We start from the raw sequence: 57,671 nt of genomic DNA on the forward strand, positions 1-57,671 counted from the left end.
GGCTTTTGATATTAATGGTTTGAATTTGATTTACGATTCTGTCAAACAGATACTCACTGTTAAGAAAGAGAATGGGGAAACCTTGAAGCAGATGGTGCTAAAGCCCAATGAAGGAAGAATTGAATTGGATATATTGTCGGATATTGCTTCTGTAGAAATCTTCGTCAATCAAGGAGCACTGTCTGCTGCTTTCTATCATCTGATTGAAAAAAACACTCCTTCTGTCACCATATCAGTTGAAGGCGGACAAACAAAGTTGAAACAGTTGACAATTCATGAATTGAATTCTATGTATGTTCCCCAGTGACATACAGATACCTTTTTAAGGATGGAATGTAACATTTGTAGTATGCTTTGAAACAAAAAAGATAGTCTCCTGCTGCTTGGTGGCGTATCTTTGCATGCTAGAAAAACATAATTAATTTAATACCAACAGAAACATGATTCATTTAAAAGACTTTTGGCGGACAATCAGAAGGACGCTTACCGTATTTATATTAGGAACTACCGTGGCTGTCTTTACATGCCAGGCCATAAATCCTCCTTTCGTGATTAAACATCTGGGTGACGGACAGAGTATCGTCCAAATTGACGAGCAGAAGAAGTTTTTGCTGCTGCCGGTGGAAGAGGCTTCTCCGGAGGCAAAATTGTATATGATAGCGGACAATGATGTTGTACGCAGTATGAACGTGCGATTGGCAGTCAATAAGGTTGACTATTTTGTTCCGGTCGATTTGACCGGCTTCGATAATAAACATCTCTCTTTCAACTTCCAGCTTATTCCGGATTCGGCCTTATGCTGGGAAGAAATGAAACTGTCGGATGAATTCGATGTTTCGAACCGGGAGAAGTACCGTCCGGTGTATCATTTCAGCCCGGCTTACGGTTGGATGAATGATCCTAACGGAATGTTCTACAAAGACGGGGTCTACCATTTGTTCTACCAGCATAATCCCTACGGCTCCATGTGGGGGAACATGCATTGGGGACATGCCACCAGTACGGACCTCGTCACTTGGGAACATCACGGAGATGCTATTTCGCCCGATGCGCTGGGAACAATTTTCAGTGGCTCTTGTGTTGTCGACAAGGATAATACGGCCGGGTTCGGTGCCGGTGCCGTCATTGCTTTCTATACATCGGCAAGCGACCGCCAAGTGCAGAGCATGGCCTATAGCCTTGACAACGGAAAGACCTTCAAGAAGTATGCGCGAAATCCCATCCTGACTTCCACGCAGCGCGACTTCCGTGACCCTAAAGTCATCTGGCACGAAGATACCAAGAAATGGATCATGGTTCTTGCCGTAGGGCAGGAAATGGAGATATACTCTTCTGCCGACCTGAAGAGCTGGACGCTGGAGAGCAAATTCGGTGAAGGACAAGGTGCTCACGGCGGAGTCTGGGAGTGTCCCGACCTGCTTGAACTGCCGGTTGAAGGTACGGAACTGAAGAAGTGGGTACTCGTCTGTAACCTCAATCCGGGTGGACCGTTCGGTGGCTCTGCCACACAATATTTCGTGGGGACATTTGACGGAAAGAGATTCGTGAACGAGTCTCCCGCAGTGACGAAATGGATGGACTGGGGAAAAGACCATTATGCAACTGTCACTTGGAGCAATGCTCCTGCAGGACGTGCCATTGCATTGGCATGGATGAGCAACTGGCAATATGCCAACGATGTGCCCACCCGCCAATACCGTAGTGCCAACTCCGTGCCGCGCGACCTTTCGCTCTATACCTCGGAGGGTGAAACCTATGTAAAGGTAACCCCGTCTCCCGAATTGCTGAAACTGAGGGATAAAGGCAGCAAGAAGCGTGCTTTCAAGGTAGACCGCACGTATAATCTGGACAAACTGCTGAATGACAATTCCGGAACGTATGAAATCGAAATGACCATCAAGAACAAGGATGCGGATGTGATAGGATTCCAGCTCTTTAACTCGAAAGGCGAGGAGGTGGAGATGTACTATAACCTGGCGGAAAAGACGTTCACCATGGACCGTATCAAGAGTGGTGAGGTGTCGTTCAGCAAGGACTTCCCTGCAGTGACCGTGGCTCCTGTCGAGGGTGGCAATGAAATGAAACTCCGCTTGTTCGTAGACAAGTCGAGCATTGAAGCGTTTGGCAACGACGGACGTTTTGCCATGACAAATCTTGTATTCCCGTCGGAACCTTACAACCGCATCAGTTTCTATGCTAAAGGTGGAAGCTGCAATGTCACCTCGTTTACTGTGTACAAACTCGGATTAAAATAACAGATAATAATCTTCAGCATGGAAAATACTAAGAATTCTTCCTTGGCAAAGCTCTTTCCGGTCATGCTTTGCTTCTTCGCCATGGGCTTTGTGGATTTGGTGGGCATCGCCTCCAACTACGTGAAGGCCGACTTGAACCTGACCGACTCGCAAGCCAACATATTCCCGTCTCTGGTGTTCTTCTGGTTCCTCATCTTCTCCGTACCTACGGGTATGCTGATGAACCGCATCGGACGCAAGAAGACGGTGCTTCTCAGCCTTGTCATCACGTTTGCCTCTTTGCTTCTCCCGGTTTTCGGAGACGGCTATGTGCTGATGCTGCTCTCGTTCTCATTGCTGGGCATCGGCAATGCGCTGATGCAAACGTCGCTCAACCCGCTGCTTTCCAATATCGTAAGCGGCGAGCGGCTGGCAAGTTCGCTCACCTTCGGACAGTTTGTAAAAGCCATTGCTTCGTTTCTGGCTCCATACATCGCCATGTGGGGAGCTACGCAGGCCATTCCGTCTCTGGGCATGGGCTGGAGGGTGCTGTTCCCGGTCTATATGGTCATTGCGGTGATTGCCATTCTCTGGCTGAGCGGTACTTCCATCCGCGAGGAAAAGGAAGAGGGACGCCCTTCCACCTTCGGGGAGTGCCTCGCTCTGCTGGGCAAGCCGTTTATCTTTCTCTGCTTCCTGGGCATCATGTGCCATGTGGGCATTGATGTAGGTACGAATACCACAGCGCCCAAAATCCTGATGGAGCGTCTGGGCATGACGCTGGCCGATGCCGGCTTTGCCACCAGCCTTTACTTCATCTTCCGCACGGCGGGTTGCTTTCTCGGAGCCTTCATCCTTCAGAAGATGGCTCCCCGAACCTTCTTCGGCATCAGCGTGTTATGTATGTTGGCTGCGATGGTAGGGTTGTTCGTTTTCCATGAAAAGGCAATGATATACATCTGCATTGCCCTTATCGGTTTCGGCAATTCGAACATCTTTCCGGTTATCTTCTCCCAAGCGTTGCTTGCTATGCCACAAAAGAAGAACGAGGTTTCCGGCTTGATGATTATGGGGCTCTTCGGCGGTACGGTATTTCCGATAGCAATGGGCTTGGCAAGTGATGCTGTAGGACAAAGCGGTGCCGTGGCTGTGATGACGGTAGGGGTAGTGTACTTGTTCTTCTATATGCTGCGTATGAAGCGGTAATCTTTGTTCGCAGGCTGCGGACACATATCCCAAGGCTGCGGATATCTGTCCCAAGGTTGCGGATGTCTATCCCAAGCCTTGGGATAGAGATAATCCTTAGTTCTTAGAGACTTTTTAATAGATAATTGGCAACTTTTCATTCTATAGTTAGGAACTTTTTTATTAGGTTTGCAGTGGGTAGGACATTGAGTTTGCCGTGAATAAAATATATCATTCATTAAACAATATAATATTATGAATAAGATAATAGTAGGTATGGGCGAGGCTCTGTGGGACTGCCTCCCCGAAGGAAAGAAGATAGGCGGTGCTCCGGCAAACTTTGCTTACCATGCATCGCAGTTTGGTTTCGACAGCCGTGTGGTCAGTGCCGTAGGTGCCGATGCGGATGGGGACGAGATTCTGGATGTGTTCGCCCGGAAGGGGCTGCGCACGCAGATTGAGCGCGTGCCTTACCCCACGGGAACGGTGCAGGTGACGCTCGATGCCGTGGGCGTGCCGTGCTATGAGATAAAAGAAGGCGTGGCCTGGGACAACATTCCCTTTACCGACGAACTGAAGCGTCTGGCACTGAACACGCGTGCCGTATGTTTCGGCTCTTTGGCGCAACGCAGTGAAACAAGCCGCATCACCATCAACCGTTTTCTCGACACGATGCCCGATGCGGAGGGGCAACTGAAGATATTCGACATCAATCTCCGCCAAGGGTTCTATACCAAAGAGATACTCTGCGAATCCATGCGCCGCTGCAACATCCTCAAGATAAACGATGAGGAGCTGGTGACCATCAGCCGTATTTTCGGCTACCCGGGCATCGACTTGCAGGACAAATGCTGGATTCTGCTGGCTAAATATAACCTGAAGATGCTTATCTTGACTTGCGGAACGAACGGCAGCTATGTGTTCACTCCGGGAGTGGTTTCCTTCCAGGAGACGCCCAAGGTACCGGTGGCGGACACCGTTGGAGCCGGTGACTCGTTCACGGCAGCCTTCACCGCTGCCATTCTCAGCGGGAAGCAGGTGCCCGATGCCCATAAACTGGCGGTGGAAGTCTCTGCCTATGTATGTACCCAGAGCGGTGCCATGCCGGAATTGCCGGTGGCCTTGAAAGAAAGGCTGGCATAGATTTTTCTTATTCTTTTCACATTTTTCGTTATCTTTGCTCATCTGCAATCTTAAATCAGAGGAAAGTGAAGATGAGACAGCATAACCTTCGGATTTTATTCTTTCTGCTCGTGCTTTGGGGAGTGGCGGTTGCCTGCTCCCGGCGCGAGGCACGTTTCCGTATCGGCGTTTCCCAATGTAGCGAGGATGAATGGCGGCGCCAGATGAACAGTGAGATACTCCGTGAAGCCCATTTCTACGAGGATGTGGAGGTGGACATCCGTACTGCCGTCGACGATAATGACCGTCAGGCAAAAGATATTCGTGAACTGATAGCCGAAGGGGTGGACCTGCTGATTGTGGCCCCTAATGAAGCCACTCCGATAACTCCGGTTGTGGAGGAGGCATACAACCGGGGCATTCCGGTGATTGTAGTGGACCGTAAAATCCTTTCGGACAAATACACGGCCTACGTCGGTGCAGACAACTACGAGATAGGGAAAGCTGTGGGAGAGTATGTGGCCAATGTGCTGCATGGGCAGGGAGATGTGGTGGAAATCTCCGGTTTGGTGGGTTCCACACCTGCCGTAGACCGTCATCAAGGATTTGTGAAGGCTATATCCGATTATCCTGGTATCCGGTTGCTGGCCGCTGAAGACGGTGCCTGGTTGCAACTCAAGGCCGGAGAGAAAATGGATACCCTGCTGAGCCGCTTTCCGCATATCGACCTGGTGTATGCGCAGAATGACCGTATGGCGGCCGGAGCCTATGCTGCCGCTGCCCGCAAGGGGCGGGAGAAGGAAATGCGGTTTATCGGCATAGACGCCCTGCCCGGCAAAGACTACGGAGTGGAGAAAGTGCTTGCCGGCGAACTGGATGCCACGTTTATATATCCTACCGGTGGCGACCGCGTGATGCAGATTGCCATGGATATCCTGAACAAGCGTGATTTCCCCCGTGAAACTATCCTGGGCACTTCCGTCGTCGACCACGACAATGCTCTCATCATGAAGATGCAGACCGCCCACATCGGCACCCTGGATGGAAAGATAGAAACCCTGAACGGAAAGATAAACCAGTATTTGGCCAGTTATGCCACGCAGCAGGTTGTCTTGTACGGCAGTCTGTCTGCCCTATTGTTGCTGGTCGGTTTGTTGGTGGCTGTCTACCTCTCCTTGCGTGCCAAGAACCGGTTGAACCGTGAGCTGTCCATGCAGAAAAAGAAACTGGAAGAACAGAAAACTCAGTTGATACAGCAGAAGGAACTGTTGGAAGTGCAGAAGTCGCAGTTGGAACAGCTTTCCCATGAACTGGAGGAGGCTACGCATGCCAAGCTGGTGTTCTTCACGAATATTTCGCACGATTTCCGTACTCCGCTGACGCTGATAGCCGATCCCATAGAGCAGCTTCTTGCCAACCGCACCCTCGACGGACAGCCGCGCCAGCTCCTCGAGCTGATGAAAAAGAATGTGCATATCCTGCTTCGCCTGGTCAACCAGATACTTGATTTCCGAAAGGTGGAGAACGGGCGCATGGAGCTCCATCTCGAACCTTTTGATTTGCTCGACAGTTTCCGGGGCTGGAACGACTCTTTCCGCATGGCGTTGCTGAAGAAACATATTGCTTTCAGCTTTGAGGCATCTCCCGATACGGACTTCCGGATGATGGCGGATGCGGAGAAGATGGAGCGCATTTACTTCAATCTCTTCTCCAATGCCGTGAAGTATACGCCGGAGAACGGGAAAATCACCGTACGGTTGTTAAAGTCGGAACAGAACTACAGTCTGTCCGTCTTCAATTCCGGCAGCTACATTTCTTCGACCGATGTGGAAGCCATCTTCGAGCGCTTCTATCAAGTGGACGGGCATCAAGCCGGTACCGGTATCGGACTGGCGCTGGTACGTGCCTTTGTAGAGATGCATGGCGGTAACATTACGGCACGCAGTGACGAGAAAGGCACTACTTTCATCGTTACTTTCCCGCAGCAGGATGTTTCGCAGTACCATCCCACCATAGTGACGTTGCCTGCCGAAGAGCAGGACGTGTCGTCCACCTTGATAGATACGGAAGTGAAAGCAGGCGAAGAGGTGGTTGAGGCCGATTGTCCTACTGTGCTGGTAATTGACGATAATGCGGATATCCGCAGCTATGTGAAGTCGCTGTTATCGAACGAATTTCGTGTATTGGATGCGGCGGACGGGGCAGAGGGTATCAGGCTGGCCATGAGGTATGTGCCGGATGTGATTATCTCGGATGTAATGATGCCCGGTATGGATGGTGTGGAATGCTGCCGCCGCTTGAAGGGAGAGTTGCAGACATGCCATATCCCGGTGATTCTGCTGACGGCCTGCTCGCTGGACGAACAGCGTATCCAGGGCTATGATGGCGGTGCCGATTCTTATATTTCCAAACCATTCAATTCGCAGTTGCTCTTGTCTCGTGTCCGCAATCTTATTGCAAACCGCCGTCAGTTGAGGCAGTTCTTCGGAGATAACCAGACTATCGAGAAGGAAGCCATCAGTGATTTGGATAAGGGTTTCGTCTCCCGCTTCAAATCGCTTGTCGAGGAGAGGATGAAAGATGCGGAACTCAATGTGGAGGATTTGGGACGGAATATGGGTATGAGCCGTGTGCAGCTTTACCGTAAGCTGAAATCGCTGACCAACTATTCGCCGAATGAGCTGCTGCGCCAGATGAGGTTGAAAAAGGCTGCCTCACTGCTTGCCTCCTCTGACATGACGGTAGCGGAGATTGCCTATGAAGTGGGCTTTTCGTCACCTTCCTATTTCACGAAATGCTATAAGGAACAGTTTGGGGAGAGTCCTACCGAGTTTCTGAAAAGAAGGGGATAGCTGTTGTCTATCCCCCTTGTTCTTAATACACGTCTGTTTACTTCTGTAAATGATACTGGAACTTATTTCAGTATTTGAGGCAGGTTTTCCCTTCCCCAGAAGTAGTAAACACAGATTCCAATCCAGCTTGTGAGCAGGATGATAATTGCAACTAATAGTTTCTTCACGCCGTCTACCGGCCACTTCATGATTTCAAGTACGGCTTTGACACACAGAACCACACCGATAATCCAAATGATAAATCCAATCATAACCTGTGATATTTAGTATTGTTAATTAAAAACAAATAGAGACTACGCCTTATTCAGGAGCAGCCTCTATTCTTTATTTAGTAATCGGAATTACTCTGTAACTTCAGCGCCCCAATTTTCTTTGGAAAGACGCTTGTAGCTGTTGTAACGCCATTTAGCGTTTTCTTCAGCAGCCTTGAACAGCTCGTCGGCCTCCTGCGGATATTGCTTCATTACGGATGCGTAACGAACTTCACCCTTCAGGAAGTCTTGGAATCCGCTCCAATCCGGTTCCTTGCTATCCAGCGTGAACGGATTCTTGCCTTCAGCCTCCAGAGCCGGGTTGTAACGCCACAAGTGCCAGTAACCGCACTTAACGGCCTTTTCTTCCTCTGCCTGGCTCTTGCCCATACCTGCCTTCAGACCGTGGTTGATACACGGAGCGTAAGCGATGATGAGTGACGGACCGGGATATGCTTCTGCTTCACGGATAGCCTTTAAAGTCTGAGCCTGGTCGGCACCCATAGCGATTTGGGCAACGTATACGTAACCGTAAGTAGTAGCCATCAGACCGAGGTCTTTCTTGCGTACACGCTTACCGGCAGCGGCAAACTTGGCGATAGCGCCTACCGGGGTAGCCTTGGAAGACTGACCGCCTGTGTTGGAGTAAACCTCAGTATCCAGTACGAGGATGTTGACATCCTTACCGCTTGCGATTACATGGTCGAGACCACCGTAACCGATGTCGTAAGAGGCACCGTCGCCACCGATAATCCACTGGCTGCGTTTTACCAGGTATTGAGACAGACTGGCGATAGTCTTGCAGCTGTCGCACTTGTCTTTGGCAGCTTCTACCATCGGAATAATCTTTTCAGCCAGTTCCTTGCTCTTGTCTGCATCGTACATGTTTTCAATCCAAGCCTGGAATACTTCTTTGTATTCAGCCGGAGTTCCTTCTGCTGCGATGGCATCTTCCATAGCCTTCACGATACGTGCGCGCATCTTTTCGTTGGCAAGCTCCATACCCAGACCGAATTCGCAGAAGTCCTCGAACAATGAGTTAGCCCAAGCAGGACCGTGACCCTTTTCGTTCTTGGTATAAGGAGTAGAAGGTACTGAACCGGAGTAGATGGAAGAACATCCTGTTGCGTTGGCTACCATTTCGCGGTCACCGAACAACTGGGAAATCAGCTTCACATACGGAGTTTCACCACAACCGGAGCAAGCACCTGAGAACTCGAACAACGGAGTGGCGAACTGAGAGTTCTTCACGTTGGCCTTGATGTCAACCAAATGTTGTTTGCTCTTCACGTTTTCAGCACAGTAGGTCCAGTTGGCAGCTTCCGGCAATTGGCTTTCGAGGTGTTTCATAGTCAGAGCCTTGCCACCCTTCTTCGGGTTGCCCGGACAAACATCGGCACAGTTGCCGCAACCCAGACAGTCGAGAACGTCTACCTGAATACGGAATGTCATGCCGTCGAATGCTTTACCTACAGCCTTCAGTTGAGTGAAGTTGGCACCCTTCTGCTCTTCAGCATCGAGTACGAACGGACGGATGGAAGCGTGAGGACAAACGTATGCACACTTGTTACACTGGATACAGTTTTCAGCGTTCCACTCGGGTACGAATGCAGCTACACCACGTTTTTCATATTTGGCAGTACCTTGTTCCCAAGTACCGTCTTCAATACCCTTGAAAGCGGATACCGGCAATAAGTCACCGTCTTGTGCGTTGATAGGACGAACCACTTCGTTGATGAATGCAGGATCGTTGTTTTCAGCCTTGGCGTCGTCTGCCAGATTGGCCCAAGCCGGGTCAACGGTCAGTTGCTTGTATTCGCCGCCACGGTCAACTGCTGCGTAGTTCTTGTTGACAACGTCTTCACCCTTCTTGCCGTAAGACTTAACGATGAATTTCTTCATCTGTTCTACAGCCAGGTCAACCGGAATAACGCCGGTGATACGGAAGAATGCGGATTGCAGGATGGTGTTGGTACGGTTGCCCAAACCGATTTCCTGTGCAATCTGGGTTGCATTGATATAGTAAACAGTGATATTGTTCTGTGCAAAGTACTTCTTCACCTTGTTGGGCAGGTTCTTGGCAAGCTCTTCGCCTTCCCAGATGGTGTTCAGCAAGAAAGAGCCGTTCTTACGCAAGCCGCGGGTTACGTCGTACATGTGCAGGTAAGCTTGAACGTGGCAAGCCACGAAGTTAGGCGTGTTTACCAGGTATGTAGAGCGGATAGGAGTATCACCGAAACGCAGGTGCGAGCAGGTGAAACCGCCTGATTTCTTGGAGTCGTAAGAGAAATAAGCCTGGCAGTGCTTGTCGGTATTGTCACCGATAATCTTCACAGAGTTCTTGTTGGCACCTACTGTACCGTCAGCGCCCAAACCGTAGAATTTGGCTTCGAACATGCCTTCGCCGCCCAATGCGATTTCTTCTTCCTGGGGCAGAGAAGTGAAGGTAACGTCGTCCACGATACCGATAGTGAAGTGGTTCTTCGGCATCGGCATAGCCAGGTTCTTGTAAACGGCGAGGATTTGCGCGGGAGTAGTGTCCTTGGATCCCAAACCGTAACGGCCGCCTACGATAACCGGAGCATTCTCTGCACCGTAGAAGCAGTCTTTTACGTCGAGGTACAACGGTTCGCCGTTAGCACCCGGTTCTTTCGTACGGTCCAGTACGGCAATCTTCTTGGCAGTCTTGGGAACGGCGGCAAGGAAGTGCTTGGCAGAGAACGGACGATACAAGTGAACGGCAACCAAACCTACCTTTTCGCCATTGGCAACGAGGTGGTCGATAGCTTCGCGGGCAGCTTCCGTTACAGAACCCATGGCGATGATAACGCGTTCTGCATCTTCTGCACCGTAGTAATCGAACAAACCGTACTTGCGGCCTGTGATTTTGGAAATCTCGTTCATGTATTCCTCAACGATAGCCGGAACTGCTTCATAGTAGTTGTTGCAAGATTCACGGTGTTGGAAGAAGTGGTCGGGGTTTTCGGCCATACCACGGGCAACCGGGTTCATCGGGTTCAATGCACGTGCGCGGAATTCAGCCAAAGCTTCCTGGTCGATAAGCGGAGCGAGGTCTTCGTTCTCCAACATTTCAATCTTCTGGATTTCGTGAGAAGTACGGAAGCCGTCGAAGAAGTTCATAAACGGAACACGGGCCTTGATGGTGGCTAGGTGGGCAACACCTGCCAAGTCCATAACTTCTTGTACAGAACCTTCGGCCAACATGGCAAAACCAGTCTGGCGTGCAGACATAACGTCCTGGTGGTCACCGAAGATACACAGTGCATGGCTTGCCAATGTACGTGCTGATACGTGGAATACACAAGGCAGGAATTCACCGGCAATCTTGTACATGTTCGGGATCATCAGCAACAGACCTTGTGAAGCTGTGTAAGTAGTAGTCAGCGCACCGGCTTGCAGAGAGCCGTGGACGGCACCTGCAGCACCACCTTCTGACTGCATTTCCTGTACCAATACTGTTTCGCCGAAGATGTTCTTGCGACCTGCGGCAGCCCATTCGTCTACGTATTCAGCCATCGTAGAAGAGGGGGTGATGGGGTAGATGGCAGCTACTTCGGAGAACATATACGAGATATGTGCAGCAGCCTGGTTACCATCACAAGTAATGAATTTCTTCTGTTTAGTCATAACTAAATTGAATTATTTATTTAAGTAAAAAAATCTCTCTCTTAATACAAGAAACCGAATAACCAGAGAGGTATTTGGTTGCCTCGGCCTATTTCTGCCTTATGCAGTACATAAGTAACTCCCGGATTATTCTTTATCTTTGTTCCTTCCGGACAAATCTTGAAAGGCATCACCTCATCTACCATGAACGAGATGTTCTTGTCGCCCTTGTTCACCTTGTGGTCCTTCCACATTGTGTTGGCAAAGAAAGTGTCCAGTACGTCTTGCTCTTCCACCTTGACGGGATAGATGGAATACATCAGATTTGAATTGTGCATCATTATCTTCGACGGCTTCTTGGGGAATTCTTCTCCCTTCGGATAGACCATATTGATGAGTCGTGCGTCTGCCAGATACTTGATGTAATTCATTACTGTGGCGCGGGAGGTCTGTATGTCGTTTGCCAGTTGGCTGACATTCGGCGCTTTCGGCCCGTCCACGGCCAACAAATATAGTAATTTCTTTATCTTCGAAAGGTATTTCAGCTCAATTTGTTTGATGAGCAGGATGTCTACTTCCACCATCATGTTCATTGTCTTGAGCAGATTCTCCGAGAAGTTACGCTTTTCGAGGAAGAAAGGGTAGAAGCCGTGGTGCATATAGTCCTGCATGTAGTCCAATGGACGTACTTTGGAGAGGATGCCTTTGGCTATCTGTTCGTGGTTGCTCAGGATTTCTTCCAACGGATAGGCATGGAACTTCATGCCCGTCTGCAGGTTCAGGTATTCGCGGAAGGAGAAGCCGCGCAGGTTGTAGCTCTTCACGATGTCGCGCAACTCCATATTCTCCTCTTTCAGACGCATCACGGACGAGCCGGTGAACACGATTTTCAGGTTGGGGAAGCGGTCGTAGCACATACGCAGTTCCTTGCTCCATTCCGGGTACTTGAATACTTGGTCTATCAACAGCACTTTTCCTCCGCGGCGCTGGAATTCGGCGGCGAACTCCACGATGCCATGTCCGGAGAAGTAGAAGTTGTTCATGTTGATGAAGAGGCAGGAGCGGTCTGTGCCGAATTTCTCTTTGGCATATTGCAGCAAGAAAGTAGTCTTACCTACGCCTCTTGTGCCTTTGATACCGATAAGACGGTCATTCCAGTCTATTTCGTCCATTAGGTCGCGGCGTACGGGGGCATTGGTATGCTCTACGAGATAAGCGTGTGTACGGTAAAATGCTTCCATGCTTTAAATTCGGTTTATCGGGCGACAAATATACGGCTTTTTTATAGATTTGCAAAGTAGAGATGGCAAAATATTATATAACTTTGCACTCTCATACAAAACGTGAGTAATTGGTTAACATTTGAAAGATGAAACTTTATGTGTTCAATCCTGATGCAGATATGGCATTGGGAAATAATGAAGAAAATTATATGGCGCCCGCTACCATCCGCCGTATGGCTGAAGACTTGGCTTTGTTGCCGATTTGGTATGCCCAGCCGGGTAGTGGGGTACTGGCCTCTTCCGCCTATAATGCAGATTATCTGAAACAGATGCAACAGTTGTTCCGGCTGGATGTGCATTTGGTGACAGAGCCGGAGCTACCCGATTATGCTGATGTGCGGGTAATGCCTTGGGGATGGAACCCCGCTATCCGTAAACGGATGTTGAAAGGCGGTGTTCTGGAAAAAAATCTTCCTACGCCGGATGCTTTGGATAAATATCGTATGAAGGCTGCCCGTAGTAACGCTTTGGCTTTTCGCGCACTTTTCTATTTCAATAAAATAGATTATACTTGTGGTGACGGTTGTTGCTTGGTGGAGGCTGATGGTAGAATGACGGATATCTCTCCGGATATTGTTGATCGTTACAAGGAGGGATGTGTGTTCAAATCACTTTGGTCGGGAAGTGGAAAGGGATTGTGTTGGTGCCGTCATGGCTTTACGAAAAATGTTTCCGATTGGTGTAGTAGGGCGCTGAAAGAAAATAGAGGTTTTGTGATGGAGCCTATATTTGATAAGGTGGAAGACTTTGCCATGGAATTTTATTCGGATGGTCGGGGAAAGCTTCTTTTTGTCGGCTATTCCCGTTTTGTTACGGATGACAAAGGGGCATATCGTGGTAATATCCTTACTTCGGATGAGCAAGTGGAGGAATGGATTCAGCAATATGTACCCTTTGAAGCATTTGTACGCATACGCAATATGATGCAGAAAGCATTGGAAACGAGTTATGCTACATCTTATATGGGTTTCTTGGGTGTGGACATGATGGTCTGCCGTCAGAAGGAAGGGCATCCGTATGCCATCAACCCCCATGTCGAAATAAATCTACGGATGAATATGGGAATCGTTTCCCATGTGCTTAGTGAGCATTTCATTGTCCCCGGTGGGGAGGGACGTTTTTCCATTGATTGCTTTCCGACCCATGAAGCTTTGATGGAGCGGCATGAGCAGGATGTGCAAAGCTATCCGCTGGTGGTGAAGGACGGCAGGGTTGTTTCCGGCTATCTGCCTCTGGTACCGGTCACTCCGAAGAGCCGTTACCGGGCTTTTGTCTGTGTCACTGCTGCTGAATAGCTTCGCTTTCGTTTCCGCAACGGTCTATGGCTGTCACGGCAAAATATTTTCGGGCAGTCCACGGGCGGATGGGGGCATAGGTATATTCCGTGCCTTGTACTCGTTGTGCCAGGATATTCTCCGGATTGGAGGTATCTACGGGATAGGTGTCCGAACCGTAGATTACATACATCGGAGCATTCCGCTTGTCATTGTCCGTGGCGGGTTGCCAGCTTAGTTTCCAATAGCCGTTTTCCGGTGTTTCCACCGTGAGTCCGGAGGGAGGTGTAGGAGCTGCATTGTCTATCCACGGCATGGCGGGTTGCAGGGCCGGGGCGGTATAGAAGTCTTCTTCCAGCGCATCATAAAGCCCTTGCGTATTGTCCATCAGATACTTCACACGGTAGTGTGCCTCCCCCGCCAGACCGTGGGCGCGGATAAAGTGCATCTGCCGTTCAATCTCGTCCAGCGTCCAGTTCCCTTCGCTGGGGTCGAGGAAGTAGATGCCCAGACCGGGAATGATTTGGCGTCCGTTACTTTGTTCCTGCCAGTCGAGGGCAAAGGGATAGAAATGATTGCCACGGAAATAGAGCATCGGATAAATCTGGTCCTGGATGCCCTCGCCCAGCCAACCCTGCACGTCTTGATAGACGGTGTGGAAGGCATTCCAGCCACGGGAGGGGTAGCGGGAAGTGTCTTTGTATTTTCCTACCGGGCAGGTGCTGACCTTTACCCAGGGTTTCATGGCTTTTACACCTTTATATATATAGCGTACTATTTCCGTCAGGTTGTCTCTGCGCCATTGGGCAAGGCTGCGTCCTTTGCTGTATTTGCGGTAGTCGTAGCTGTCGGGAAAACGGGGGGCGTTTTCCGGATAGCGCAGGTAGTCGAAGTGTATCCCGTCTACATCGTAGCGTTCCACCACTTCGCGGACAAGGCTCATCAGGTACTCTTTGGTTTGCGGATGTCCGGGATTCAGGAAGTATTCGCGTTTGTAGGGTACGCAGATGGCGCGTTTCTTTTTGGTGACGGACTCTTTACCGAGGGCGGCTACATGCTTGCGGTTGCCCAGAGGGATGGTCACCATCCAGGCATGGCACTCCATACCGCGCTTGTGGCATTCGGCTATGGCAAAAGCCAGCGGATCGTAGCCGGGGTCGCCGCCCACCTTTCCGGTCAGTATGGAGTTGTAGGGCTCGATGGCTGATTTGTAGAGGACATCTCCCCGTGTACGGGTCTGGAACAGTACTGTGTTGAAATTGGCGGCTTTCAGTCTGTCCAATATTTCAATCAGTTCGGCCTGTTGCTTGCGGATGCCTTCGGGCGAAGTGGTGCGTGTCTGCGGCCAGTCCAGGCCATAGACGGCAGTTATCCAGGCGGCACGCACTTCATGCTTGGGCGGTTGCGCAGCCAGTGGCAGCAAGACGGCCATATATAGTAAAATGGAAATAATTCGTTTCATTTTTCTCTTTTCTTCTTTATTTCTGTCATATTTCTCGGCGAAGATAAGCAAAACACCCGATTATTTTGTGCTGTTTACTTGGAAACTGTTACATTTGCATACATTAAAGATATTAACACGCCATGATTACATTTACGCTTTGCCTGCTGGCGTTGATAGCCGGCTATTTTATCTACGGACGCTTCATAGAACGCGTCTTTGGTCCCGATGACCGCAAAACACCCGCCCTTACCAAAGCCGATGGTGTGGATTACATTCCACTGCCTACTTGGAAAATCTTTATGATACAGTTTCTCAATATTGCCGGGTTGGGACCTATCTTCGGTGCCATCATGGGAGCTAAGTTCGGTACGGCATCCTATCTGTGGATTGTACTTGGCAGTATCTTTGCCGGTGCAGTGCACGACTATCTTGCCGGTATGCTCTCCTTGCGGCATGACGGGGAAAGCCTGCCGGAAATCATCGGACGCTATCTGGGGCTGACCACCAAGCAGGTGATGCGCGGCTTTACCGTCATCCTGATGATATTGGTGGGAGCTGTCTTTGTGGCAGGGCCGGCCGGACTGCTTGCCAAGTTGACCCCCGACAGCTTGGATACCACCTTCTGGATTATTGTTGTTTTCGCTTATTATATCTTTGCCACTTTGCTGCCGGTAGATAAGATTATCGGTAAGATATACCCACTGTTCGCCGTTGCCCTGCTGTTCATGGCGGTCGGTATTCTGGTAATGCTTTACGTCAACCATCCTGCATTGCCGGAGATATGGGACGGATTGCAGAACACGCATCCCGATGCGGTTGCATTGCCCATCTTCCCCATCATGTTCGTCAGCATTGCCTGCGGTGCCATCAGTGGCTTCCATGCCACGCAGAGTCCGCTGATGGCACGTTGCATGACAAGCGAGCGCCACGGACGCCCCGTTTTCTATGGGGCAATGATAACCGAAGGCATTGTAGCCCTGATATGGGCTGCCGCCGCCACTTATTTCTTCCACGAGAACGGGATGGGGGAGACGAATGCCTCTATCATTGTAGACGCCATTACAAAAGACTGGCTGGGTGCCGTAGGTGGCGTATTGGCCATTCTGGGTGTTATTGCCGCGCCTATTACCAGTGGCGACACGGCTTTCCGTTCAGCGCGCCTCATTGTGGCGGATTTCTTGGGAATGGAACAAAAATCCATGCGTCGCCGTTTATATATATGCATCCCGATGTTCCTGGTAGCCATTAGCTTGTTGCTTTACAGCCTGCGGGACAAGGATGGATTTGATATGATTTGGCGTTATTTTGCCTGGGCCAATCAGACTCTGTCCGTCTTTACGTTGTGGGCCATTACGGTCTATCTGGTACGCGAGAAGAAAGGACGTTATTATTACGTCACCTATTTCCCGGCATTATTCATGACGGCTGTGTGTACCACTTACATCTGCATTGCTCCCGAAGGTTTCGGGCTCGGTCCGAATTATGCGCTGGGCATAGCCTTGATAGCTGTTGTGCTGGCTGCTATTTGGTTTAATATTTGGTATTTTAAGACGACTAAAAAACTTTGGTAATGAAGAAAATCAAGAAATCTACCGGGCTCACGTTGGCCCTGCTTATTTACGTTTCTGCTACTGCCGCTTATTTCCTTCCCCGCAATACGGAAATCAGCGATACTGAGAAGTATGTCACCGTAGCTGCTTCGTACCTCATTGTATTTGTGCTGTGGCTGGTGCTTCGCAAGAAGGAGGCGCTGCAACGCAAGCGATTCGAAGAAGACAATAAACAACATTGATTATTTACTCAAAAAACAGAACAAGATGAAAAAACTGGCATTATTCGTTTGCTTGCTTGTTGTCACAGTGGCAGCTCAGGCACAGTTTGAAAAAGGTAAGTGGATTTTGAACCCGTCCATCACCGGTTTGGAATTTTCTCATGACACGGGAACCGACAAGACAAGTTTTGGCCTTGAAGCCAAGGGAGGTGCTTTCCTGCTCGACAACATCGCCTTGCTGGTGCATGCCGGGGCTGCTTGGAATACCGGAGGGTCTGACCTCGATGTCTATACGCTGGGTGTAGGTGGACGTTATTATTTCGACAAGATTGGCGTGTATCTGGGTGCCGATGTCAATGTGGACCGTTGGGATTGGGGACACGATTTGGATGATACCAAGTTCTCTTTCGGTCTGGAAGCCGGTTATGCGTTCTTCCTGACGCGTACGGTAACCATTGAGCCTGCTGCTTATTGGAACATTAACGACGACCGTTCTAAATTTGGTCTGAAAGTAGGTTTCGGATTCTATTTCTAATCTCATTTTGCTACTACCACAGAGTTTGTTTTTGCAAAACATCTGTCATGCTATCACGCGGAGGGGTATATTCTATTGATTACAAATACCTTACCGCGTGATAGATAGGCGTGATAGATAAGAATCGTTACACTTATCTGTCACGCCCATTTCGTTTCCATTTCAATTGTACTGCATACTTCTTTCATTGGCGCTATTATCTTAGTTATCAGTTCTTTCCTACTGCAAAGTTCTGCACGCTTTTTGCAGTGTCACTGCATGAGGCTTGCAGTAGCTCTGCAATACGGTTGCAGTCGTACTGCAATGGGCGTGCAGCAGCACTGCAAAAGGAATGCAGTGACTTTGCAGTGGCGATGCAGTGTCTTTTAGCCGTAATCTTTTCTATTCTCATACCGTTATTACATGTATTCCTAATATAGTCTTATGAGATTAGGGGTTCTATTTTTGATTATGATTGCGAAAATGAGTATATTTGATGCTATGGACTTGAAATACAAAATGCTATGAACAGAGTTTGTTTTCTCCTATTGCTTTGTTGCCTTTCATCCTGCAAGATGAATAAGACGGAACGCGTAGAAATGCCTGAAGATTCTGTAGATACGGTAGGGTTAGACCGACGGTTGCAGGAAAAATCAGTGAGCGATAGCCTCAAGATAGGGCTCGTGGATGACGGTGACTGCTTGCAAAAACAATTGCTTGCCATTCACGACGAACTGAGAAAGCGGTTGGAAAACACAACCTACACACACATCCGGAGGAATGTGACCGGATATGGGGTGGGGATGCATTGCATAGATATAGATTTGATTGTGAATACTCCTGAAAAACGGAAAGAGTTCCGGGAGGAGATAATGGACTCCCCCGTTTTCTGTTTTCATGGTGTAGAAGTCCCCGTCATCAACGAGAGAGTAGGCAGGAATCATATTCGTGGCATCCATATCCGTCCCGAATATCCAGTCTTTTCAACGAAAGCGCCTCATGCGACATTCATCCTCAGCAATCACAGTGGCGGAGATTTGACCTGCGGCGAGCATTACTACCTGACGTTCGAAGACGAAAAAGGTACCTGGCGGGAATTGCCGATAAACGCTGCCTTTTGGGACATCGCCTATGTGCTGCGGGATGGGGAGGAAAGGGTTATGAAAGCCTCTCTTTATCCGGATGTGCATCCCAACAAGCCGGGACGCTACCGTTACTTTTATGAGATAACCATCAGGAGGAAACCTGTCTTGATGATGACTGAGTTCAGATTGACGGACAATGAGGAAGAATGGAGAACGGCGGAAAAGACATCTCTTCCCCCTTATATTTCGGATGCAGGGAAGGGCGGAAGCCCACAATTGATAACGGAAGAGCCAATGGAGGAACCGGTCTATAAAGTAGTGGAAGTGATGCCCGAGTTTCCGGGAGGTATGAAAGCCTTAATGGATTTTATTCAAAAGAATATCCGTTATCCGGAAGAAGCCCGTAAGAATGGCATTCAGGGAAGAGTTGCTGTCAGCGTGGTGATTGACGAGAATGGTCGTGTGACGGACCCCGTTATTATGCGCAGCAGGTATCCTGCCTTGGATGAGGAAGCATTACGGATTGTAGGATTGATGCCACAATGGAAACCGGGAATGCAGCAGGGTAAAGCCGTGAAGGTGGAATTTTCTTTTCCGGTTACTTTTAAATTGGAGTAGTAGCACCGGTAAGATTAAGCACAAAGACACGGAGGCATAGAGTTTTATTCTTTTTCCTTGAATTTAATATCTCTGTGTCTCCGTGCCTCTGTGTTCTATTTAAGGAAGCGAGGGGTGTAATTTCTCTTGCAAGAATTGTCCCGTATAACTTGCCGCACACTTCGCCACTTCCTCCGGTGTACCGGTAGCTACGATGTTTCCTCCTTTGTCCCCTCCTTCGGGCCCCAGGTCTATCACATGGTCCGCACACTTCACCACATCCAGATTATGTTCGATGATGACAATGCTGTGCCCGCGGCGTATCAGGGCATCGAAGGCTTCGAGCAGTTTCTTGATGTCATGGAAGTGTAGTCCGGTGGTCGGTTCATCGAAGATGAACATGGTCGGGTCTGCTTTCTCCTGGCTGAGGTAGAAGGCGAGTTTCACGCGCTGGTTCTCTCCACCGGAGAGGGTGGAGGAGGCTTGCCCCAGTTTGATATATCCCAAACCTACATCCTGCAAGGGTTGCAGCTTCTTCACAATCTTTTTCTGTCCGTGTTGCGTAAAGAATTCGATGGCTTGGTTTACGGTCATCTCCAATACGTCGTAGATATTCATGTCGTGGAACTTCACTTCCAGCGTGTCCGCCTTGAAGCGTTTGCCGTGGCAGGATTCGCATTCCAGTACAAGGTCTGCCATGAATTGCATCTCCACCGTGATGGTGCCTTCACCCTTGCATTCCTCGCAACGGCCGCCTTCGCTGTTGAAGCTGAAGTATCCGGCACTGTATCCCATCTGCTTGGCAAGCGGTTGGTCTGCCCATAGTTTACGGATTTCATCGTAGGCCTTGATGTAGGTCACGGGGTTACTTCTCGATGACTTCCCGATAGGATTCTGGTCAACAAACTCTACATTGCGCAGGTTCTGCAAGTCTCCTCCAATGGAAGTGAACTCGCCCGGACGTTCGTTGCATTCGTCCAACTCCCGTTTCAAGGCGCGGTAGAAGATGTCGCGTACCAGCGTACTCTTGCCCGAACCGCTGACACCGGTGACTACGGTCATTACATTCAGCGGGAACCGTGCCTCTACACCCTTCAGGTTGTTTTCGCGCGCGCCTTTTATTTCTATGTAGTTGTTCCACGGGCGGCGGTGTTCCGGCAGGGGGATGGTTTCTTCGCCCAGCAGATAGCGCACGGTATAGCTGTCACTGTCTTTCTGAAGGTCTTTCATATCTCCTTGGTAGACGACCTCCCCTCCCAGGCGGCCTGCCCGGGGACCGATGTCGATGATATAGTCGGCAGCGCGGATAATCTCTTCGTCGTGTTCCACTACCACTACCGTATTGCCCAACTGTTGCAACTGGCGGAGCACGTGTATCAGTTTGTCCGTATCGCGGCTATGCAGGCCGATGCTCGGTTCGTCAAGAATATACAGACTGCCCACCAGGCTGCTGCCCAATGAAGTGGCAAGGTTGATTCGCTGGCTTTCACCGCCGGAGAGCGAGTTGCTGAGGCGGTTCAGCGTGAGGTATCCCAAACCGACATCCAATAGGAATTGGATGCGGCTGTTGATTTCTGTCAGGATGCGGCGGGCTATGTCGGCGTCATGCGGGTCCAGCTGCAGGTTGTCGAAGAAGAGCTTCAACTCAGTGATGGGCAAGTCCACCAGTTCGGAGATGCTGTGTCCTCCTACACGTACATAGCTTGCTTCGGGCTTCAGGCGGGTGCCGTGGCATTTGGGGCAGAGCGTCTTTCCGCGGTAGCGTGCCAGCATCACACGGTATTGTATCTTGTACTGGTTTTCCTGCACCATCTTGAAGAAGGCGTTGATGCCCTCGAAGTAGGGTGTCCCTTCCCACAGCATCCGGCGTTGCTCGTCGGTCAGTTCATAATAGGGAGTGAAGATGGGGAAGCCGGCTTTCTCGGCTCCGTGTATCACCATATCCCTCCATTCGCCCATCTTTTCGCCCCGCCAGCATACGACGGCTCCGTCATAGACGGACAAGGAACGGTCGGGTATCACGAGATGCTCGTCGATGCCGATGACCCGTCCGAATCCCTCGCATACGGGGCATGCGCCGATGGGAGAGTTGAAGGAGAACATCTGGTCGTTCGGTTCTTCGAAGGTGATGCCGTCTGCCTCGAACTTGGTACTGAAACGATAGAGGCAGGTACTCCCGTCGGGCTGGTAGAAACGCAGCAGGCAGGCGCCGTCTCCTTCGTACATGGCTGTTTCGGCCGAGTCGGTGAGGCGGCTGACGGAATCTTTTTCTGAAGAGGCTGTCATACGGTCAATCAACAGAAAAACGGTGTCTCCGGTTTTTGGCTTGTATTCGTCGATGCGCATCATTTCACCGTTCACTTCCAGACGGGTGAAACCTTGCTTCATGTCTATCTCCAGTTGTTGTTGCAGCGTGCGGTCTTCGCGCAGTAATATCGGAGCGAGCACGGTATACCTGGTCCCTTCCGGATGCTCCAGCATGCACTTCACGATGTCTTCTGCCGAGTGTTTCTTCACTTCCTGTCCGCTGACCGGGCTGAAGGTTTTCCCCACGCGTGCATAGAGCAACCGCAGATATTCGTATATTTCAGTGGAGGTACCCACGGTGGACCGTGGGTTACGGCTGCTTACTTTCTGCTCAATGGCAATGGCAGGTGGAATCCCTTTGATGAAATCGCATTCAGGCTTGCTCATACGTCCCAAAAACTGGCGGGCATAACTGCTCAAGCTCTCCACGTAGCGGCGCTGCCCCTCGGCATATAATGTATCGAAAGCAAGTGAGGATTTTCCGGAACCGGACAGTCCGGTGATGACTACGAGTTTGTTACGGGGAATCTCTACGTCAATGTTCTTGAGGTTATTGACACGGGCTCCCTTTATGATAATCGATGTATTTTCTGCCATATAAAAGTCACTTATGTGATTTAGGATTTGCAAAGATAATGCAAACCGGGGTAGAATAAAACGAACCTGCTGGAAAAATCGTATCAGATAGGCAAGGTTAAGATTTGTTATACTTTAGGATGACTGCTAATTTACATTAAATAAAAGCACTAAATTCGCATCCGACTCCTTTTAATGTCCGAACATGGTAAAGCGTAATATAAAATGGCTTCTTGTTGTGCTGGTGTTAGGTTTATGCCCCTCAATCCTGCATGCCGAAGACCCTTATGGAGAGATGAAAGCTCTGGCAGATAGTGCGCAGAAAGTGTTGGGACAAGACCGATTGCCTTCCATCAATGCCCGGTGGATAAAACTTGCCCGCGAACTGAACGATACGGTACAGATTAGTGATGCCCATAACAACTTGATTTCTCATTATTATCAGTTGGGGGACATTGACCACTTGAAAGCCGCAACCTATGAATATATGGACTGGTGCCGGAAATACCAACGGACACGAGACCGGTATATGGCGTGGCGGCAGTACATTCAGCGCATGACGGAGAAAGGTATGCAGGAGGAGGCGATGGCTGAAACCGTCAGGCTCCATCAGGATGCCGAGCAAGCCCGGGATAAATACGGATTGGCATGTGGCGAAATGTGCATCGGGTATAACCATCGGGTCTTTGGAAACAACGTAAAACTGTGTATAGAGAATTACAACAATGCACTGAAACTTTTCGAGGGGGGCAGCTATTATCGTGACGCATACGTGGTGTTGCTTAATATTATCCAGACTTATCTTTCACGCAGTGAGTATGCGGAAGCCGGCGAGTATCTGAGTAAATTGTCGCAACTGGAGGACAAACTGAACCGTAAACAAGTCAGCATAGACCCTTCCCTGCACCTGCGTTTCTGTGAATTCAGGGTTATAGGCTTATTGGCCAATGAAGGTAGAAAGGCTACTGAGCCTTATATTGAGGAGACCGACCGCTTCTACCGTCAACATCCGGAGAGCTCGACGCCCGAAGCATGGTTTGGCTATAAGATAATGTGTTGCCGTATCCTCGGTGATTTGAAAGGTAACATTGCTTACGTGGATTCACTCATGGATTATCAGCATTCACTGGGGCTTTGCTATCCTTATAACCATTATATGAAAGGAGAACTGCAGGAACAGTTGGGCGATTATCGTGCGGCTTGCCGCAGTTATGCCAGATATGCCGCCGTGAGTGACTCCGTGCGTACGGCAGAAATGGATGACAAGCTAAGCAAATATACGGCACAGTTTGAGGTGGACCGGTTGAAGATGGAGAAGCTGGAGCTGAGTGCCAGATTGAACAAGGAACGACTGATGATAGCCTTGGCTGTTGGCGGACTGGTATTGTTGCTTTTGCTGCTCATTACTTATCTGTATATCCGCACCCTCTCCATGAACCGCAAGTTGGAAGCTGCACGCAGGGCGGTGGAAAAAATGAGCCAGGTCAAAAGTTCCTTTATACAGCATATCACCCATGAAATCCGTACTCCGTTGAATTCCATCGTCGGCTTTTCTACCTTGCTGGCTCAAGAGAAGCTGGATGATGTGGAGAAACGCGAGTATGTTGAACAAGTGGAGGGCAACAATACATATCTGTTGAGTCTGATGGAGAACATACTCAATATTGCGGATATGGATTCGCGAGTGTGGGAGATGCCGCGGGAGGAGATAGAAGTGGATGCGTGTTGCAAGGAATGTATTGAGGGCTTCCGTCCGGAACTGAAGCCGGGAGTTGAACTGGAATATGTGCCTGCTTCCGGCATTATGGCCTTTTATGCAGCCCGGCAATGGCTGAAAATGGTGCTGGTGTCTTTGTTGGATAATGCGGTGAAGTTTACGGAAGAAGGTCATATACGCGTTTCCTGCGAGGAAGATAAGTCCCGACATGTATTGCGCTTCGTGATAGAGGATACCGGTATAGGCATCAGGCCGGACGAATCGGACCGTATTTTCGAACGTTTTTATAAAGTGGACACGTTTACCAAAGGGTCCGGATTGGGGCTTGCCATAGCCAATGAGATAATGGAGTTGGTGGGAGGCCGGATTTATCTGGATGACACCTATTGCGGAGGATGCCGCTTTATTGTGGAATGGCCGATGAAGGACAAACCTTAATTATAAACTATTTTAAGTATTAAAAAGCTGTAATTAGAGAATGAGAGTAAAATCCCTTTTATGTGTATTCTTCTTGCTGCTAATGGCGGGAGGAGTATTTGCGCAAGTGCAGACCGGGTCTACCTATCCTAAACGTGAATTTCGTGCAGCATGGATACAGTCAGTAAACGGACAGTTCCGTGGAATGCCGACCGAAAAACTGAAGCAGAATCTGATCGGGCAGTTGAATTCCTTGCAGAAGGCGGGAATCAACGCCATAATTTTCCAGGTACGTCCCGAAGCGGATGCTCTGTATGCTTCCAGACTGGAACCGTGGAGTCGTTTCCTTACCGGAGTGCAGGGTAAAGCGCCCGAACCCTATTGGGACCCTATGCAGTTTATGATTGATGAATGCCATAAGCGTGGTATGGAGTTTCATGCATGGATTAATCCGTATCGCACGAAGACGACCTTGAAGAGTGAGTTGGCTCCCAATCATGTGTACAATATCCATCCGGAATGGTTTGTCACTTATGGCGACCAGTTGTATTTTGACCCGGCACTGCCTGAGAGCCGCCGGCACATCTGCATGGTGGTGAGCGACATCGTTTCCCGCTATGATGTGGATGCCATTCATATGGACGATTACTTTTATCCTTATCCCATTAAGGGAAAGGATTTCCCTGACGATGCAAGTTTTGCACGTTTTGGCGGAGGTTTCAGCAATAAAGGAGACTGGCGCCGGAGCAACGTGAATGTGCTGATTAAGAAACTGCATGAAACAATTCGTGAAATCAAGCCGTGGGTGAAGTTCGGGGTTTCTCCGTTTGGCATTTACCGGAATGAAAGCAGTGACCCGCTTGGCAGTAAGACCAAAGGCCTGCAAAACTACGATGACCTTTATGCGGACGTGTTGCTGTGGGCCCGTGAAGGTTGGATAGACTATAATATTCCGCAGATTTATTGGCATATAGGACATCCGGTTGCCGACTATGAGACACTGGTGAAGTGGTGGGCCAGGAATACGGAAAACCGCCCCTTGTTTATCGGCCAGTCCGTGATGAACACCGTGCAGAATGCCGACCCCAAGAACCCGTCGATAAATCAGCTTCCTCGCAAAATGGCCTTGCAACGGGCCTATCAGACCATCGGTGGCAGTTGCCAGTGGCCTGCCAGTGCGGTTGTAGAGAATGCAGGCAAGTATCGCGATGCCCTGATTGCCGAATATCATAAGTATCCGGCGCTACCTCCCGTTTTCGATTTCATGGATAACGAAGCCCCGGCAAAGGTACGTAAGATGAAACCGGTGTGGACGGAAGACGGATATATTCTTTTCTGGACAGCTCCCAAGTATAAAGAGGAAATGAACCGTGCCGTCCAATATGTGGTCTATCGCTTTAATGACAAAGAGAAAGTGAATATAGATGACCCTTCCCATATTGTAGCCATCACGCGCGATAATTTCTATAAACTTCCTTACGAAGACGGAAAGACAAAGTACCGCTATGTGGTGACAGCCTTGGACCGTCTGCATAATGAATCGAAATCCGTTGGAAAGAAGATTAAACTTTAAAAATTAGGGATTAAGGATTAGGGATTAATCATTAACGTTTAATCCTTAATCCTTAATAAAGTATCAATCCTGCTATTCCACAAGCTACAATCATTCCTATCGGGTTCAGTTTATATTTCTTTGTGCCTATAAATGCCACGAGGAAGATGAGGCAGCTGATGACGAAGGAATATATGTCTTCTTTGGGAGAACTGAAGTTTTCCGAATTCATCAATACCAGCGCGGCTGAGGCTAGCAGACCGACCACTGCCGGGCGGAGCCCACTGAATACCGCTTCCACGGAAGGATGTTTCTGGTATTTCAGAAAGAATTTGCTGATGGTCAGCATCAGTAGGAAAGAAGGAAGCACCACGGCAAACGTAGCAATAATAGAACCTAAAATACCATAGCTTGTACCGTAGCAATCAGCTATCGTAGTATAACCCACATAAGTTGCCGAATTGATTCCTATCGGACCGGGTGTCATCTGGCTGATTGCCACAATATCAGTAAATTCCTGCGCTGTAAGCCAACCGTAACGGGTAACTACTTCACCTTGTATCATAGACAACATGGCATATCCGCCACCAAAGCCGAAAAGCCCAATCTTAAAGAATGTATAGAATAACTGTAAGAAAACCATGATTAGTAATTAATGATAAATGGTTAGTGATTAATGATTAATGTTGCTATCCTTTTTAATTTTTAATTCTTTAATTTTTAATTCTTCGGACGTTGAAAACGTCCGAAGCAGTATCCTCCTACACCTGCCGCAATGATAATCCAGATGGGAGAGAAGCCCAACAGCCAGATGAGCAGTGCTGAAACCACCGGTATCCATATGTTGTATCGGTTTATCCGGGCCGATTTAGCCATGCTGAATGTAGGGGCTGCAATCAATGCAACCACTGCCGGGCGAATACCTTTGAATATACGTTCCACAATGATGTTGTCCTTGAAGTTGTGAAAGAACAACGCTATGGCGAGGATGATGAGAAACGAAGGAAGTATGGTTCCCAATGCAGTGATTATGCTCCCTCGTATTCCCCGTAGCCGGTACCCTATAAAAATGGATATATTGACGGCAAGGATGCCCGGAGCGGACTGTGATATAGCAAGCAGGTCAATGAAATCTTCTTTGGCTATCCAGTTTCGTTTGGTTACGATTTCGTTTTCTATCAGCGGTACCATAGCATAACCGCCGCCGATGGTAAAGGCTCCTATCTTAAAGAAAATGGAGAATGCTTCAAGATATATATTCATATTCAAAATGTTGTAATTTACTTTATTTCTTTATCATCTTTCCCTTCCTTCCCTCTCTTGGCATACTGGCTTGGGCTCATATTGAAATGTTTCTTGAATACTTCACGGAAATATTTCGCATCACTGAAACCGGTCAGCTCTGAAATCTCGGTGATGGTATGCTTTTGTTCTTTCAGAAGTTGGGCAGCATGTTTCAGTCGAATCAGCCGGATGTAGTCAGCCGGAGCTTGGTCGGTCAGTGCCTTTATCTTATTGTAGAAGCTGGTCCTACTCATATTCAGCAGGTTGCAGAGCACGTCGACGTTGAAGCTTGGGTTGTCCATATTGTCTTCGACGCTCTTTTTGACGGTTGCAATGAATTTCCAGTCCAAGTCGTTGGAGCAGTTGATGCAATCCGTATTGTTCTTCTCGTCGTTCAGGTCCAGGCTGGCATATTTGTGGCGCAACAGTGCCCGGTTAGTCAGCAGGTTGGCAATGTTTGCCCGCAATATACCGATATTGAAGGGTTTCACAATATATTCATCCGCTCCGCTTTGCAGTCCCTCGATGATATTCTTGTCGGTATTCAGTGCTGTGAGCAGGATGATGGGGATATGTGATGTCTCGATGTCGTTCTTCAGGATATGACACAATTCGTCTCCTCTCATTTCCGGCATCATGATGTCTGAAATGACGAGGTTGGGCATATACTCCTTGACAATGGTCAGTGCTTCTTTTCCATTGGAGCATACTTGTATGTTGTATTGTTCAGACAATGTTCTACGCAGATATTCCCTTAATTCGTCATTGTCCTCTACAATAAGAATTTTCTGGTGGTTACTGTTGTTTTGTGACTGTTGTTGCGTCTTGTCGTAGATTCCACTGGAAGCAGGGGATGATGTAGTAGAGGCATTGATAGGCACTCCGGAGGCCGAATAAACAATCCGTTCGTTTTTGGGTTGAGGGCGTTGGATTGCTTTGCGGAAATGCTTGTTCCCTTTGGGGAACGTGATTTTGATGCAAGAGCCTTTCCCTTCCATGCTGCTGAAGTTGAGCTTTCCTTTATGTAAGCGTACAAGTTTCCCTACCAGAAGTAGTCCGATGCCGCTGCCGATAACTTTGGAATTGATAGCATTACTGCCACGGAAATGCATCTTGAACAGCTTTTTCTGTTCTGAAGCCGGAATTCCGATACCGGTATCTTTCACCTCAATACTCCAGGTATCTTCTGTCTCGGAAGTAAAGACATGTACATTGCCGCCGTCCGGTGTATATTTCAGTGCGTTGGATATGATATTTTTCAAAATGGAATCCATCTTGTCCTTATCTAACCATACGTTCAGATAACGGAAGCTGCTTTCGTAGGTTAGGTTGATGTGTTTTATGTTTGCGTATGAACGGAAAGCATCGATCGTCTCTTCCATATATGTGCTCAGTTCGTATTCGGATACGTATAGACTTCCGGAATAGGTGTCTGCGCGTTCGAAATTAATAAGGTTGGTGGTCAGGCGCAACAAGGCATTTACGTTTCGCAGGGCTGTATTGATGTTGCTCTGTCCGCTGGAAGTCAGTTGCTCGCGTTCGGTGATTTCTTCCAAGGGTGCTTTGATGAGCGTCAGTGGAGTACGTATATCATGCGCTGTATTGACGAAGAAGCGTATTTTCTCATCGGATTCTTTCCGCTGTTTTCTCAAGACTATTATTCGTAGAGTGATGCTTGCAATGGATATGATAATCACTGCATAGAGTATCAGCGCCCAGAAACTGAGCCAGAGGGGTTGCTCGATAATGATGTCCATACTGCGTTCCTCCAGGACAATACGACGGTCTTCGTTGGAGATGGCACGTACGCGGAGGGTATAGTTGCCCGGACTCAGGTTGGTAAAACGGATGACGTTTTCCTCTCCCGGACGGCTCCAACCCTCATAGAAGCCTTCCAGTTTCCAGGAGTACAGAATTAGGGAAGGATAGTCATAGTTGATGTCTGAGACCTGCAATGAGAAGATGTTCTGGTTGTACTTCAAACGCAAGGTTTTTGTCTCGTCAATATCCAGAATAAGTGGAGAACCTTCATCCTTGGGATAAACGGTCTGATAGAATACCCGCAGGTCACTGAATACCATTTTGAACTTATAGTCGCGAGGCAGGATCATGTCTTTGTTGAATTCTATGGCTCCATCCGTACTGCCGAAAATGAAATTGCCGTTTTTCCTCAAGGTGCCTGAGGCTGCGTTGAAATGGTCAGACTTCAGTCCTTGTTCTTTGGTCCAGTTATGGAATGTCTCTTCGACAGGATAGAAGGTGGACAGACCGTGTTCTGTACTCAGAAAGATATTTCCTTTACCATCAGACAATAGTGTATAGATATTATTGGAAATCAAGGCGCAGTTGTCTCTATGATAATGTCTGAATGTGTTTTTGGTCGTATCATATACCAGTAAACCGGCATTGTTGGTACCGATATACAGCATTCCGTCGGAAGCTTGGCATAGGGAGTAGATGTAGTAGGATTCTACCGGCATCTGGATATAGGTATACTTACCGGTTGCTTTTTCCAACAGGTACAAGCCGGTGGAAGTGCCTATCCACATATGTGTGGAGTCTTTCTCTATGATGGCAGTGATACCATTCAAGCCCGGGAAATGGCGTATATTTTTTCTGGAATAATCTATTTCTTTTAAGTTATAATACCCTCCGAACCAGATGTTTCCTGAAGAATCTTTCATAATGGAACGGATATACTTGTCCGGCCGGATATTCAGATTACTGAATAAAGACGGAGTAAAGAACTCTGTGGACAGTAGTTTCTTGTTGATCTGGTAGATGCCGGAACTATATCCTCCGGCCCAGATGATGCCGGGCTCCACTTCGCACAATGAGATGAAGATATGGTTTTTACTATGGCTTGCGGTGTCGAAACTGCTGAGAAAAGAATGCCATTGTTTCGTCTTGCTATAATAAAGGCTGATGCCGTTATTGGTGGCAAACCATAAATCGCCGTCATGGTCTTCAATGATGGCATTTACCTGGTCATTGATGAGTGACTGTTTATTGCCGATAGAGTGTTTTATCCATTGATAATCGGCATATCGGTTGTTGCGTACAGTTATACCAATGGGATAATTAGCCATCCAGATGCGTTGTTCACTGTCAATGTAGATATCATTGATGGTATTTCCGTTCATTGAGTTGTACCGGTTATAGTCAGCAACAATGTATGGTATAGATTCATAGGTATCGGTATTCATTTTGTAGACACCGGCCCCGTCTGTAGCTATGAGGATTTCATTGTTATTGTAGGCACGGATACAGTTAATACTAACGTCCATCAGTCCGGATGGGATATGCATGACTTTGTGCTCATTCAGGTCATAGGTAAATATTCCCCGTTGGAAAGTACCGATAAAAACCTTGTGAGACGGTTTATGATAGTATAGTTCGTTGATTTGTATCTTCAAGGTGTCCAATTGGTTGCAGGGACTGAGGGTGAGGGTGTTGTTGGCCAGCTCAGCATAATGTATGCCGATGTCGGTCCCGATGAAGAAGTGGGTCGAATCAATCTGTGCGATATCAGTAATTCGTTCTCCTATTTCGTTTTGAATGAATGTCACCTTCTGGGTATTGCTGTCGTACAGATATAGGGCATCTTCATTGCAAAGCCATATTACGCTGTTGGCATCCACAAAACCGTAACTGATAGGGGTTGGACGTCCTTTCACTTCGCTTTCGGGTAGCTTGTATACCAGGACAAAACGGTCGTGTTTTGTATCATAGCGGAACACGCGTCCTTTCTTGCCAATTTCCCATATGGTTCCTTTGGAATCCACATAGAGCCAGTTCAGGTTCATCATGGAATTCACTTCCTCATCTCCATCCATCAGTTTGTACGGCTTGAATTCTTTTCCGTTGTATCGGTCGATGCCGTCGTGGGTAAGAAACCACATGTAACCTTTGGGTCCCTTTTGAATAGCATATACCCGTCTGTTGCTCAAACCGTCTTCCACACCGATGTATTTGTATGTTTGTGCAATGCCTATAATTGGCAATAATAGTAGTATGTAGAAAAAGAAGTACTTTTTCATAATTGTCGAGCGGTTTTTTGAATGTTGTACTGAGGGAGAGTTGAAAATAAACACAAAAATAATGCTTTTGTTTGAGAAAAGCAAAAAAAGAAAGCGAAGAATAGAAATGTAACAAGCGCGGGATTATTCATAACCCGCGCTTGTTACATTTCTATAAAAAAGGAAGTTCAGTTCATTTTTTATTGGCTTCCACCCACTTGCGTGCATTGACAAATGCTTCTACCCAAGGAGTGATTTGGTCGCTGTTTACGCGGTCTGCGGGGTAGCAACCGTTCTGCCAGGGGAAGATGGCACGTTCCAAGTGGGGCATCATGGCCAGATGACGTCCGTCGGCACTTGCCAATCCGGCTATGGAATAATCTGAGCCGTTGGGGTTGGAAGGGTATTCGTCGTATGAGTATTTCAGCACGACGTTGTATTTGTCCTCGTCGTATGGCAAGGAGAATTTTCCTTCACCGTGAGCTACCCAGATACCCAGTTTGCTTCCACTCAGTGAGCCGAGCATTACGCTGCGGTTGGTGGGGACAGTAACACCGAGGAATCTGGATTCAAACTTGTGTGAGTCGTTATGAAGCATCTTGCCGTTTTTCTTGTGCTCGGGATTGATAAGATTAAGTTCCATCATGAGCTGGCAGCCGTTGCAGACACCCAGTGAAAGCGTATCCTCGCGTGCATAATATTTGTCGAGCGCTTCTTTTGCTTTCGGATTGAAGAGGAAAGCACCTGCCCAACCCTTAGCAGAACCAAGAACGTCGGAGTTGGAGAAACCACCGCAGTAAACAATCATGTTTACATCTTCCAACGTTTCGCGACCGCTGATAAGGTCGGTCATGGTAACGTCCTTCACATCGAAGCCTGCCAGATAGAGTGAGTAGGCCATTTCGCGTTCGCCGTTGGTTCCTTTTTCACGGATGATGGCGGCGCGGATACCGGAAGGTGTGCGGCGGTCCGGGTCGATGCCGTATTGTGAGAACTTGCCTTTGAAGTCCGGCATGAAGGCGAATTCCACCGGTTGCATCTTGTAGTTCTCGAAACGCTTCTTGGCACAGCCGTTCATGGACTGCTTACGGTCAAGGAGATAAGAAGTAGAGTACCATACATCACGCATATAGTCGATGCCAAACTGATAAGTAGCATCGCCTTTTGATACAAGAATATGGCGTTCGTCTGTCGGTTTGCCGAGCTTCACGTAACCTACGCCTGCATCTTCCAGGATTTGCTTTACAGCTTCCTTGTGCTTGTCGCTCACCTGGATAACGATACCCGGGTTCTCCGCAAACAGAATCTTGATAAGGTCTTGCTCCTTGATTTTATCCAGGTTGATTTCCATACCGCCTTCCACATTGGCAAAGCACATTTCAAGCAGTGTAGTGATAAGACCACCGGCGGAAATATCATGTCCGGCAAGAATCAGTCCCTTGTTGACCAGTTCCTGCACGGCAAGGAAAGCATCGCGGAAGTATTCGGCATCCTGCACGCTGGGAACTTCGTCACCTACCTTGCCCAGGGTCTGAGCAAAGGCAGAACCGCCGAGTTTCAGGTTGTCGAAACTGAAGTCTATATGATAAATGGTAGTCTTTTCATTGTTAACCAGCACCGGAGATACGACTTTCTTGACGTCGGAAACTTCTCCACCGGCAGAAACAATTACCGTGCCCGGAGAAATTACTTTGCTGCCGTCGGGGTATTTCTGTGTCATGGAAAGAGAGTCTTTACCGGTCGGTACATTGATTTGCAGGGAACAGCAGAAGTCACTCAAGGCCTTTACTGCCGTGTACAGACGGGCATCTTCACCTTCTTGCGAACGGCAAGGCCACATCCAGTTGGCAGAAAGGGAAACGCTGTCCAGACCTTCGGCAAGCGGTGCCCAAACCAAGTTGGTCAATGCTTCGCTGACGGAAAGAACGGAGCCGGCTGCCGGGTCGGCAAGTGCCGCCTGGGGAGCATGGCCCAGAGAGGTTGCGATACCCTTTTCGCCGCGATAGTCCAAAGCTACCACACCACAATCGCTCAGAGGCAACTGCAATTCACCCTGGCACTGTTGGCGGGCAATCTTGCCTGTTACAGAACGGTCCACCTTGTTTGTTAACCAGTCTTTACAAGCCACAGCTTCCAGTTGGAGCACATTGGTGAGGTATTCGTGTAGTTGGGAAACTTCGTATTGGGGCATTTCGTAGTGACGTTCCACGGTCTTGTCCACCATATAGGTCTTGGGGGAAGAGCCGAACATCTGTTCTACGGCGAGGTCGAACGGACGTACACCGTCAGCTTGCTGGAAGGCAAAGCGATGGTCGCCGGTCGTTTCACCGACTACGTACATCGGGGCACGCTCACGTTCGGCTACCTTGCGTACATGTTCGATGGCCTCTTCCTGAATCAGCAAGCCCATGCGTTCCTGGCTTTCGTTGGCAATGATTTCCTTGGCAGACAGAGTCGTGTCACCGATGGGCAACTTGCTCATGTCAATTAAACCGCCGCATTCCTCTACCAATTCGGACAGACAGTTTACATGTCCGGCAGAGCCGTGGTCGTGGATGGAAACCACCGGATTGGTCTCTTCCTCACAAAGTGCGCGTACCACGTTGTAGGCGCGTTTCTGCATTTCGGCGTTGGCGCGTTGCACGGCATTCAGCTCGATGCCACTGCTGTAGCGTCCGGTATCTACGGAAGATACGGAGCCGCCGCCCAAACCGATGCGATAATTGTCTCCACCGATGACAACCACTTTGTTGCTGGCTTCCGGTGTACCTTTCAAACAGTCACGCTGGGTACCGTAGCCTACGCCTCCGGCAAGCATAATCACTTTGTCGTAACCATAGACTTCATCTTTTTCCTTATGTTCGAAAGTGAGCACGGAACCGCAGATTAGCGGTTGGCCGAATTTGTTCCCGAAATCACTGGCACCATTGGAGGCTTTGATTAGTATTTGTTCGGGAGTTTGATACAGCCATTTGCGTACCGGCAGAATCTCTTCCCAGGGACGTCCTTCTTCCGTACGGGGGTAGGAGGTCATGTAAACGGCTGTTCCGGCAATCGGCCAAGAGCCCTTACCGCCGCCCATACGGTCGCGAATCTCACCGCCCGTACCGGTAGACGCACCGTTGAACGGTTCTACTGTTGTGGGAAAGTTATGTGTTTCCGCTTTCAGGGAGATGACACTCTTGATGTCCTTTACTTGGAAATAGTCGGGCTTGGAGTGGTCTGCCGGAGCAAACTGTTCGATAACCGGACCTTCGGCAAAGGCTACATTGTCTTTGTAGGCAGAGATAATTTTGTTGGGATTCTCTTGTGTAGTTTTCTTTATCATCTGGAAGAGTGAAGATTCCTGTTCCACTCCATCGATGATGAATGTCCCGCCGAAGATTTTGTGACGGCAGTGCTCGGAGTTGATTTGCGCGAAGCCGAATACTTCGGAGTCTGTCAGAGGGCGCCCGAGGTCTTTCTCTACCTTCTTGAGGTAATCCATTTCCTCTTTGGAGAGTGCCAGACCTTCCTTTTCATTGTATGCCTCCAGGTCTTCGATGTGTACAATCGGTTCCGGCTGCCGGTTGGTTGTAAATACATTCTGGTCCAGCCCCTTGTACATACGTTGCAGCATCGGATCGTGGTCTGCGTTCTCATCTTTTACGGGGAAGTACTCCTCGATGCGTATGATGCCGTCCAGCCCCATATTCTGGGTGATTTCTACGGCGTTTGTACTCCAAGGAGTAATCATCTCACGGCGCGGGCCGACGAAATGTCCTTTCAGGTTGTCTTCACTTTCGGGGGTGGCTTCTCCAAAAAGCCAGCAGAGTTTGTCGCTGTCTGCCTGGGGGAGTTCGTGATTACATTCTACGGCAATCACACTCTTGGATGGGGTTCTGAAAAAAAGAATCATAGTTATATTTACGATTTTACGATTTACGATTTTACGATTGAAGTTACTTCTTTGAGTATCTTCATCTTTTCTTCTTGGGGGCAAAGATACGTAAAATCGGTGGGGAGGAGAAAAAAAGGAAAACAAAAAACGCATGCAATTTTACTCGTATGCGTTTTTTGTTCTGTTTCATAAAAACCGGATGTGTGTTATTGTATGACGATTTCATCCGTAAATAAGAATTGCTTCTTCCCTTGTATGGCATGGAAGCGTACATATCGTGCCTCAGTGGGGGTGCCAATCCAGCCGAAATCACGGAATATCACGTCCTTTCCGGCCTCTTCCTCGCTGCAGATATCACTGCCCAGCAGGGTGAAGTTCTTGCCATCAACAGATGCCCATACTTCCACTTTGGCAGGGAGAAATACTTGTGGGGTACGGATTTGCATGAAGTTGGCCATGACCCGATGTATGGCGGTCACTTCGCCCAGGTCGATAATGGCATCCAAATCATTGGGGCAGAAGCCCTGCCATCGTCCGTCCATGTAGCTTTTGCCGCCGCGAAGTCCGTCGAGGAGACCGGCGTCACCGCCGCCTTTGTATACTTCTTTATGCTGATAGTATCTGCCGCCCGGTGCATAGGTTATCTTTTTGCCTATGCCCTTATGGTAGTCGGTGCGCAGGTGAAGGCTTTTTCCGATAGGCTTTTCTCCGTCGAAAAGGCGTGCGGTCAGCAATATGGAGTCTTTTACGGCAAACGGTTTCTTGTATAACTTGGAAGATACAGTCGGTTCGGAGCCGTCCGTTGTGTAGCGGATGTCAATCGGATGTTTTTCGGAGGTGAGGGACAGCATGATTTTTTTCTTGGCATAGTCAACGGTCTGGCTGGTCTGCACTTGTTCCGACAAGGTGAACGGGTTGTACCCTTTCGTCCGGATGTATCGTATTTCGTTGTTGATACGTCTCTTGAAACTCTCCGGATGCTTGTTCTCCATGGGAGTCCAGCCTACTTCTGCCAGAGCGATGATGCGTGGGTATATCATATATTCGGCATGTTCGTAAGTGGGCAGATATTCAGCCCATACATTGCCTTGCACGCCTAATATGTATTTGCAGATATCACTTCCCAATGAATCGGGAGCCGGGTCGTAGGAGTAGGTCTGTCCGATGGGGATGCAGGCGCCAAACGCCAGCGGCTGTGTCTCAGGGTCATCCTGGTAGTGGTCCAGATAGCAGTGGCTCTCCGGTGTCATGATGGCGTAATGCCCCATGCGGGCGGCGGCAATGCCACCCTCCGTACCCCGCCACGACATGACGGTTGCGTTGGGGGCCAGGCCTCCATCCAGTATCTCGTCCCAGCCGATGATTTCACGCCCTTTGTCGTTGAGGTACTTCTCTATGCGGACTATCATATAGCTTTGCAGCTCACTTTCATCTTTGAGCCCTTCTTCCTTCATGCGCTTCTGGCATTTGGGGCATGCCTTCCAGTGGCGTCTGCTGGCTTCATCACCTCCAATATGGATATACCGGGAAGGGAACAGCCGTATCACTTCATCCAGCACATCTTCGAAGAACTTGAAGGTCTCTTCGTTTCCGATACAGACTTCACCGGATGTATAAGGCTTGCCGGTACAGGACAGCTGTGGATAGGCTGCCAGTACTTCTCCCGAGTGTCCCGGCATTTCTATTTCGGGGATAACGGTGACATGCCTCAAGCGGGCATATTCCAGAACCTCACGTACATCCGCTTCCGTATAGTAGCCTCCATAGGCTCCTTCTTCATCCTTCTCGCAGAAGTGATGGTCATATTTCCCCCAATCCTGCAGATTGGCGGCTTTTCTCCAGGCTGCGAATTCTGTCAGGCGGGGATAGCCCGGAATCTCCAGCCGCCATCCGGCACCGTCGGTCAGATGCCAATGCAGGCGGTTGATTTTGTAGGTGGCTACCAGGTCTATTTGTTTCTTGACATAGTCCGTGTTAAAGAAGTGTCTTGAAACATCCAGGTGCAGCCCACGATAGGGGAATCTGGGTTCGTCCTTGATGGTCGTGACTGGCAGTTCCTTCCCGTTACGGGCAAGTTGTGCCAGGGTTTGCAGTCCATAGAAGGCACCTGCTGCGGAGGAGGCCTGAATGTTTACACCTTGTTTGCTGACTGTCAGGTTGTAGCCTTCGGCAGCGATTGGATTATCCGTTGCGTCCGTTATTTCTATCGTTACAAAAGGATTCTTGTCGACAAGCTTCATGGGGATGGCAAAGTCCGGCAGATAGGCCAGCAAGTCATTCATGTCGGATTTCGCCAGATTGGTCGAGAAGGTTACCGTAGATGGCAGTTCTACTGTTTTTGACGTTGTTTGGGCATACTGCGGATATGGAACCACACCGAGTTCCTTGGGGGCTTCGCATGCCGTCAGTAGTAAGACGGCCATGGAAACGAGTGTTAGAGTTTTTTTTATTCGTTTCATAAGGGGGTATTGTTAAGTTCGGAGGTAAATATACGGAATAATATGTAAAATGGATAATCTTTACTTCTTAAAATCCTTTTCCGTCGAAAAAACGTTAACACTATTCGTTCGTCTCATAAAAAAGTCCGATATTTGCAGCCATGATTCAGATAGAGACCATATTTGACATATTGTGGAAGGGGTTCATTATCGGCGTCATTGTGTCCGCGCCATTGGGTCCTGTAGGAGTATTGTGTATTCAGCGTACTTTGAATAAAGGACGGTGGTATGGTTTCGTAACGGGGATAGGAGCTTCGCTAAGCGATATTGCATATGCTTTGCTGACGGGCTACGGGATGAGTTTCGTTTTTGATTATGTCAACAAGAACATCTTTTACCTGCAACTTTTCGGAAGCATTCTTCTGTTGGCGTTTGGCGTTTATACGTTCCGCAGCAATCCGGTACAGTCCATCCGTCCGGTATCCATCAACAAGGGTTCCTATTTTCATAACTTCATAACGGCGTTTGCCGTCACGCTTTCCAATCCTCTGATTATATTCCTTTTTGTAGGCCTTTTCGCCCGCTTCGCTTTTGTAAGTGAGGGAGTGCTGGTATTCGAGGCCGTTACCGGATACTTGGCCATCGCATTGGGCGCTTTGGCATGGTGGTTTGGCATTACCTTTTTTGTCAATAAAGTCCGTACACAATTCAACTTGCGTGGCATCTGGATGCTGAACCGTATTATCGGGAGCATTGTCATTGTGGTGTCTGTGGTGGGATTGGTGTTTACGCTGATGGGTGAATCGCTGTATTGAGTGGGAAGGTGAAAAATCATAATTCATACATTTTATCGTGAAGATTGCGCAACAACTGAAAGAAAAGAATATAGCCGAATACCTTATATATATGTGGCAGGTGGAGGATTTGCTCCGTGCCAACGGCTGTGACATAGACCGGATACGCCAGAACATCATTTTGCGCTATCCGGAGGAGGAACGGCCTGCGTTGGAAGAATGGTATGGAAATCTGGCAGATATGATGCGTGCGGAAGGCGTAACGGAAAAAGGACATCTGCAAATCAACCGGAATGTCATTCTGAACCTGACGGAGCTGCATGGCGAATTGCTGGCTTCTACGAAATATCCGTTCTATAATGCGGCTTATTTCAAGGCACTGCCTTTTATCGTGGAGCTGCGCCAGAAGAGCGGCCGGAAAGAGGAGCCTGAGGTAGACACTTGTTTCGAGGCACTTTATGGAGTGCTGCTGTTGCGCTTGCAGAAGAAGGAAATCAGTCAGGGCACGGCAAAGGCTATGGAGGCCATCAGCGGTTTCGTCTCGTTGCTTGCCAACTATTATGACAAGGAGAAGCGGGGAGAATTGGAGTTGATGGATAATTGATAATTATGGAGGAAAATATTGTTCATCGTAACATTCTATATATAAGTGTAACTTTATTAAATGAATATTCTGATAACCGGTGCCAACGGTCAACTTGGCAATGAAATGCGAGTGTTGTCGAAAGAAAACGGACAACATGCTTATTTTTTCACTGACGTGCAGGAATTGGACATTTGCGACGAACAATCTGTGCATGGGTTTGTGAAGGACAACCGGATAGATGTAATCGTGAATTGCGCCGCTTATACGGCTGTAGACAAGGCGGAAGACAATCAGGAGCTTTGCGACAAGCTGAACCATGTCGCTCCGGGCTATCTGGCTGCCGCTGCCGAAGCTTGCGGTGCTGCATTGATACAAGTGTCTACCGACTATGTTTTTGACGGAACCGGACACATCCCCTATACGGAAGAGGCGGCTACTTGTCCCGATTCAGTATATGGTTTTACCAAACTGGCGGGTGAGCAGGCGGTGATGAAGCATTGCAGCCGTGCCATGATTATCCGTACGGCGTGGCTCTATTCCATTTATGGAAATAATTTTGTGAAGACGATGCTCCGTTTGGGACGCGAGCGCGAGACGCTGGGAGTTGTATTCGACCAGATAGGTACGCCGACATACGCCAATGATTTGGCACGCGCCATCTTTGCGGCTATCAGCCAGGGAATCGTGCCCGGCATCTATCACTTCAGCAACGAGGGAGTCTGCTCGTGGTATGATTTTACGTTGGCTATCCATCGTCTGGCAGGTATCAAGAGCTGCAAGGTAAGTCCGCTGCATACGGACGAATTCCCTGCCAAGGCGCCGCGTCCGCATTATTCCGTGTTGGACAAGACAAAGATAAAGAAGACATTCGGCATCGATATACCCCATTGGGAGGCGAGCCTTGCCGTCTGCATGAAGAATTTGGAAGAGTGATTATTACTGACTAATTGATATATGGCCAATAACAACGAAATAGAGAGACGGAGAACGTTTGCGATTATCGCGCATCCGGATGCCGGTAAGACATCATTGACCGAGAAGCTGTTGCTTTTTGGTGGACAAATCCAGGTGGCGGGTGCCGTAAAGAGCAATAAGATAAAGAAGACGGCAACGTCGGACTGGATGGATATTGAAAAACAGCGTGGTATTTCCGTTACCACTTCTGTAATGGAGTTCGACTACCATGACTACAAGGTCAACATCCTTGATACTCCGGGTCACCAGGACTTTGCTGAAGATACCTACCGCACGCTGACGGCCGTGGATAGCGTTATCATCGTGGTGGACGGTGCGAAAGGTGTGGAAACGCAGACACGCAAGCTGATGGAGGTCTGCCGTATGCGTAATACGCCGGTGATTATCTTCATCAACAAGATGGACCGTGAAGCCAAAGACCCGTTCGACCTGCTGGACGAGCTGGAGGAGGAACTGCACATCCACGTGCGTCCCTTGACGTGGCCTATCGAGAGCGGTGTCCGTTTCAAGGGTGTCTACAATATCTACGAGCATAACCTCAACCTCTACCAGCCCAGCAAGCAGGTAGTGACGGAGAAGGTGGAAGTGGACATCCATACCGAGGAGCTGGACAACCAGATTGGCGCCCAACTGGCCGACAAGCTGCGCGGAGAATTGGAACTGATAGACGGTGTTTACCCCGAATTTGATAAGGAGGAATACTTGAAAGGAGAGCTTGCTCCCGTATTCTTCGGTTCGGCACTGAATAATTTCGGTGTGCAGGAACTGTTGGATTGCTTTGTGGAGATTGCTCCCAGTCCCCGTCCCGTGAAGGCGGAAGAACGTGAGGTGGAGCCGGAAGAACCTAAATTTACCGGATTCATCTTTAAGATAACCGCCAATATCGACCCGAATCACCGTTCATGTATCGCTTTCTGCAAAATCTGCTCCGGGAAGTTTGTACGCAATGCCCCGTACTTGCATGTACGTCATGGCAAGACGATGCGTTTCTCGTCGCCTACGCAGTTCATGGCGCAGCGCAAGACAACTGTCGATGAGGCTTGGGCGGGAGATATTATCGGCCTGCCGGATAACGGTACGTTCAAGATTGGCGATACGCTGACCGAAGGCGAGGCGCTTCACTTCAAGGGGCTTCCGAGTTTCTCGCCGGAGATGTTCAAGTACATTGAGAATGCCGACCCAATGAAGCAGAAACAGCTTGCCAAGGGTATCGACCAGTTGATGGACGAAGGTGTGGCGCAGTTGTTCGTCAACCAGTTCAACGGGCGTAAGATTATCGGTACGGTGGGGCAGTTGCAGTTCGAGGTCATCCAGTATCGTCTGGAGAATGAATACAGTGCGAAGTGCCGTTGGGAGCCGCTCAGTCTGTATAAAGCCTGCTGGATTGAGAGCGATGATGCGGCTGAACTGGAAGCCTTCAAGAAGCGCAAATACCAGTACATGGCGAAAGACCGCGAGGGTAGGGATGTGTTCCTGGCGGACAGCGGATATGTGTTGCAGATGGCGCAGATGGACTTCAAGCATATCAAGTTCCACTTTACGAGCGAGTTCTAAGCTATACGATTTTTGCTGACTCACGGCTATAAATGATGCAAGTCGAAGAAAAAGAGGAGGTACAAAGTAATGAAAAACTTTGTACCTCTTTATTTATTGTGGGAAGAAAGTGTTACCTTTGTTTCTGCAACGATTAATATGCATTGATTATGAAAACTGTTGAAGTAAGCTCGTTCCTTACCGATTTTACACCTTGCTTATTATAAACACAAAATTTCAAGATGAAACATACCTTCCTTTTTCTCCTGCTGATTCTCCTTCTGGGGCTGACAGCCTGCTCGAAACCTGCCGATAGAACTTTGATGAACTACGAACAGTCCCTTTCTCATGCTGACTCGTTGGTGCAATGCGGTGCTGTCGACAGTGCCCGGGCCGTCCGCCTGATTTCCGGTTTGCACCGTGAGTATAATCAGATAAAGGAGCTTTCCGATGGCAGGCATGTGCGGCTGAAGCCGGTCAGTGGTTACGAACGTTTTTTCTGGGGAGTGTTTTCTGTGATTATGTTCAGCATTTCCGGTGCTATGCTGTTCAGCCTTATCCGTTTCAAGAAAGAACGTAGTCACCGTAACTATCTTGTCACCCTGAGTGAAAACGAACAGCGCTTGCGCAACAATGAACGCGAGCGCGAGGAACTGGAAGAATGCCTGAAGGAGATGTCGCTGACCGACGAAGAGCGCGAAGAAGTGCATAGCTCGCTGACAAACCTCATGGAACATGGCAGCCGTCTGGATAAGGAAAACGAGTCACTCCGTGCCCGTCTCAAGGAGTATGAAGACAACCCTGTGCCCCGCGAACTGGAACTGTTGAGGAAAGAGGGCGAGCGTGTCCGGATGCTCGACGGGCAGGTGCAGGCGCTTGCTTCCGCCATGATAGACGCAGACGAAGTGGTGAAGCAGTTGCGCATCCAGCCCAAATTCCTTGCGGACAGCCAGTGGGACTACTTGCAGAAGCTTACTGACAGAGTATACAAGGGCGCTTCCAAACGCCTTGTCCTGCGCTTTCCCCAGCTTACGCCTGCCGACAGCCAGCTCTGCATGCTTATCCGCCTGCACTTCAGCAATGCACAGATTGCCACGCTCATTGCCGTGTCTCCCGCTTCCGTGTCCCAGCAGAAGTTCCGCCTGAAGAAGCGGATGATGCAGGCGGATGGGAGGCTGTTTGCCGACGGAGAGACGCTGGAGGGAGTGATTGGAAGCTGCTGAGAATGATAGATTCTTCAAGAATCTCGAAGTTTCAAGAAGATTTTAGCTGCACTTTCATCGCCGAATCAGGTATAATCTCACTTGGTATTTCCCAATTTCCATAAACTGTTTTTTTGCCAACGCTTGTTCCGGATGTGGTTCTGTGGGTGGGAAATCTATACTGAGCCCTATTCAGTCGTATACTTAGATACCCTCAGTCGTATACTTAGGGTACCTCAGTCGTATAGTGAGATACCCCCACTTCAGAAGGTGTTTTGGGAGGGGGATGGGCTGTGGCGGCTTGATAGCTTGAAGCAGATGCTTTGGGGGGTTGAAATGTTGTTGCAAAATGAGATGAAAAACTGATTGGTGACTTAAAAAAATGTTATTCCTTGTTATTTCAATAGTTCGCTTTCCATCGGACTGCTAAAGTGTTGAATTGATTACGGATGAGAGCATAGAATCAAATTGCTCCATAATTGAAAATATCCCTCCAAAAGAAGTGAGTTTACCGGATTTTATGCTTATTTTTGTCATGCTTGTTGAAGATTTCTTATGTTTTTTTTGCAACACTAATTTAAGTGAATCTTCTGACATGGCAAAGTACTGGGCAATATTTTATTGCTCAGTACTTTAAATAATTGTTTTTGTAAAGTGTCGCGGAATTAAGGTTTAATAAAAACGAGGATGGAACATCCCAAATTAATAAACAATATAAGCGAGCGTGTAGTGGATGACATCAAAGGACGGTTATCCAAAGGCACTTTTGTGTCTATTGCTGCGGCTTCATTCTCCATCTATGCCTACGAAGCATTGAAAGAAGAATTGGAGCAAGTGGAACAATTGCGTTTCATTTTCACGTCTCCTACTTTCATCAAGGATAAATCAAAGAAAGAGAAACGGGAGTTTTTCATCCCTAAACTTAACCGGGAACGTAATTTATATGGCACAGACTTTGAACTTCGCCTTCGTAACCAATTATCACAAAAAGCAATTGCCAAAGAGTGTGCAGACTGGATTCGTAGAAAAGTGCAGTTCCGTTCCAATGCTTCGCAAGAACAGATGGGTGGATTTATGCACGTCAACAACGAAACTCAACGGGTTTACCTCCCGTTTAATGAGTTTACTACCACACAATTGGGCTGTGAACGTGGTGCTAATGTGTATAATGTGGTAAATGTATTGCCTTCACCGACAGCAAACGCATATCTGGAAATTTTCAATGAGCAATGGAATAACGATGAGAAATTTGAGGATGTAACGAAGCGTATATTGGAGTACATAGACACTGTATATCAAGAAAATGCACCGGAGTATGTCTATTTTATTGCTCTTTATAATATCTTTAATGAGTTTTTGGAAGACATCAGCGAAGATGTGTTGCCCAATGAACGCACGGGGTTCAAAACGAGTATTATTTGGAATAAACTCTATAATTTCCAACGTGATGCTGCGCTGGCTATCATTAACAAGTTGGAAAAATACAATGGTTGCATCCTTGCCGATTCAGTAGGTCTTGGCAAGACCTTTACGGCATTGGCGGTTATCAAGTATTACGAGAACCGTAATAAGTCGGTGCTTGTACTTTGCCCTAAAAAACTGAATGACAACTGGCAGACTTTCCGTGCCAATTACAAAAACAACCCCGTAGCTGCCGATCGGCTAAGGTATGACATCCTTTTCCACTCCGACCTTTCACGTGACCGTGGTTTGAGTAATGGCCTCGACTTGGAGCATGTGAATTGGGGAAACTATGACTTGATTGTGATTGACGAAAGCCACAACTTCCGCAATGGCGGTAATGTGGACGAAGAGGATGAAGCGGATTTTGATACGCTCGTAGAGACAGACCGCCACAAGGAGAACCGTTATCAGCGGTTGATGCGACGTGTCATCCGTCAGGGTGTGAAGACAAAAGTGCTCATGCTTTCAGCAACTCCGGTCAATAATCGGTTCGGTGATTTGAAGAACCAGTTACAACTGGCATACGAGGGGCGTGTGGAGAATATCAACGAAGCCCTTGAACTTGACCGTAACATTGACGACATATTCAAGTCTGCTCAGACTGCCTATAATCGTTGGGCTAAGTTGGAGCCAAGCGAACGGACTACGGAACGATTGCTGTCAAGTCTTCAGTTTGACTTTTTTCAGATGCTCGATGCCGTGACCATCGCACGTAGTCGTAGCCATATCATCAAGTATTACGACACGAAAGATATTGGCGAGTTTCCTAAGCGGCTTGCCCCCTTGTCTCGCCGTCCGCGTTTGACGGACTTGGGCGATGCCATCAATTTCAAGGACATTGCCGAACAGCTCAATGCCCTGAATCTTTCCATATACACCCCTTCGCTTTATCTCTTCGATTGTGCCCGTAGCGGTTACAGTATCGACTACGATGGTGAAGGTCTGTCTATTGACGGGCGTGAGAAAGGCTTGCGCAAACTCATGGCCACCAACCTGTTGAAACGTCTGGAGAGTTCGGTCAATTCTTTCCGACTGACGCTTAACCGCATCCATGAGTACATTCGGCAGACAATGGAACTGATAGATGCATACGACAAGAAATATTCCGGTGCAACCATTGATGTATCTTCTTTCACTGATGATATGGATTCATCCGAAGGCGACACTGATCCGTTTGCCACCAAGAAGTCGAAGATTTCATTGGCTGACATGGACTATGTGAGTTGGCGACGCGATCTTGAAGCCGATTTTGAACGGTTAGATCTGCTCTTGTTGATGTTGAAGGACATTACGCCCGAACATGACAGCAAGTTACAGATGCTTATCGGGGATTTGAAACATAAATTTAGTAACCCGATAAACGGAGAAAACAAGAAAGTGCTTATATTTACGGCATTTGCCGACACAGCCAATTATCTCTATGAGCAGTTATCCACGAAGATAAAGGAAACCTGCGGACTCGATACGGCTCTCATCACCGGCTCTACCGATGGCAGATGCACATTGCCGAAGTTTCCTATGTCGTTCAATAATGTGCTGACTTATTTTTCACCTTTGTCGAAAGACCGTTTAGCCCTCTTTCCCAATGCCACGGATGAGATTGATGTACTTATAGCTACTGATTGTATCAGCGAAGGCCAAAATTTACAGGATTGCGACTACCTCATCAATTATGACATTCATTGGAATCCCGTACGCATCATCCAGCGTTTCGGGCGTATTGACCGTATCGGTAGCCGTAACAAACAAATCCAGCTTGTCAACTACTGGCCGGATATGGAACTTGACGACTATATTCAGCTCAAAGGACGTGTCGAAAGTCGAATGAAAGCTACTATCCTTACCGCAGCAGGTACCGGCAATCCGCTTTCTATGGGCGAAGAAGCCGATTTGGAATATCGCCTTGGACAACTAAAGAAGTTACAGAATGAAGTGGTGGATATTGAAGATATGGACACCGGTATCAACATCATGGATTTGGGATTGAACGAGTTTCGGCTTGACCTCTTGCAATATGTCAAGGAACATCCGGATATTGAACATGCACCTTTCGGATTGAATGCGGTGGTAGCCGGTTCCGAATTGGCGAAACCGGGCGTGATGTTTGTGTTGAAGAACCGCAACAATGCCGTTAATATTGACCGTAAGAATCAACTGCATCCGTTCTACATGGTCTATCTGGCAGACGATGGAGAGGTTATTTGCGACCATCTGCACCCTAAACAACTGCTCGACATCATGCGTGCGCTCTGTAAAAATCAAAACGATTATGACCGTGCGCTCTGTGCTGCGGTCAACCGTGAAACGCAAGACGGCCGCCGCATGACCAAGTACAACACGTTGCTCCAAATGGCTATTGACAGCATCGTAAGCATTAAGGAAGAAACAGACATTGAGAGCCTTTTCTCTGTGGGTGAGACAACAGCCTTGCATGGAGAAATTAAAGGTTTGGACGACTTTGAGTTGATAACCTTCTTAATAATTAAAGAGAAATGAAATTATCTGATATAGAAATAGGTACTATAGTCAACTTCTTAAATGAAGGAGGTTATGTCCTGGACTTTAGTACAGCTGATTTTGATGCTTTTACCTATAAAAGTATAGGCGTTCCACTTTGTGAAACATATAGACTTTCAAAAGGCAAATCTCTGATAGCATATATCAACGATGCAAAATATGAAGATAAAATGAAGCTACTTAGCGATTTAATCAGATATTACGAACTTTCTTCAATGAAGGAACATGATGAAGAAAATCGTAAAAGCCGTGCGGTTGCTTACAAAAAATGCCGTAGCATACTTGATAAAGCAGGTGGTACAATGGTTATGACCGCTACGGCTGAAACTTTAAAAGAAGCTTTTGACAGCGATTACATATCAGCCCAAATTGATTTAATGCTCAATCTGAAGGACGGAAATCCAACAGAAGCAATTGGTAAGGCTAAAGAACTAATTGAAAGTTGTTGTAAAACAATACTTGAATTTGAAGGCTGTACTGTAGATAAAGATTGGGAAGTTCCACGTCTTGTTGATGAAACTTTCAAACATTTTCATCTGATGCCTAAAAATATCTCTGATGATGTTAAAGGAGCTAAGTCTATAAAGGCTATTCTTGGTAATCTTAAAGCTATTGCACAAGGCGTTGCAGAACTGAGAAATCTGTATGGTAGCGGACATGGCAAGTCCAGTTCATATAAAGGGCTTGAATCTCGTCATGCTAGTTTAGCAATTGGAAGTAGTACAACTCTCGTGCGCTTTTTATGGGATTCGTATGAACGGCATCATAATAATGAGGTTAATTAGATGAGACAAAATGGACAATATACTTAACTTTCCTACCTCCACGCACGTGGACAGATTGGTACCCAAGACAGCCTTTTACAAGCATTTGGAGATTAACACACGCTTAAAGACGCGATTTGTGGAAGATGTGGAACGCATACAATGGCTCTATAAGTTGACTCCATCCACCATGAATGTGGACGAGGGTAAGGCGGTGCATGAAATTGTGGTGTTCTTGGTGACGCTCAAAGTGAAAGATACGCCGGATGATGTGTTTCTTGCCATCGACCGTCTGATGCCGCGCCATGTGGTGTTTGTGCTGCAATATGTCAATCGTGGTAGATTGTTGCTCAACTACAAGGAATGGACGGATGTGGATAAGACACGATTCAATATCTTGAAAACTTTCCACACAGAATGGATGCCGCAGGCGAATGTAAAGTTAAAATTGATAGGTTCATCACTGGATAACATATACGAAGCTTTTGCGGGGCAAATCTCCGGATTCGGTACTACCAATGCTACCGATACAAAACAGATTATGGCATTGCAAGATGAATTGGCCCGTAAGCGACGGGTAGCGGAAGCCTTGCAGAAGCGTGTACGGAATGAAAGGCAGTTTGCCAAACAGATGGAACTCAACAGTGAAGCCCGTGCCTTGAAGCGTGAGATTGCTAAGTTGGAAGAGGAACTTAAAACATTAGAAAACAATTAAGAAACAAAATATATGGCTGACATATTAAAACATTTGGACTTGAACTCCGCAGACGGAACGCAACTCAATCTTGATGCGCTCTATCAGATTGCACCTTCGGCATTTACCGAAGTACGTGATGACAAGACGGGTGAAATCTCTCGAAAGGTAAACTTCGAGGTGCTTCGCCGATTGCTTGGCGACCATGCCACAGATGGCGATGGCGAGATGTATCAGTTTACATGGGTCGGTAAGAACGCAGCTCGTGCGGAAGCTGCCAAACCAACCGATAAGACCTTGCGCCCGGTGGTGGAAAATTCCGTGGATTGGGACAACACAAAGAATATCTATATCGAGGGCGATAACCTTGAAGTGCTCAAACTTCTGCAACGCTCGTATATGGGTAAGGTGAAGATGATTTATATCGACCCGCCTTATAATACGGGTAATGACTTTGTGTATCACGATGATTTTGCCCGCACCGCCGCCGAGGAGGATATCGAAGCTGGCAATGTAGACGAATTAGGCTATCGCTTCAGGAGGAATACCGATACGAATGGTAAGTTTCATTCGGATTGGTGTTCAATGATTTATGCACGTTTATTGGTGGCTCGTTCTTTACTGACGGAGGATGGAGTTGTCTTTATTTCGATTGATGATAATGAGGTGCGCAATCTGAGAAATATTTGTGACGAAGTATTTGGGGAACATAATTTTGTAGCACAATTAGTGTGGGAAAGAGCTTTTTCTCCCAAGAACGATGCAAAGTATGTATCAAATAGCCATGATTATATCTTGATGTACGTCAAACAGATTGAAGATTTCACAATAGGCAGATTAGATCGAACAGAAGAAGCTAATTTACGGTATTCTAATCCAGACAATGATCCACGTGGAGTTTGGATGTCAAGTGACATTTCTGTAAAAACGTATAATGCTGCTTGTGATTATCCGATAACGACCCCTTCGGGGAAAATTGTAGAGCCTCCAGCAGGACGCTGCTGGAGTCTCTCTGCAAAAGCTTTTGCAGAGAGACTCCAAGACAACCGAATATGGTTTGGTCCTAATGGAGATAATACACCAAGAATAAAACGTTTTTTATCTGAATTGAAATATGAAGGTATGGCACCAACCTCAATTCTGTTTTATAAAGAAGTTGGTCATAGTCAAGAAGGAGCACAAGAAGTAGTATCTCTTTTTGGTGACAAAGGTGTATTTGACGGGCCAAAGCCTGTAAGATTGCTTCAACGTCTTATTACTTTAGCTAACTTGAAAGAAGATTCCATCGTATTAGATTTCTTTTCAGGTTCAGCAAGTACTGCACATGCTCTGATGAAAACAAATTCAGAAAAAGATAAGCATTGTCAATTTATTCTTGTTCAATTACCTGAAGAAGTAAGTGATTCAAAGAAAGACCAAGGTTATAAAAATATCTGCGAAATAGGAAAAGAACGCATCCGTCGTGCCGGTGCAAAAATCAAAGCTGATTTTCCGCTTACTACACAAAATCTCGATACCGGCTTCCGTGTCTATCGCCTTGATGAAAGCAACTACGAGAAAGTATCAATTTCGCCCAAGGAATACAAGCAAGATCAGCTCGACCTCTTTGCCAACAATATCAAGGCTGACCGTACCGACCTCGACCTGCTCTATGGCTCGATGTTAGCATGGGGTGTTCGCTTGGACTTGCCCTTGCAGACAGAAATCGTGGACGGTTGCACCATCTATACCGTCAATGAAGGTGATCTCGTGGCTTGCTTCTCCGAAGGTATTACCGATAAGGTAGTAGCTGCGATGGCCGGCAAAAGCCCCTTGCGTGTACTCTTCCGTGATGCTTGCTTCAAAGAAGATGCTCAGAAAATCAACATTTACGAACAGTTCAAGCAAGCCTTGGACTGGGCAGATAATGATGCGTTTAATAATATCAGAGTAATTTAACGTGTCCATGGAAGAGAACAATAAAATACTAATCTATACAGACAATGACGGTCTGACAAAGATAGATGTGAAACTTGAGGAAGATACCTTATGGCTTACTCAAGCGCAGATGTGCGAGCTGTATCAGACGAGTAAATCGAATGTAAGTGAGCATATTAAGCACATTTTCGAAGAAGGCGAACTACAAGAGGACTCAGTTGTTCGGAAATTCCGAACAACTGCCACAGATGGTAAGTCATACATGACAACCTTCTATAATCTTGACATGATTATCGCTTTACTTGATTTCGCAGAACGCCAAGCCGAGAAAGAGCAACCCATGACCATGAACGATTGGGCAAACTATCTGGATCGCATACTCACCTCAACTGGAGAACAACTCCTGCTGGATGGAGGCCGAGTATCCCATCAAGAAGCAATGGACCATGCCACTACTGAATATCGTAAATATAAACAACGCACACTCAGCGATGTGGAGCAAGATTATTTGAACGCTATCAAGGCGATTAGCGACAAAAGTAAGAAAGGAGGCAAAAAGTGAAAATAAGATATAAACATCAACGCTTTCAAGCGGAAGCCACCAAATGCGTGAGCGACGTATTTCAGGGACAACCCAAACACGACGGCAGCCGCACCTTCTTGAACAAGTTTGGTGCGCTCAGTTTCGACGGCTTCGGCAATCTGCCCCTTGTACTTGACAATGAAAGCATTTGCGAGAATGTGCGTGGTATACAGATGGCAGAAGGATTGAAGCCCGTGGAGCATCTGGAGGGCGACGGACGCACCTTTACCATCGAGATGGAAACAGGTACGGGTAAGACCTATACCTACATCAAGACCATGTACGAGCTGAACGCCCGCTATGGTTGGTCGAAATTTGTGATTGTAGTGCCCAGTATTGCCATCCGCGAAGGCGTGTTCAAGAGTTTTGAGAGTATGGCAGAACACTTTGCTGGAGAATATGGTAAGCGTATGCAATACTTCATCTACAATTCGAAGCAGCTTGCTAAGATTGATGCCTTTGCTTCGGATAACGGCATTCATGTAATGATTATCAATACGCAGGCTTTCAATGCTTCGCTTAACGAGGATAAAAACAAGGAAGGTCGCGCAGGTGATTCCGCTGCCCGTATCATCTTCTCACGCCGTGATGAGTTCGGTTCGCGAAAGCCTATTGACATCTTGGCAAAAACGAATCCCATCCTAATTATTGACGAGCCGCAAAGCGTGTTGGGAACGGATAAAAGTAATGCCACACGAAAGGGTATCAAACTGTTTAACCCACTCTTTACCTTGCTATACAGCGCCACACACCGTGAAATATTCAACCAAGTATATCGCCTCGATGCCATCGACGCTTATAACAAGAAGCTGGTGAAGAAGATAGAAGTACGCAGTGTACATCAAGTGGGTTCTACAGCCACCAATGGCTATGTTTATCTAGATGAAATCGTCATTAGTAAAGGCAATCCACAAGCTCGATTGGGCTTCGATGTCAAGACAACCAGTGGCACACGCCAGACCATTCGCTTGGTGAATGAGGGCTTCGACCTCAAAGAGCAAAGCGGCGGTTTGCAGGAATATGCCGATAACTTTAAAGTGGAACGTATAGACGGACTGACCAACACCGTGCATTTCCTCAACGGACTGACGCTTCATCCCGGTGAGGTGGTGGGCAGCGTGAATGAGGAGATTCTCCGCCGCAATCAGATACGAGAAACCATCAAAACCCATTTGGAGCGTGAACGCCAACTTTTCGCTCGCGGTATCAAAGTGCTGTCATTGTTCTTTATCGACCATGTGGACAGTTATCGCATCTACGATAAAGACAACGTGGAAAAGGGTAAGTTCGCAAAGATGTTTGAGGAGGAGTACCAACGTGCCTTGCAGGAGTTTATGCCTACCTTTACGGATGCCTCTTACACACGCTTTCTTTCCGACCCGAAGCATGCGCCCGAAAACATTCACGATGGTTACTTCTCTATCGATAAAAAAGGGAAGAGCGTGGAATCGAAGAATAAGGAAGGCGAAAACGAAGAACGTGGTTTCGACCTTATCATGAAGGATAAGGAGCGTTTACTTAGCCAAAGTTGCCCCGTTCGCTTCATCTTCTCTCACTCGGCCTTGAAGGAAGGTTGGGACAATCCTAATGTGTTCCAGATTTGTACGTTGAAAGACACCTCCAACGAAATCAAGAAACGTCAGGAGGTGGGACGTGGTATGCGCCTATGCGTCAACGATAAGGGCGAACGTCAAGATGCCGATGTATTGGGCGACCATGTGTTCGACACCAATATCCTGACTGTTATTGCCAGCGAGAGCTATGACGACTTTGCCAAGAAGCTGCAAACCGATATGGCAGAAGCCTGCGCCAACCGTCCGGCAGTGGTGACAGCCACACTGTTTGCCGACCAACTGGCACAGACACAAGATGGACACAGCATAAAGATTACGACCGAACAGGCCGTGGAAATCCACGAAGAACTGATAACCCAAGGTTACATCAAGAAAGGCAAGCTCACGCAAAAGTACTTTGACGAAAAGAAAGCCGATTCGCTCCAGTTTGGTGAGGTGGAAAATCTACATTCGTTTATCATCAAACAGTTGGATAAAGTGTTCAATCCCGATGCCTTCAAACCAGCCAATGGACGTAATAAAACGGAGGCTCACTTAGTTAAAGACAACTTCAACAAAAAAGAGTGGCAAGAGTTGTGGCGGCGCATCAATACACGTACCTACTATAACGTGAGTTTTGAAACGCCAAAACTCATCAAGAGTGCCATTGATGCACTCGACAAGCACCTGAATGTGACAGAAATCCGTATTGTAGTGGAGAGTGGCGGCATGGAAAGCATCCGTGACCGCGAAGAATTGGAAGCCGGAGCAGCCATGAGTGCCGCTACAGTGAAAACCATTCGGGTAACGGAAGTTATTGGAGCAGAAGTAACTTACGACTTGGTAGGTGAACTCGTGCAATCCACCGGTCTAACTCGCCGCACCATTGTAGAAATGCTGAAAGGCGTTAATCCTGCGACTTTCCATCAGTTCAAGCTGAATCCAGAAGAGTTCATCATCAAAGCCGGTCGCATCATCAACGATTGTAAGGCTATCTCGCTCATCCAACACATCCAGTATGAGAAACGTACTGGGACCTTTGGTACTGACATCTTTGAGGAAGCTACGCTGCGTGGTACACTTGGCAAGGACGCTATCGAAAGTTCCAAGTCGCTTTACGACCTTGTAGTGGTAGATAGTGAAGGTATAGAAAAGAGTTTTGCCGAGTCGCTGGAAGCTGAGGATGATGTGGTGGTATATAGCAAACTGCCCGGTGGATTCTACATCAACACCCCGATGGGCAAATATAATCCCGACTGGGCTGTAGCTTTTCGAGAAGATTCCGTGAAGCACGTTTATTTCGTGGCAGAAACCAAAGGCAACGACATCGAAGTATCACAACTTCGCCGTGCCGAGGATGCCAAGATAGAGTGTGCCCGTCGTCACTTTGCAGCTATCAGCACTGGCGATGTGGTGTATAGTGTGGTGAAAACCTATCAGGATTTGTATAATGCGGTAACAAAGTAAAATCAGCCAAACACGTAGAGAGGCACATTCTCTCTATGTGTTTATTCTTTCTTTTCACTGGCATAAACTCATAAATGATGTCATATTGCAAAGAATAACTTATAACAATTACCTTGTAGAGATAGGAAGATACAGGTGGCTTCATTATCAGGGGTTTGCGTGTGTCGCTTGTAGAGATTATCACCTTATTCCTCTTATTTAAGCTTTATTTCCCCCCTTCTTCTTGTAGAGATATGGTTTTTGTAATCCTTTGTTTTTAAGTGATTTATGAAAATCGGTTGTAGATGCCATTTTCTTGTTTTCCCTTGTTTCCCACCCTAACTTTGCAACATCGAATTTGAGAAAAGCAGACGGCTGAATCGTTGAGGCCTCACGATGAAAACTTCTGCTTCTCGGGTAAGACAAGAGAAACAGAATATACCTATTATTAATCATTTAAAACATTACGATTATGGCATTTTTTAAAAGAGTTCAAAAAAAAGTAAACGATTTGTGGTATCCTCAATCAGTAACCTGGGGCAAGGCGGTTACTACCCGTGAAGTGGCAGATGAACTGTCTTTCATTTCTACCGTGACCCGTGGTGACACGTATGCGGTGATGGAGAACTTGGGGCGTGTATTGAGCAATTTCATGGGGCAGGGACGTACTGTGAAGATAGACGGTATAGGCACTTTCTACTATACTGCTACCTCTACCAAAAGAGGGGTGCCGACGGCTGAGGAGGTAAGCGCTTCGCTGATAAACGGAGTACGTGTCCGTTTCCTGCCCGAAGTGGAGCGTAATAGTGGCAATCAGGTGACTACCCGCAGCATGGTGAATACAAAGATTGTTTGGAAAGAGTGGGGTAAGACTTCTACCTCCACCGGTACTACTCCCGGCGACAATACCGGTGGAACCCCCGGCGGCAACGACGGCGACCAGGGTGAGAATCCGTTGGGCTGATTCTCCTTCCTTGAAAGCAATTGATGACTGACACCGTTTTATGCTAAAAGTTTCCTGTACCGCCTCATTGGTTGTGCGGGAAGCTTTACTTTTTAGCATCTTTTATCATTCTTCTCTGCCTTTCTTTAATGGATTATCGTTAATTTCGAGCGATTTTTCGTAAATTCGGCTGAATAACTAATAATTTATAATATGGAAAACTTGAATACAGCACTTCTGCTGATGGTGGTAGGTATGGCAACAGTCTTCGCTATCCTGCTGATTGTTATTAACTTAGGAAAAGCTCTTATTGCACTGGTGAATAAATATGCGCCCGAAGAGGTGACACCGGCTAAAGCTGCGGCAAATGGTCCCGCACCTGTCCCCGGTAATATTCTGGCAGCTATCAGTGCAGCCGTAACAGTAGTGACACAAGGTAAGGGTAAAGTTGCTAAGGTAGAAAAAATCTGAAATAATAATCTTATATAAAAACACACCGAATAATTTAGTATGAAAAAGGAAATTAAGTTCAGTTTGGTATTCAGGGACATGTGGCAGAGTGCCGGAAAATATGTACCCCGTGTTGACCAACTGGTGAAAGTTGCTCCCGCCATCATTGAGATGGGTTGTTTTGCGCGCGTGGAAACCAATGGCGGAGGTTTTGAACAAGTAAATCTGCTGTTTGGGGAGAATCCGAATAAAGCCGTGCGCGAGTGGACGAAGCCGTTCCATGAAGCCGGTATCCAGACTCACATGTTGGACCGTGCCCTGAATGGCCTCCGCATGAGTCCCGTGCCCGCCGATGTGCGCAAGCTGTTCTATAAGGTAAAGAAAGCGCAGGGTACGGACATCACGCGTACTTTCTGCGGTTTGAACGATACCCGCAATATCATCCCTTCTATTGGCTATGCACACGATGCCGGAATGATTTCCCAATGCTCGCTCTGCATCACCCATTCACCCATCCATACCGTAGAATACTACACGGAGATGGCACTGAAGCTTATCAAGGCAGGTGCCGACGAAATCTGCATCAAGGATATGGCAGGTATCGGACGTCCGGTTTCTTTGGGCAAGATTGTGGCCAATATCAAGGCGGCGCATCCCGATATTCCTATCCAGTATCATAGTCATGCGGGTCCCGGTTTCAATATGGCAAGTATTCTTGAAGTGTGCGAAGCGGGTTGCGACTATATCGACGTAGGCATGGAGCCGCTTTCCTGGGGTACGGGACATGCCGACTTGCTCAGTGTGCAGGCCATGCTGAAGGATGCAGGCTTCCAGGTGCCCGAAGTCAATATGGAGGCATATATGAAGGTACGCGCACTCATCCAGGAGTTTATGGACGACTTCCTTGGCTTGTACATCAGCCCGCGCAACCGCCTGATGAACTCCCTGCTGATTGGTCCCGGACTGCCGGGTGGCATGATGGGCAGTCTGATGGCAGACTTGGAATCCAATCTGGAGTCCATCAACAAATACAAGGCAAAACGCAACCTGCCCTTCATGAAGCAGGATGAACTGCTCATCAAGTTGTTCAACGAAGTGGCATATGTTTGGCCGCGCGTGGGTTATCCCCCGTTGGTGACTCCGTTCAGCCAGTACGTCAAGAACCTTTCCATGATGAACGTCATTGCTATGGAGAAAGGCAAGGAACGCTGGGGTATGATTGCTGACGACATCTGGGATATGCTGTTGGGCAAGGCAGGTAAGCTGCCGGGTCAGCTGGCTCCCGAAATCATAGAGAAGGCCGAACGCGAAGGACGCAAGTTCTTCACCGGCAATCCGCAGGACAACTATCCCGATGCTCTGGACAAGTACCGCAAGCTGATGAAGGAGAACAAGTGGGAACTGGGCGAGGACGACGAAGAGCTCTTCGAATACGCCATGCACCCGGCTCAATACGAGGCTTACAAGAGTGGCAAGGCCAAGCAGGACTTCCTGGAGGATGTGGAGAAACGCCGTGCCGAACGTGACAAGTCTCCGCTGGACGATGCCAAACCCAAGACGCTCACTGTGCAGGTGGACGGTCAGGCTTACCGCGTGACGGTGGCATACGGTGACATCGACCTGCCCGCTTCGGCCACCGAAAAGGTGACAGCTCCCCCCGTAGGCGAAGGTCAGGACGTTCCGGCTCCGCTCGAAGGCAAGTTCTTCCTGACAAAGAATGCGCAGGAAACCCCGTTGAAAGTGGGTGACAAGGTGAAGAGTGGCGACCTCCTCTGCTATATCGAAGCTATGAAGACATACAATGCCATCCGCGCAGACTTTGATGGAACGGTTGTTGCCATCTGTGTCAATCCGGGTGACTCTGTTTCTGAAGATGATGTATTAATGAAGATAGGATAATGGAAGATATATTTGCAAAACTCTATGATATGACGGCCTTCAGTAACATCATTGCTGATCCGTCGTTCCTCGTGATGTATGCCATCGCTTTCATCCTGCTTTATTTAGGTATCAAGAAACACTATGAACCATTGTTGTTGGTACCCATCGCTTTCGGTGTGCTCATTGCCAACTTTCCCGGCGGCGAGATGGGGGTGATTCAGGCAGATGAAAACGGAATGGTCATGGTAGGCGGGGTGATGAAGAATATTTGGGAGATGCCGTTGCACGAGATTGCGCACGACCTCGGACTGATGAACTTCATTTATTATATGCTGATTAAGACCGGCTTTCTGCCGCCTGTTATCTTTATGGGTGTGGGTGCGCTGACAGACTTCGGTCCGATGCTCCGTAACTTGCGTCTCTCCATATTCGGTGCGGCTGCGCAGTTAGGTATTTTCACCGTACTGCTTTGTGCTGTGATGATAGGGTTCACTCCGCAGGAAGCAGGTGCGTTGGGCATTATCGGTGGTGCCGATGGTCCTACGGCTATCTTTACTACCATCAAGCTGGCTCCCCATCTGTTGGGACCGATTGCCATTGCTGCTTATTCTTATATGGCGCTGGTACCGGTCATCATTCCGATGGTGGTGAAGCTGTTCTGTACCAAGAAGGAATTGATGATTAACATGAAGGAGCAGGAGAAGCTGTATCCTTCGAAAACCGAGATTAAGAATCTGCGTGTATTGAAGATTATCTTCCCGATTGCAGTGACTACGATTGTTGCTTTATTTGTGCCCACAGCAGTACCTTTGATTGGTATGTTGATGTTCGGTAACTTGATTAAGGAAATCGGTTCGGATACAAGCCGCTTGTTTGATGCTGCTGCTAATAGTATCATGAATGCAGCTACCATCTTCTTAGGATTGAGCGTTGGCGCCAC

38 protein-coding genes (2 of these 38 cut by a window edge) are annotated in these 57,671 nt (G+C 47.9%); 27 read left to right on the top strand and 11 right to left on the bottom strand.

The window, feature by feature from the left end; translation table 11 throughout:
* The 5 genes from DW096_RS03795 to DW096_RS03820 all read left to right on the top strand — a co-directional run.
* Positions 1–307, top strand: the end of a protein-coding gene (locus tag DW096_RS03795) for a glycoside hydrolase family 32 protein (protein ID WP_057281745.1). The gene continues 1,874 nt to the left of window position 1, outside the view; the window shows 307 of its 2,181 coding nt (coding positions 1,875–2,181); its start codon lies off the left edge, out of view; the stop codon is at positions 305–307.
* A gap of 133 nt (positions 308–440) precedes the next feature.
* Positions 441–2,255, top strand: a complete 1,815-nt coding sequence (locus DW096_RS03800) for a GH32 C-terminal domain-containing protein (protein WP_117703677.1) — start codon at positions 441–443, stop codon at positions 2,253–2,255.
* 18 nt (positions 2,256–2,273) lie between these two features.
* The gene (locus tag DW096_RS03805; RefSeq protein WP_035449592.1) at positions 2,274–3,440 is read left to right on the top strand and encodes an MFS transporter; all 1,167 of its coding nucleotides are present in this window, start codon (positions 2,274–2,276) and stop codon (positions 3,438–3,440) included.
* A gap of 234 nt (positions 3,441–3,674) precedes the next feature.
* Entirely contained in the window at positions 3,675–4,562 is an 888-nt protein-coding gene (locus tag DW096_RS03815) for a carbohydrate kinase (RefSeq protein WP_005826288.1), read from the top strand.
* A 71-nt stretch (positions 4,563–4,633) separates the two neighbouring features.
* Positions 4,634–7,393 carry a substrate-binding domain-containing protein gene (locus tag DW096_RS03820; RefSeq protein WP_120028790.1) on the top strand — a complete coding sequence of 920 codons (2,760 nt, stop codon included), beginning with the start codon at positions 4,634–4,636 and terminating at the stop codon, positions 7,391–7,393.
* A 62-nt stretch (positions 7,394–7,455) separates the two neighbouring features.
* On the opposite strand, the gene DW096_RS03825 is transcribed toward DW096_RS03820, so the two are convergent.
* From DW096_RS03825 to DW096_RS03835, 3 genes are all read right to left on the bottom strand, one after another.
* Entirely contained in the window at positions 7,456–7,644 is a 189-nt protein-coding gene (locus DW096_RS03825) for a hypothetical protein (protein WP_005826290.1), read from the bottom strand.
* Positions 7,645–7,734: 90 nt separating this feature from the next.
* Positions 7,735–11,292, bottom strand: a complete 3,558-nt coding sequence (gene nifJ, locus DW096_RS03830) for a pyruvate:ferredoxin (flavodoxin) oxidoreductase (protein ID WP_005826291.1) — start codon at positions 11,290–11,292, stop codon at positions 7,735–7,737.
* Positions 11,293–11,333: 41 nt separating this feature from the next.
* Positions 11,334–12,512, bottom strand: coding sequence for an ATP-binding protein (locus DW096_RS03835; RefSeq protein ID WP_005826292.1), 1,179 nt, complete (start codon positions 12,510–12,512; stop codon positions 11,334–11,336).
* 128 nt (positions 12,513–12,640) lie between these two features.
* Between DW096_RS03835 and DW096_RS03840 the strand changes: the two genes are divergently transcribed.
* The gene (locus DW096_RS03840; RefSeq protein ID WP_118931046.1) at positions 12,641–13,849 is read left to right on the top strand and encodes a hypothetical protein; all 1,209 of its coding nucleotides are present in this window, start codon (positions 12,641–12,643) and stop codon (positions 13,847–13,849) included.
* On the opposite strand, the gene DW096_RS03845 is transcribed toward DW096_RS03840, so the two are convergent.
* A complete protein-coding gene (locus DW096_RS03845) occupies positions 13,833–15,290 on the bottom strand; it encodes a glycoside hydrolase family 10 protein (RefSeq protein ID WP_227212859.1) in 1,458 nt (485 codons plus the stop codon). The two genes, DW096_RS03840 and DW096_RS03845, sit on opposite strands and share 17 nt — an antisense overlap.
* Positions 15,291–15,412: 122 nt before the next feature.
* On the opposite strand from DW096_RS03845, the gene DW096_RS03850 reads away from it, so the two are divergent.
* The 3 genes from DW096_RS03850 to DW096_RS03860 are packed head-to-tail and all read left to right on the top strand — an operon-like array spanning position 15,413 to position 17,578.
* A complete protein-coding gene (locus DW096_RS03850) occupies positions 15,413–16,843 on the top strand; it encodes a carbon starvation protein A (protein WP_008663941.1) in 1,431 nt (476 codons plus the stop codon).
* Positions 16,843–17,064, top strand: coding sequence for a hypothetical protein (locus DW096_RS03855; protein WP_005826297.1), 222 nt, complete (start codon positions 16,843–16,845; stop codon positions 17,062–17,064). Before DW096_RS03850 ends, DW096_RS03855 begins: the two co-directional genes overlap by 1 nt.
* Before the next feature lie 25 nt (positions 17,065–17,089).
* Complete coding sequence (locus DW096_RS03860) at positions 17,090–17,578, top strand: outer membrane beta-barrel protein (protein WP_044467944.1); 489 nt, start codon at positions 17,090–17,092, stop codon at positions 17,576–17,578.
* Between the two features lie 208 nt (positions 17,579–17,786).
* On the opposite strand, the gene DW096_RS19380 is transcribed toward DW096_RS03860, so the two are convergent.
* The gene (locus tag DW096_RS19380; RefSeq protein WP_044467943.1) at positions 17,787–17,969 is read right to left on the bottom strand and encodes a hypothetical protein; all 183 of its coding nucleotides are present in this window, start codon (positions 17,967–17,969) and stop codon (positions 17,787–17,789) included.
* 112 nt (positions 17,970–18,081) lie between these two features.
* Here DW096_RS19380 and DW096_RS03865 point away from each other — a divergent pair, with 112 nt between their 5' ends.
* Positions 18,082–19,260 carry an energy transducer TonB gene (locus DW096_RS03865; RefSeq protein WP_120028791.1) on the top strand — a complete coding sequence of 393 codons (1,179 nt, stop codon included), beginning with the start codon at positions 18,082–18,084 and terminating at the stop codon, positions 19,258–19,260.
* 99 nt (positions 19,261–19,359) lie between these two features.
* Here the strand turns inward: DW096_RS03865 and uvrA are convergent, their stop codons facing one another.
* Positions 19,360–22,143, bottom strand: a complete 2,784-nt coding sequence (uvrA, locus tag DW096_RS03870; RefSeq protein WP_117703680.1) for an excinuclease ABC subunit UvrA — start codon at positions 22,141–22,143, stop codon at positions 19,360–19,362.
* A gap of 184 nt (positions 22,144–22,327) precedes the next feature.
* Here uvrA and DW096_RS03875 point away from each other — a divergent pair, with 184 nt between their 5' ends.
* A complete protein-coding gene (locus tag DW096_RS03875; protein WP_120028792.1) occupies positions 22,328–24,277 on the top strand; it encodes a sensor histidine kinase KdpD in 1,950 nt (649 codons plus the stop codon).
* Between the two features lie 40 nt (positions 24,278–24,317).
* A complete protein-coding gene (locus DW096_RS03880) occupies positions 24,318–25,829 on the top strand; it encodes a glycoside hydrolase family 10 protein (RefSeq protein ID WP_120028793.1) in 1,512 nt (503 codons plus the stop codon).
* 52 nt (positions 25,830–25,881) lie between these two features.
* Here the strand turns inward: DW096_RS03880 and DW096_RS03885 are convergent, their stop codons facing one another.
* The 5 genes from DW096_RS03885 to DW096_RS03910 all read right to left on the bottom strand — a co-directional run bounded on the left by DW096_RS03885 (position 25,882) and on the right by DW096_RS03910 (position 37,450).
* Positions 25,882–26,451 (bottom strand): chromate transporter, encoded by a 570-nt coding sequence (locus tag DW096_RS03885; RefSeq protein WP_005835643.1) that lies wholly within the window; start codon positions 26,449–26,451, stop codon positions 25,882–25,884.
* 77 nt (positions 26,452–26,528) lie between these two features.
* On the bottom strand, positions 26,529–27,071 hold the full coding sequence (locus tag DW096_RS03890; RefSeq protein WP_034528571.1) for a chromate transporter: 543 nt from the start codon (positions 27,069–27,071) through the stop codon (positions 26,529–26,531).
* A 17-nt stretch (positions 27,072–27,088) separates the two neighbouring features.
* Entirely contained in the window at positions 27,089–31,132 is a 4,044-nt protein-coding gene (locus DW096_RS03895) for a two-component regulator propeller domain-containing protein (protein ID WP_117881262.1), read from the bottom strand.
* A 172-nt stretch (positions 31,133–31,304) separates the two neighbouring features.
* Positions 31,305–35,009, bottom strand: a complete 3,705-nt coding sequence (gene purL, locus DW096_RS03900) for a phosphoribosylformylglycinamidine synthase (RefSeq protein WP_117589138.1) — start codon at positions 35,007–35,009, stop codon at positions 31,305–31,307.
* 188 nt (positions 35,010–35,197) lie between these two features.
* On the bottom strand, positions 35,198–37,450 hold the full coding sequence (locus DW096_RS03910; protein ID WP_117589137.1) for a family 20 glycosylhydrolase: 2,253 nt from the start codon (positions 37,448–37,450) through the stop codon (positions 35,198–35,200).
* A gap of 140 nt (positions 37,451–37,590) precedes the next feature.
* On the opposite strand from DW096_RS03910, the gene DW096_RS03915 reads away from it, so the two are divergent.
* The 15 genes from DW096_RS03915 to DW096_RS03995 all read left to right on the top strand — a co-directional run.
* Positions 37,591–38,244 (top strand): LysE family translocator, encoded by a 654-nt coding sequence (locus tag DW096_RS03915; protein WP_005826316.1) that lies wholly within the window; start codon positions 37,591–37,593, stop codon positions 38,242–38,244.
* A 37-nt stretch (positions 38,245–38,281) separates the two neighbouring features.
* Positions 38,282–38,827: a DUF4924 family protein gene (locus DW096_RS03920; protein ID WP_005826317.1), complete on the top strand. Its 546-nt coding sequence runs from the start codon at positions 38,282–38,284 to the stop codon at positions 38,825–38,827.
* Between the two features lie 60 nt (positions 38,828–38,887).
* Positions 38,888–39,742 carry a dTDP-4-dehydrorhamnose reductase gene (gene rfbD / locus DW096_RS03925; RefSeq protein ID WP_117589136.1) on the top strand — a complete coding sequence of 285 codons (855 nt, stop codon included), beginning with the start codon at positions 38,888–38,890 and terminating at the stop codon, positions 39,740–39,742.
* Positions 39,743–39,763: 21 nt separating this feature from the next.
* Positions 39,764–41,338 carry a peptide chain release factor 3 gene (locus tag DW096_RS03930; RefSeq protein WP_005826320.1) on the top strand — a complete coding sequence of 525 codons (1,575 nt, stop codon included), beginning with the start codon at positions 39,764–39,766 and terminating at the stop codon, positions 41,336–41,338.
* A 221-nt stretch (positions 41,339–41,559) separates the two neighbouring features.
* The gene (locus tag DW096_RS03935; protein WP_117589135.1) at positions 41,560–42,540 is read left to right on the top strand and encodes a hypothetical protein; all 981 of its coding nucleotides are present in this window, start codon (positions 41,560–41,562) and stop codon (positions 42,538–42,540) included.
* A 666-nt stretch (positions 42,541–43,206) separates the two neighbouring features.
* Entirely contained in the window at positions 43,207–46,479 is a 3,273-nt protein-coding gene (locus DW096_RS03945) for a helicase-related protein (RefSeq protein ID WP_117589133.1), read from the top strand.
* On the top strand, positions 46,476–47,285 hold the full coding sequence (locus DW096_RS03950) for an abortive infection family protein (RefSeq protein ID WP_008663908.1): 810 nt from the start codon (positions 46,476–46,478) through the stop codon (positions 47,283–47,285). Before DW096_RS03945 ends, DW096_RS03950 begins: the two co-directional genes overlap by 4 nt.
* 10 nt (positions 47,286–47,295) lie before the next feature.
* Positions 47,296–47,979 carry a DUF4391 domain-containing protein gene (locus DW096_RS03955; protein ID WP_008663906.1) on the top strand — a complete coding sequence of 228 codons (684 nt, stop codon included), beginning with the start codon at positions 47,296–47,298 and terminating at the stop codon, positions 47,977–47,979.
* A 12-nt stretch (positions 47,980–47,991) separates the two neighbouring features.
* Positions 47,992–49,896: a site-specific DNA-methyltransferase gene (locus tag DW096_RS03960; RefSeq protein ID WP_022401554.1), complete on the top strand. Its 1,905-nt coding sequence runs from the start codon at positions 47,992–47,994 to the stop codon at positions 49,894–49,896.
* A 7-nt stretch (positions 49,897–49,903) separates the two neighbouring features.
* Complete coding sequence (gene rhuM, locus DW096_RS03965; RefSeq protein WP_008663904.1) at positions 49,904–50,437, top strand: RhuM family protein; 534 nt, start codon at positions 49,904–49,906, stop codon at positions 50,435–50,437.
* Positions 50,434–53,478 (top strand): type III restriction-modification system endonuclease, encoded by a 3,045-nt coding sequence (locus DW096_RS03970; RefSeq protein WP_008663903.1) that lies wholly within the window; start codon positions 50,434–50,436, stop codon positions 53,476–53,478. Before rhuM ends, DW096_RS03970 begins: the two co-directional genes overlap by 4 nt.
* Before the next feature lie 451 nt (positions 53,479–53,929).
* Positions 53,930–54,421, top strand: coding sequence for an HU family DNA-binding protein (locus DW096_RS03980; protein ID WP_005835731.1), 492 nt, complete (start codon positions 53,930–53,932; stop codon positions 54,419–54,421).
* Positions 54,422–54,613: 192 nt separating this feature from the next.
* Positions 54,614–54,871: an OadG family protein gene (locus DW096_RS03985; RefSeq protein ID WP_005826326.1), complete on the top strand. Its 258-nt coding sequence runs from the start codon at positions 54,614–54,616 to the stop codon at positions 54,869–54,871.
* Positions 54,872–54,910: 39 nt separating this feature from the next.
* Entirely contained in the window at positions 54,911–56,749 is a 1,839-nt protein-coding gene (locus DW096_RS03990; protein WP_005826327.1) for a biotin/lipoyl-containing protein, read from the top strand.
* On the top strand, positions 56,749–57,671 hold the 5' portion of the coding sequence (locus DW096_RS03995; protein WP_005826328.1) for a sodium ion-translocating decarboxylase subunit beta. The gene runs 313 nt beyond the window's last position; only the first 923 of its 1,236 coding nucleotides appear in the window; the start codon lies at positions 56,749–56,751; its stop codon lies beyond the right edge, outside the window. The genes DW096_RS03990 and DW096_RS03995 overlap by 1 nt, the downstream gene beginning before the upstream one ends.

Origin of the sequence: Bacteroides sp. AM07-18 (assembly GCF_003602695.1) — a bacterium.
GTDB classification, from domain to species: domain Bacteria; phylum Bacteroidota; class Bacteroidia; order Bacteroidales; family Bacteroidaceae; genus Bacteroides; species Bacteroides uniformis.

Bases quoted from the DNA above. Each gene is read 5' to 3' on its own strand.
- DW096_RS03800 (WP_117703677.1), top strand. From the start codon at position 441: ATGATTCATTTAAAAGACTTTTGGCGGACAATCAGAAGGACGCTTACC.
- DW096_RS03805 (WP_035449592.1), top strand. From the start codon at position 2,274: ATGGAAAATACTAAGAATTCTTCCTTGGCAAAGCTCTTTCCGGTCATG.
- DW096_RS03815 (WP_005826288.1), top strand. From the start codon at position 3,675: ATGAATAAGATAATAGTAGGTATGGGCGAGGCTCTGTGGGACTGCCTC.
- DW096_RS03820 (WP_120028790.1), top strand. From the start codon at position 4,634: ATGAGACAGCATAACCTTCGGATTTTATTCTTTCTGCTCGTGCTTTGG.
- DW096_RS03825 (WP_005826290.1), bottom strand. From the start codon at position 7,644: ATGATTGGATTTATCATTTGGATTATCGGTGTGGTTCTGTGTGTCAAA.
- nifJ (WP_005826291.1), bottom strand. From the start codon at position 11,292: ATGACTAAACAGAAGAAATTCATTACTTGTGATGGTAACCAGGCTGCT.
- DW096_RS03835 (WP_005826292.1), bottom strand. From the start codon at position 12,512: ATGGAAGCATTTTACCGTACACACGCTTATCTCGTAGAGCATACCAAT.
- DW096_RS03840 (WP_118931046.1), top strand. From the start codon at position 12,641: ATGAAACTTTATGTGTTCAATCCTGATGCAGATATGGCATTGGGAAAT.
- DW096_RS03845 (WP_227212859.1), bottom strand. From the start codon at position 15,290: ATGAAACGAATTATTTCCATTTTACTATATATGGCCGTCTTGCTGCCA.
- DW096_RS03850 (WP_008663941.1), top strand. From the start codon at position 15,413: ATGATTACATTTACGCTTTGCCTGCTGGCGTTGATAGCCGGCTATTTT.
- DW096_RS03855 (WP_005826297.1), top strand. From the start codon at position 16,843: ATGAAGAAAATCAAGAAATCTACCGGGCTCACGTTGGCCCTGCTTATT.
- DW096_RS03860 (WP_044467944.1), top strand. From the start codon at position 17,090: ATGAAAAAACTGGCATTATTCGTTTGCTTGCTTGTTGTCACAGTGGCA.
- DW096_RS19380 (WP_044467943.1), bottom strand. From the start codon at position 17,969: ATGAGAATAGAAAAGATTACGGCTAAAAGACACTGCATCGCCACTGCA.
- DW096_RS03865 (WP_120028791.1), top strand. From the start codon at position 18,082: ATGAACAGAGTTTGTTTTCTCCTATTGCTTTGTTGCCTTTCATCCTGC.
- uvrA (WP_117703680.1), bottom strand. From the start codon at position 22,143: ATGGCAGAAAATACATCGATTATCATAAAGGGAGCCCGTGTCAATAAC.
- DW096_RS03875 (WP_120028792.1), top strand. From the start codon at position 22,328: ATGGTAAAGCGTAATATAAAATGGCTTCTTGTTGTGCTGGTGTTAGGT.
- DW096_RS03880 (WP_120028793.1), top strand. From the start codon at position 24,318: ATGAGAGTAAAATCCCTTTTATGTGTATTCTTCTTGCTGCTAATGGCG.
- DW096_RS03885 (WP_005835643.1), bottom strand. From the start codon at position 26,451: ATGGTTTTCTTACAGTTATTCTATACATTCTTTAAGATTGGGCTTTTC.
- DW096_RS03890 (WP_034528571.1), bottom strand. From the start codon at position 27,071: ATGAATATATATCTTGAAGCATTCTCCATTTTCTTTAAGATAGGAGCC.
- DW096_RS03895 (WP_117881262.1), bottom strand. From the start codon at position 31,132: ATGAAAAAGTACTTCTTTTTCTACATACTACTATTATTGCCAATTATA.
- purL (WP_117589138.1), bottom strand. From the start codon at position 35,009: ATGATTCTTTTTTTCAGAACCCCATCCAAGAGTGTGATTGCCGTAGAA.
- DW096_RS03910 (WP_117589137.1), bottom strand. From the start codon at position 37,450: ATGAAACGAATAAAAAAAACTCTAACACTCGTTTCCATGGCCGTCTTA.
- DW096_RS03915 (WP_005826316.1), top strand. From the start codon at position 37,591: ATGATTCAGATAGAGACCATATTTGACATATTGTGGAAGGGGTTCATT.
- rfbD (WP_117589136.1), top strand. From the start codon at position 38,888: ATGAATATTCTGATAACCGGTGCCAACGGTCAACTTGGCAATGAAATG.
- DW096_RS03930 (WP_005826320.1), top strand. From the start codon at position 39,764: ATGGCCAATAACAACGAAATAGAGAGACGGAGAACGTTTGCGATTATC.
- DW096_RS03935 (WP_117589135.1), top strand. From the start codon at position 41,560: ATGAAACATACCTTCCTTTTTCTCCTGCTGATTCTCCTTCTGGGGCTG.
- DW096_RS03945 (WP_117589133.1), top strand. From the start codon at position 43,207: ATGGAACATCCCAAATTAATAAACAATATAAGCGAGCGTGTAGTGGAT.
- DW096_RS03950 (WP_008663908.1), top strand. From the start codon at position 46,476: ATGAAATTATCTGATATAGAAATAGGTACTATAGTCAACTTCTTAAAT.
- DW096_RS03955 (WP_008663906.1), top strand. From the start codon at position 47,296: ATGGACAATATACTTAACTTTCCTACCTCCACGCACGTGGACAGATTG.
- DW096_RS03960 (WP_022401554.1), top strand. From the start codon at position 47,992: ATGGCTGACATATTAAAACATTTGGACTTGAACTCCGCAGACGGAACG.
- rhuM (WP_008663904.1), top strand. From the start codon at position 49,904: ATGGAAGAGAACAATAAAATACTAATCTATACAGACAATGACGGTCTG.
- DW096_RS03980 (WP_005835731.1), top strand. From the start codon at position 53,930: ATGGCATTTTTTAAAAGAGTTCAAAAAAAAGTAAACGATTTGTGGTAT.
- DW096_RS03985 (WP_005826326.1), top strand. From the start codon at position 54,614: ATGGAAAACTTGAATACAGCACTTCTGCTGATGGTGGTAGGTATGGCA.
- DW096_RS03990 (WP_005826327.1), top strand. From the start codon at position 54,911: ATGAAAAAGGAAATTAAGTTCAGTTTGGTATTCAGGGACATGTGGCAG.